Source organism: Rubripirellula amarantea, from assembly GCF_007859865.1.
GTDB classification, from domain to species: domain Bacteria; phylum Planctomycetota; class Planctomycetia; order Pirellulales; family Pirellulaceae; genus Rubripirellula; species Rubripirellula amarantea.
The window spans coordinates 516,721-574,391 of the sequence record NZ_SJPI01000002.1 but is presented as its reverse complement, the minus strand read 5'-3'; the positions used below and the strand labels follow the sequence as shown (position 1 = coordinate 574,391).

Below are 57,671 nucleotides of genomic sequence, written 5' to 3'. Positions count from 1 at the left end.
GAGTTCCGATGTCAAGCACCCGATTACCGGTCAAGGTGGTCCTTTGGCAATACGAGCAACGGCAACGTTGCCGGGTGACCGCACAGACCATTTGTATTTTCAATACAACAACGATCGCGAAACGGGTTTTTTCGAGTTCGATACCGCAGCGTTGTCACTGAACACTTACACCGGCACTGGCGATCCCAAAGAAGTGGGGCCTTTGGGAACTGGCTCTGCCTACAACTATTCCACTGATGAGGACTTCGACGAAACGGGCGGCTCCGGTCCGTTTACAGCGAACCTTCTTGGAATCCCGTACCACGCCGATCCGTTTCCTGTTTTCACGTCGGGCAGTGTCACGCGACCAATCGTTTATTTTAGCTCACGCGGGTACGACAATGCTTGGGGCAACGCTTCTTCACCATGGGGCGCCCACTCGCAGAATGTGTATCTTCCGTCAGGTGACGATTTCACCGAGTCAGGTGTGGCAAGGCCATACGTAACTGAGAATATGGACACATCACCGCCATCGACGATTGCGGGCTTCACGACGACGGGCCCCGTGTTTCAGTTTGCTGAAGCCAGCAAGTTTCAGCTCATCTCGCCTGGACTAGACGACCACTACGGCGGAATCGTCAACGCATCGACGGGCGCGAGTGCGGGAGGCATCGCGGTGGTCCCATCGGGACGTTACTACAACCCGTTTATGGCGTTCGCGAGCGCCGGTCCTAAGGGAGCGTCCACTACGGCGACTGATAAGTACCAAGACAACACGTGTCTAGCGAATCATTACAGCGGATCGGAAGTCTACGATCCAGGCACGAATCCACACGAAGACAACATCACCAACTTTGTCATTCGCACACTCCAAGGTGACCTACCGTGATTACGTGTCGATCCTCGAAACGAAGTTCCTCAAAGCCTGCGTTCACGTTGGTTGAGCTACTCGTGTCCATCGTGATCATCGGAATCATCGGTGGCATGGTCTCTCAAGCGCTGACGGGTGCCAATCAGCAAGCCAAACGCAACCGCGCGGAAGCCTACATCAATCAATTAAATCTGATGGTGATGCAGATGTACGAAGAGGAGTCGCGTCGCATTCCGTTCGCTCCGGTGAGTTTGCGTCAGAACACGTTAGATGACGCAAGGGCATCGAAATCACGATCGCTGGCGATTTTAAATTGGCAACGTGATTACCTGCGGTGCGTCTTTCCAGGTCAACCGCTCGATTTACGCCGCCCGCCAATCGACGTCGGTTACCCAGCGTACCGTGACACGGGACTTCGACCCGTTCGGATTGACCCGCTTGAAGATAGCTCAACTTTGTCGGCTTGGAACGCGGCGCTCTATGAAAACTCACTTCGTCACGTTGCTCGGGTCAAATACCAAAGGCGTGTGGAAGCTTTGGTTGGTCAGAAAGCGGGGATTGCTGGTCTTTCTTTCAACGCCTGTGTTGACGGCGACTTGAACAACGGTGAATGGACCACTGAGCATGAAGGTGCCGAATGTCTTTACCTGATTTTGGCATCCAATCTGTTTAACGGCTCGCCTGGCATCGATGCACTCAAGAGCGATGATCTGGGTGATACCGATGACGATGGCGTTCCCGAGGTGCTTGATCCATGGGGCCGGCCGGTTGGATTTGCTCGTTGGGCACCGGGCTACTTCCTGCGTCAGAACTGGGAACCTGATAGCTCGCTGACGAGCCTCACTGATGAAGAGCTTCATCTGCTTAAGGGTGACCTAGCCAAAGATCCGATTGATTTGCTGCTTAGTGATCCTCGCTATGCCGGCGTGACTGGGATTCCAAACTTCCAAGCCGACGATCCGTTTCCGCTGGTTCCAATCGTGGTGTCCGCCGGTAGTGATGGAGTATTCGACATGGTCGGTTTCGACGCGCCATTGAATCCTGCGATCGACTATGCCAACACACCGCTTTCGTCGATGCCTGCCGATACAGGCACACTCACTTTTCCGGCTGGCTTGCGTTTCGTCGACCCCTATCTGCTAGGTGTTGCAGTGAACGATCAGTTTGGTGCTGTCCGTGACACTGACGAACAAGGTTTTGACAACTCCGGCGACAACGTACTTCCTTCTCTTCCGATTCGCTAATTTTATGCTCACACTGACCCATCGCATTGCCGTCCGAACTGCGCTCACTCTGGTTGAGTTGCTGGTTGCGCTTGCCGTGATCTCGGTGCTTGCCGGAATTGCGCTACCGACGGTCAAGAATACGTTAAAGGACCAAAAGGTTTCGCGTGCAGCGACGACGTTTCAAGCTGTTATCGAGGAAGCGAGAGCGAGGTCGATCGAGGGCGGCGGCGGCGGTGGAGTCATTATCGACCGCATCGGCACTGACAACGTTGCCGAGCGAAGCGAAGCCATTCGCTTTCGTTTTGCGGCAGCCACCCCGGATTATCGCGGTGATTATTCCAACGAAGTTCGTTATCGTAATTTGGTCGACGGTGCTACCGCGGGTCCACTTACCAATCCTGATGGACCACGCGGGACGACAGGTCAGCCCAATGATTTGGGCGTCTACAACGATTATCACTATTTGCTGTTTGATCCTTTCCAAGGCCAGATGCAACGCTCGGCGATCGACATCGCTGGCGGCAGCGAGCCAACGCTAGTCAATATCGGTGACATTATTCACATTGGCGATGCTGGCTTTCCTATGCGAATTCGAGGGATCATTGGTCTCAGTGGAACGCATACCTACACCAATCAGGATTGGGGGACTGTCCTGCCAGCTGATTTAACCGGATACACGCTGGTGGAGGTCGAACCGATGGAGGCCAACACCAATCTTCGCCGGCTTTCACGAAATGTGCTTACGTTTTCCATCGAGCGAGCACCACGACCAGCGATTGCGATGCCGATTGAAATGCCCAAGGGCACGTCCGTTGACCTGACGTCGTCTGGACTGGGACGATACGGTAACGAATTTTCGCCGATGTTCATTGCCGGCAACTATCTCGACACCACGCTGACACCTTTTCAGATTCCTGCTGCGACGCCACCAAATTTGGTCGATCGAGTGGGCAACTATCGCTCGATCGTGATCACGTTTGGCGCTCGAGGAGAAGTGAGTCGAGTGTTTGCGACCACGGGAATCGACGGAACCAGTTTGCCATTGGTCGGCGAGATTGCAGTCACGGGCGACATTCACTTTTTGGTTTCTGAATCAGGGGAAGTGAAGACTGATCCCGAAGATCAGCTCGAGGATAACGACCCCGATCCGCTTGCTGATCAAGAGAAAGACGGCAAGACGCCGTTACTCAATACCGAAAGCATTTGGGTCACGATCAAGGCGCGAACGGGCGAAGTCTATTCGTCGTCGTGGATTGATCCAACCGATAGCAACACGCGATTGATTCCACCGCAGGTGACTACCCCCACCGATGCGACTCAACAAGATCGCATCCGCAGTGTGATTGGCTTGACTCGATCCAATGCGACTGAAACGCGGAGGTTGCAACAGTGATTCTTTTCTCATCTCATCAAAGCTTAGTCATGAACCCGTTACAAGATCACAGCGACAACGAGACGTTCGACTGTTGGTGCGTCGGCAGTCGTCGTTGTCACAGCGGCGTGACATTGATGGAGTGCATCTTCGCGATCGGTGTGATTTTGACCGGGTTGGTTGGCGTTGCGGCTTTGATTCCGATTGCTGCACGCAATGCCCAGGCAACTTTGGAACTTGACCAAAGTATCAACGAGTCGACATCTGCGGCGGCATCGGGCGAGGCGAAACTGATCAATGACTTGGGCCGCATGGTGTTCTTTAACAAAGAGGCTGCTGGGCTAGGCGCGTACGCGCCAAATTACGGCCCATCGGGTCAAATCGAAACGCTGTTAGAACGAGTGATCACAACCGGTCTGAGTTCCCCTGGCTACTCGTTTGATGGGCAGGCCGATCTCTTGACGGGTAGCATTTGTATCGATCCGCTTGGAATGCCCGAACTGAGTTATCTGGATGGCAACTTTGTCACCGGAACCCCGAACGCTTCCAATCCGTTTCTAGCGGTCGATGTTGACGATACAGCGTATGACTACAGCCGATTTCCGTACTACGGCGAACGTTATTCGGTGATCGCGCCACCGAACGAAAGCATCTCTGCGGCGGGAGCGACTCCAGCACCAGTTGGACCGCCGACTGATGCGGATCGCATCATGGTTCCTTGGCCGATGACACCGCGGATGCACCGGACAACGTTGTTAGCTAGGGACATCGGCGCGGCGGCTCCGATCGGCCGCGACGAACTGATGTCCGCTACGGTAGCTCGCAGTATCTTCAGTGGTTCGGGCGGATTGAGTGGCATTGCCGGCAGTGAAGATGATTCACCTGCTTCTGTTCTATATCGTTCCACTCGGTTTGGCGGAGCGCCAAATGATTATCGAGATTCTGGGCGAACGTTTGGGTCGAAATACACGTGGTTTGCAACGCTGGTTCCCTCGCGTAATTCAGCCAATCGTTTCCGTCAGTCAATCGTAGTCGTGCGAGATCGCGTGTCGTCCGTCCCCCGGCGCAACGGCGATCCGCTGGCGCTTCAGAAAACGCCTTACACGATCGACGAGGCTGACGACAATCCGACCGGCGAACGCGTCGCTTGGGTTTACAATACGGCCAACGCGCCGATCACTGGGACCATCAACCCGATCGGATTCGACGGTGGCGTGGGCGGCGAGATCACGCTGGTGGGTTCGCAAGCAGTCAGCGACGAAGTGGTGGTCGGTGAATGGGTGATGCTGTCGCGTCAACCTCATCGTCAATTATCCCCAGTGTTTGCGGTCGACCCACCCTTCGTTCCAGACGGCCCAGCAGTACACCGTTGGTACCGAGTGATCCGAGCTGACGATCCCATTGAGCTGACCAATTTTGCCATTCCCGACACTTCGACGACGCGAGACGTATGGGCGCGAACGATCGCATTGGCTGGACCTGACTGGGAATTTTCGCCAGCGTGGGAGGTTGTACCTAACACGACGGCCATTAATGACACGGTTTGCACCATCGTTTCGGGTGCAGTTTCCGTGATTGAATCGACGGTTGTGATTGAATAGCCGTTGCCTTTGGATGAAACGAACTCTCTTCTCTTTTCGATCTGTATGAACCTGCCGCATTGCGGAGCCCCCATCATGAATACTTCTCAACTCACTGCACGCACGAAAGCTGCTAACGTTTATCGACCGATGCAACGACGTGGGATCGTGCTACTGGTGGTGCTAGGCATGTTGACTCTGTTCAGCATCCTTGCGGTTTCGTATTTGGTCTTTACGAGTCGGCAGCGGCAATCGGCCGGTAGTATTGCTAGGTTTGAATCATCAAGAATTGACGCTTCCGATTCGGTGGAAACCGCGCTCGAAAAGCTACTGGTTGGCAGTAACGGTCCTGAGACGTCGATTTGGGGAAGCGACTTACTCGGTGATTTGTATGGAATGCGAGACGGGGTCGAGGCGCACGTTGCTCCGCCTGCTGCGTTCACGGGACCGTCCTCAGAAGTCGCCCCGGCAGTGTTGCTCAATCAGCAATTTCTGAGATTTCCTTCGTTGCTATACCTGCCGCCACTTAGTGTCGCGAACACTTTCCCTGCGAACAACGCGAGCGTTTACACGGCTGGTTCCATCGACCGTTTTTCAGATTACCCCTTCCGACGCAATGACGTGCAAGTGGAACGCCGGTATCCCGGTTACAGCGGAGCCTTTTCGAGTTCGATGCCGTTGGATCCGACCGTTTACGTCGAGCGACCATTCTTTAGTACAGATGATGAACTCAACGGTCGATTGCTGACGTTTCGTGGCGGACCGCTGGAAGGCATGACGTTTCCGATTGCCAAGTACTTCGGGGATCATCGCAATGCAAGTTTTGGACGGTCACAGCTTTCCGGCCAAGTGGTGCTAGACATTCGAGAATACTTGCAGGCTCCGATCACGATCGAAGGCCGATCACGTTCGCTTTCGGATTGGCTGGGCGACCCCGGTTTCAATAATGCAAGATTGTTCTACGACTACCCGACCACTGCGACGGCGCTACCGACGTCGGCTGAGCCTTACGCCAGTTTTTACCTCAACGGTCGCATGCTCAATGGACCAGGGCTCGGCTGGGACCGTCCGCGAACCAGTTTTGATACGCTGATGGGCGTCGATCGCAAACGCACCGTGGGTACCGACAACCCGGTTCGTCCCTTCAATTTGGATGACGTTGTCTCGGTCGCTCTCAATGCAACAGTGATTGACAATGGTGGTGTCAGTGCACCAGTGTCCGGCGTTCCTTATCAAGTGCCAACCGGGCCGTTCGATACGAATCCTACCAATCAGCCGATCTACAACGGAACCGATATTCCATCGGCGCTGCAAGGTAACTACGCCATGCACCGCAACGCGCCCACGATCTCACCTGCTACTCCAGTCGAAGCATTCGTTCAGGATCTTCCGCCCGGCGATTCCGATGAACCTTACGATGCGGCTGACTTCAACAACATGTTCCTCAGCTACATGCCGACGGATCAGATTCTCGGTGAGGCAGCGCCGTCGTTTGTTCGTCCGGCAATGGTGAACTGGATTATCAACAACCGCGAAGGCAGTTGGACCTTAGACCGAGTTCGCCAAGCGTTGGTTGCACTTCAACGCTCGACGATGCGTCCGTTGCCGATTCAAAACGACCCTTCTGTTCCTGCCGTAGTTTCGGATCGTTCAGCAGGCGTTCGTCAACTGGATTACTCAGGGTTTACCGGCAGCAACCTGACACCCGGGCTCAATGGACCGATCGATTACAACAGCACCAGTCTGGTAACGCTCAGAAATCGCATGATCGAACTTGCCTTGGCGCTGGGCGGTCGCGATGACGACGGCGACGGCATCATTGATTCCTGGGACGTCGACAACAACGGCGATGGCGTCGTCGATAGCGTTTGGATGGACGCCGGTTTGCCATTGACGGAAAACGAACGTGGTGAGTTGGTTAAGCCACTGGTGGCTTACCTGGTGGAAGATCTTGGTGGTCGCGTGAATATCAATCTCGCGGGCACTATGAATCAGGCCAGAAACATTCGCAGCGGTCGTGCAATTTCGGGTGACGTTCAGCACACTCCTACGTTTCTTATCCCAGCGTCATCGCCAGGATCTGCGCCAGGGCTCGTCTTCACCGACACCTTGGGCAATGTCGGCGACGTTTCGGTAAGCGGTCTGCCGCAGGGCTGGGGCTATGGGCCGGCTGAGATTGACGTGCGACGGCTATTTCCCTCCTACGGAACGTTTTCGCCTTCGATTTCTCCTGGCGCACCGCTATCCAATTTCTTCGCAAATGATTTCATCCGTGGGCCACAACGGTTGCTCGCCGATCGCTCGGGAATGCTCTCTCGATCGCGCGGATGGGCAGGCAGCATCGTCGACATGGACGACGCAGCGTACAGCCGAATCTTTGCCGCGCCCGGTCATTGGCGAGATCCGGTGACCGATAGTGGAAACGACTACGTGGGAATGCTTCGCAATGCGAACCGTCCCAACACGCATGTGCGCAACATTCCAACCACGCACCCACAAGGCTTGCCTGTTGACGCACACGGTCGTTCGACTTTTGGTCTAAGCAGTTCAGGCGATCTAGTCATCGCCGGCGCATCGACGGAAGCCCGCAGCGGTGGATTGCTGGCGGGTGATGCGTTGGATGATCCTTATGAAATGGACATGGGAGCGACCTCACAACCCGATGCTCCTTACACACTTGCAGACCTCGAGCCGCTACTGAATTACGATTCGCTTGACCGTAGCCTGCTGTCGAATCGATTGATTTCACTTGTCGAAGATTTCCACAACAATGGAACCGTGGGCACGGACGTGCTGGACCGTCTTCGTCGAGCCCTGGCAGACTCGATGACCGTATCGAGCAACTCGGTTGCGACCGTGCGCGGCGGACTTCCATCGGAGTTCTTTGAAAACACCGCGGCGGCGACCTCGGCCTCGTCGCCTCAAACCGTGTTCGAGGTTTCTTTAGGAGCTAGCTTGGCGGCTCAGGCACGCAACGCAATCCTTTGGGAATTGATGCCCGAATCCTTGCGTGCGGGGCGCAAACTGGATTTGAACACCAAGTTTGGCAACGGCTTCGATGACGACGGTGACTTTGTCATCGACGACGACCAAAACGGTGTGATCACGCCGGCTGGCGTCTCGATTCCCGAAGTTTTTCAGCTCGCCGAAAATCATTATTTGGGAACCGGAGGTGTCACGACGCCGCATTCGTCTGCTGGTAGCTTCACTCATATCGCACAAGGCGAAGTCTTGCGGACCCCTGTTGGTTCGCGAAACGTTTCTCCTCGCGCGCTGTTTGCACGTCACTTGTACGTGATGGCGATGGTGTTGATTCGCGACGCCAACCGAGACGTGGCGTTTGACTTCCCACACACTGCCCCTATTCCACCCGGCTACGATTCGCGGTTCATCCCAGGGACAGCAACAACGGCAGCCGAGCAACAAGACGAATTTGCGCAGGAGTACCGAGCCTGGAAAGTTGCGCAGTGGGCCGTTAACGTGGCTGACTTCCGCGATGACGATGCGGTGATGACTCGCTTCGATTACGACCCCAATCCGTTTGACGGGTGGGATGTTGACTTGGCGGCGACGGTGAACTTGGTCGGGCCAACGATTGTGCTGCCGACCTATCGTACAGTTTGGGGACTGGAATTCCCCGAGCTTAGCCTTGAAGAGTCTCTCGCTTTTCACGATCGCCGAGTTCGTGACACCGACCAGGACAATGCCGGCAGTCCAGATAAGTCGCTTAACGGTACCAATGGAATGGCGACACGTGGCGATGACGACATGGATCAGTACTTGGTCCCTGAAGGATCGCTGTTTCTGGAACTTCGCAACACTCGTGGCCCGCAACCTTGGCGTGTGCCGGCCGACGAAGCCGATGACACTGTCAACACGATGAATCTGCCTCGCGAGATTTACACACGTCTGCCATCAGGTCAGTGGGCTCTCAACTTGGGCGCGATGACTCCCGGGCCGGTTGCTTCTCAGGTTCCAGTTTGGCGAGTCGCGATCAGTGAAGTTCATTCGCCCGCTGCGATCAGTGCTAAGTCCGCGCTGGTTAGTCCGTCATCGACGGAACCAGATACGTCACCCTATTACGAAGGAGCCCCCGATTATCTGCTGCAACCAGTGGGTAGCGGAGCGATAGCGGCGGCTGCGTCTCTGCCGACGCCGATTGCCGTCAATCGTGACACGGCGACGCTACAGCCTGAAATGCCAGATTTCTTGGACGATCGTTTCAACCACTTCAATGCAAATACGACTGCTACCTATGCATTGCAAAACGCTCAGCGGCGACGAGCGATTGATCGTGTGGTGTTCTTCGCCAACGGAATTGATCCCGCCAACATGGTGAGTGTGCTTGCCGACGTTTATGACGAAGGCCAAGTGTTCTACAACCGAGTACCCTCGGGCAGCTATTCGCTAGGTGGCGTCTTCGTCGAACCGGGCCAGCATGTTGTGATTGGGCCACGAGCGACAACGCACTTTGGCATCAACGAAACGGATGCTGCAGGTGCAACGTTTCTCGATCCCAATACCGGTGAGTTTACGACTCCGCCTACCGACACTTCGGAATTTTGGTCGCGTCAAAAGATTGAGTTGTTTCCTAACTCAATTGCCTACACTGATCTTTCTGACACATCGCAAACTCCGATCTTCGACGGTACCGTCGGTCCAGTCGTCAATGCTTCCATTCGTCCGATTGTTGGCATTCAGGCCGCTGCGGATCCTCCGCCCGTTTGGGCAACCGCGACAACATCGGGGGCGACAGATCGTGTTGGTGCAGTGACGGGGCCAATCGGTCTGAATGTCTCCGAGCCGTTGCCCTACAACACGCCGCCGGCTGGTCGTAGTTACTACACCAAACCGACTCACGAACTCGATACGTCAGTCACCAACGCGCCGCTGTCGTACATCGACTACGACCAGTCCGAGGGAGCGCTTCCTGACCTGCCGTTTGATGCGAACCCGGCCATGTCGGAACTGTACCGAGCGTTTGGGCCTGCTGGTCAGTTGACTGGTACTCATGAGCATTTCAAGACGGCCTACTTGCAACGTTTGGCTGATCCTACGCAACCTTACAATGCGATCGAGAATCCCTACATCACGCTGGACTACATCACGATTGACTTAACGGTGTTCAATGGAACGGATGACAACAACCGTAGCCTGCAAGACATGGCGATGAATGATCTGTGGGTCGATGATGCTGACCCAGATCCATTCGGTGCAGCACTGCCAGAAAAACTTGCCAGTCGTTACAAGACAGGCAAGTCGGTGACGGATGCCGCGACAACGGTCGTGCCTGAAGTGCTGGCATACAGCGTCAATACGTTCCCGCCAGAAGTAACGACTCCAACGGCCTACGTTGCGGCAGCTCCCTACACGCCATACTTCCCAATCGCTTTGCACCTGGACCCCGCAGTCGTTGCAGACGCCACGTCAAACTCGGTCGGTCTTCCCACTGACCACTCGACCACGCTGGGTTACGCCAACGCGTCGTACGGTGAACGTTGGCAGCAGGGAACTTCGGCGTACACGCCAGGAAGTCCTTCGGTGGGTCAAGCAACGCCAGGCATGATGCCGTTCATCGGTTTGTCGCACACTAATTTCATTACCAACGTCACTTGGCTCAATCGTCCGTTCGTGAGTCCGTACGAATTGATGTGGGTTCCCACCAGCGGGCCAGGACGGTTTACCTTTGAATTCGGATCGGCGCTTTCGCAGATCGGTTCAGACCAATTCCGAAATGAATTCAATCAGGTACCCGTCTCGAATGCACCCACGACGGCACCACCGCCAATCCCGCCAGCACTGCCTACCGCCAAGACGCCTGCGGATCCAAGTCGCTATGACTTCAATCAGCGGTTCACGCATCTGTGGAACTACTTTGGCAGTAGCAACAACGTGTTCGCGTATGAACCGGAAACGTTCCGCACTGGCGGCACAACCACGGGTACCAAGCATCCTTGGTTGCCTGGACCACCAGTCGCTCCTGATTTCGTGGGTCTGCCTGTGGACTCGATGGATTCGACGCAACTAGATATTCCAGCAATGAGGCGACCCTATTCGTCGGTCGAAGAAAAGTGGCCCTCGCCAAACTTTTGGCGTCTGTTGGAATGGGTCGAGGTTCCTCCACCGTTCGATTTTGAAACTGACTTCGTTAGCGCCGAACTCGATCCTCTTATCGCCGGTGCTCAACCGCTCTTCGGCCCTCGCTTTGACATGACAACGTTTGGTCCCATTGGCACCGTAGACGCCGACCCTAGAAGTTGGACGAATGTTGATACTTCAACCATGACTTGGAACCGTGCATCGGGATCGTGGATCGTTCCCAGCACTCCACCGCCTGGTTCCTACAGCGGTTTTTGGACGAACGATGTCGCTATGAATGGTTTCCGACCACCGTTTGGTTTCCGTTCTGGTCAGTTCCGCAATGGACTTGTCAATCTGAACACCATCAAGAGCGTTCGAGTTTACAAGGCTTTGATGAGTGGCTTTTCCACTGCAGCAGAATTGGATGACACGATCGGCAACAACCTGCCGGCCGGTACCGGCGCGTTCTTTGACGAATTCCTCAGGACTCGTCGTGGCTACACTCCCGATACCGGGGCTGCCAGTCGAGCGAACAATTGGTTTGAACGCGGGGGCAACCCGATTCAAACGTTCGATCACGACGACAACACGGGTACGGCTGAACTTGCTTCGTTCGATCGCAACATTCCAACTCAGTTTGCTGGCGTGTTTAAGTCAGCGATGGGCGGAGTGATCGCACCGCTGGAAAGCATGAGGACTCGCCCGATCAATCCAGACGATAGTTCGGCCCGCATCAATGATCCCGCCGGGACTTTCGATCCGATCGAGCGCGAAGCGATTAGCCCGATTCAATCAACGCTGCTTCGCGGTGATGTTGATCGCAACGGAACCAATCTGGTCAAGCCTGCGTTTGAGCGTCTTGCTGAACCTACGCCGCCCGAGAGTCACACCAAGAGCCCGATTCATAAAAATTTGGGAATCACACGGTTGGCAAATATGGCCACCGACCAATCGAATGTCTTCGCGGTTTGGATCACCGTGGGGTACTTCAATGTCGACGCCGAGACGATGTCGGTGGGTGAAGAAGCGGGGATCAGCACAGGCGAAATTCGTCGCCCCAAGGGGTTCTTCATTATCGACCGCAGCGTCCCCGTGATGTACGAGCCCGGTAGGCTCAACAACGCGATGGACACAGTCAAACTATTTCGGATCAACGAATAACAGGTAGCTCCCATGAATCTTTCAAAGTTAAACTTTGCGAAACGACGACGGGGCTTCACCTTGGTGGAGTTGTTGATCGCGATGACCATCACGCTGCTGCTGATGGCAGCGTTGGCCAAGTCGTTTGGTGCGATTGGTAAATCAATCAAGAAGGGCCGTTCGCAAATCACACTCAGTAGCCAAGCAAGAACGATCGGTTTTCAGTTGCGGTCTGACCTCCGAACACTTTCGGTGAGCGCGTCACCGCCAGTGGTCGCCAGCGACGATGGCGGGTACTTCATGTACTACGAGGGTCCGCTGACCGAGCATTCGTTCGCGATGTACGGTGCCCAACCAACTCGCACGAACCCCGATGATGGCACTGTTGTTGGCGAAGGCGATACAGCGACGCCACCGTTCGAGGAGATTAACAGCCCCACGTATCGACGATTTTCCAAGTACGGTGATTTCGACGATTACTTGGCTTTCACGGCCGAAGCTCCGTCTGGTCAGTGGTTTTCCGGCAAGGTGCCTGCTTACTTGGTTGACGACACAGCGACCGATCCGATGGAACCCCGAGTGATTCGTTCTAAGTTTGCAGAGATCATCATCTGGGCGTCGCCGAAATGGCAAGTCGATCCAGCGACCAACGATATCATCTATGCACCCGCTTCCATTGCACCTGGTTCTGCCGGCTTTGCGAAAGATTCCGGGATGCCATTGTACGTTGACGCAAATAATGACTTGGTGCCCGATGAAATTGTCTTACACCAACGCACTCTTCTGATCCGACCCGATCTGAACGTGCGCAGACGCGTGCCCGACATTAGTGGCAATGCTTTGTTCGCTCATGATGCAACGGTGCTCCGCCCGATGACTCCGCCGGCACCTACGTCACCACCGGCCGCTGACGTGGTTCCCTATGCGTTAGCGGGGATCTATCCGATCGGTGTCTCTAACAACACGTCCGGCACTGCGCCGCCCATCAGGTTTCCGAACTACGCACACCCAACCAGTGAAACCGACAATCGCTTTGTCTTCGAGAGCAATTGGTTGGTTGGAATGGCCCCGTTGCATCAGTTCTTTGACATTTCGCTGCGGCGTGTCGTTCATCCACGCACTGGCGAACCAACGCCGTACGTCGCCGCAAACTCGCTTGCCGATTTGACGGAACCTCAAAACCGGTTCGCGCATGTCCGATACCCGGGTCGTTACATGGGAACCAGTCGCGGCACGTTCGCATCTGGCGATCTAATGACATCCATGCCGCTTTTGGCCGTCGGTTGGAATGACGCGCTGTTGAATTGGAATTGGCAAGGAACAACCGACCCCCGCGCCACTACTGGCGGCGCGACGCCACCGCGTCCCGCGTGGTTCCCGACGGCTCATTCGAGTACGACGTCGCTGAACGTGCCGGCCAACCGTGGCATCGGACTGTTCAACGGATGGTTGCTGCCACACTTTGAACTGGGTGACCCGAATCCGACGGGGACAACCAACGGAGGTCATTGGCAACGTGGTTACATTCCCGCTGGCACTCCAATTGCCACCGACCCGCGTTGGGATCGCACTGGCGAAGATGTGATTGCAACCGGCATTTTGTCGTTCGACGTCAAGGGCTTTGACCCCAGCGCGCCTGTATTCATTACCAGCGGGCCAGATGGTTTTCCGGGGCGACCTGATGACGATGATGACATTGGCCCCAATGCGAACGAAACGTACGACCCAGGAACAGGGCGGGTTTATACTGAACTCGGCACACCAGGGAGTGATGATGAGATCGTTGGACCTTCGGATCCAGCGCTCTACTACTTGTTGACCAATCCAATTTTCGATCCGTCGGACCCATCCACGGTAACCGCAGGTTCCCACTATGAGTGCCTGGGTTCACGCGGTGCGTTCGTCGATCTGCTCTATCCGTTTCTGCCCGGTGGAGTGCTGCGTGAACGCACGGCTGAAGCTGGCTATTCGATCCCGTTTCCAGCCGCTGTTACGACACGAGATGTTCCTGTCTCAAACCGATTCGCAACCTACCTGACGTCCGAGTTCACGCAGGTCAGTCCTCATGGCGCTGGCTCTGAGGTATTGGAATCGATGCGTTCTAGTGGAAAACTTGTTTGTGCTTCCGGGTTGGCCGTTGACGAAACAGGTGCCCCGAACCGAATTTTTGCCGGAACACCGTTGTTCTTTCAACCGACGTTTGACACCTGGACGACCTCGTATGAGTCGGACGGGTTCGACCAAACGGACACCTCTGATGGTTCACTCGTTGGCGAGCTTGTGGGGACGTGTTGGAACCTCAATCAACGGGTCGTTCCTTTCGCGTTGCCAATTGAGTTTGAGCCTCGTACGCCGGCAAGTCCGATTGGCGTACAAATCGATACAGGCCGGTTTGATAGGGACGTCGAAGAAACGACACCGCCGATGCAGCTTGATCTTGAAGCAATAAGCATCACCATTCGTGTCGACGATCCAAATAACGACGAAATGACCGAGTTTACGATTGTGGAACAGTTGCAATAAACGATGCGTGATGGATTGAAACTATTCGTGGGTTTGCTGGCAGTGCTGGCTGGAATGCGGATGATGGAGATGGTTAAAGGAACCGGTGGCGATTGTGCCTGTGCCGGTCCCAATACAACCATATCCCAGGTCTATGATCCGGGGGCGATTGTGGTTGTTGATCCGGGGTTGGATGGGTTGCCGGGACGGGCTGGCATCGATGATGGCGGCAACGGCGTGACAGACGAGGTGGGTGAATTGGGTGCTACGGGCAGTGACGATGTTTGCCGCGTGGTCCCTGCCAACAACCTCGACTCGCTGGTTGGCTTGCACCTGGACCTGCAAATCGGCGCTTTTCGGGACCTCGGCGACGGCGAATCGGTGAATGACTTTCCCGCCGCTCGACGTGTCTTTGTCGCATGCGATGAGGATGGCGTCACTTGCGAATGGTTCGAAGCGATTGAGTAGCTTGCCGCTGTACGAGCTGAACGACCCGCAGTCGATGCTCCCGCTGCATTCGTGGTTCACCTTGCGGTCGAAGTGCGTTTGCCGATTGTCGTCCGATACACAGCAAGAACCGCTCTGAGTCCCGCTTGGGCTCGGCCTTGTCCATGCTAAGGAGGCCCGGCCTTATTCGTGCTAGGTAGGCTCGGCCTTAACCGTGCTAAGTAGGCTCGGCGCACCGGCGCTTTGGGTCGTTATGCACGCCAATTCGGAATGTCTTATTCCAAACGAATTCGAATTTGTTGCGTTCAGTAGCACAGCGGAGACGTGGCAGGCTAGAATCGACTTCTCTGCTGACGCCCCGCCCCCTCTCTAGATGTTCACTTCATGGTATTCCCCAAACCGGTGCTTTCCTCGGGTTCCTCTCTTCAGCAACGATCCAGCAAAGCGCGCAGGTTCAGGAACAAACCGCGCTGGTGTGGAAAACGGAAGCGACTTTTTGAGTCCCTCGAGCCGCGGCAAATGCTCGCCGGGGACGCGATTAACTTGCCGATTGATGCCAATAGCTTGGCCTCGTCGATTCGCGAAGTCTACTTGAACCAATTCGGAGACGCCTCCTTTATCGAGACGATTAACACGGGCGACCAAAAACGAGGCTACACGTTTTCGTCCAACGAAGATCGACTCGGCATCCAAGTGCAAGCGTTCTCATTTGACGTTGATCTAGATTTGGAAATCGCAGTCTATGGCGGCACGGCAGGGATGACCTCAGACCAGTTCGATTCGGATGACAATACGTCCAACTTGGACCCGCAGTTGGGAGCATCTTCAAACGGTCAAATCGCGTTGTCATTTTTGGTGGGTGAACGCCAAGAAGACAACACGGGAACGTTTCAACTGAACGCGTTCAGCGATGAAAGCTTTGCGTCCTCTGCGATTACTTTCAGCGGTGAGACGGCGACGGCCAGCGGCAATGTGTCGAAAACGGAAGACTTTGACTTTATCTCTTTCGTTGCACCAGAGTCTGGCAACTACGTCATCGAAGTCCTGCCCGATGTGACCCTGGACGCGACGTTCAATGTCTATACCCAGTCTGGGCAACCGATCGTCGGCAACTACCTCGTTCCCGTCAACGATGGGGCAACTGGTTCGCCTGAACGGACGGTGGTGAATCTCTTTGCCGGAGCCGAGTACTTTGTTCGCGTCGATGGGCTCGGTGCTGACGCGGGCGACTTTGACTTGAACATTCAGTCGCTGACTCTCGACGTCACGACGTTGGAAGATGTGGTTGATTCAGGTGACGGGGTATTGAGCCTTCGTGAAGCCATCAACATCGCCAATTCGGCACCTGCGGCCAGCCGAATTGTGCTCGGCGAGGGCACTCATACGCTGACCCTAACCGGCGCGGACGATAGCAATGCTACCGGAGACTTAGACCTTCGCAATGACATCAGCATCGTTGGTGCCGGTTCGGAATTGACAACCATCGACGCTGGTGGTGCGACGGGAATCAATGACAGGGTTTTCGATACAGTCACCGGAGACTTTGATATCGCCATCGCCGGGCTGACCATTCGTGGTGGTGTAGCGGGCAACGATGGCGCGGGGATTCTGCATCGGGGCAGTGGCACCTTGTCTCTTGACGACGTGACTTTGGAAGACAACACGGCCGGCAACGGTGGTGGTGGACTGTTCGTTGCCAACGGTGCGACGGCTGAGGTGACCGATTCGAAGTTCTTATCCAACCAAGCAGCGTTTGGTGGAGGCATCTTCAACGAAGGCACGGTCACGGTGAACCGCTCTCGGCTATCCGGCAACACGGGCACATCCCTTGGTGGCGGAATCGAGACAGAACGAGCCGCGCGTACGAACGTTTACGGATCGACGATTGACAACAATACGGCGTACGCCGGCGGCGGAATCTCAACGTTCAATGCTACCACCACAATCGTAAACTCGACCATTAGCGGAAACAGTTCGGACGTTCAGGGTGGAGCCGTCTTGAATACCGTGGACAACACGGGAAGTACGAGCCGTACGCTCATCGTTCAGTCGACGATTGCCGGAAATTCAGGTGACCAAGCCGGCGTCGTCCATTCCGGCGGTCAGAACGGAGCAGATCCCAATTCAGGAATCATCGAGATCGCGAACTCCATCGTGGTCGATAGCGTCGCGCCGGCTGGCAACTTTTCGTTCGATTCCGCGGTAATCACTTCGTTGGGAAATAATCTGTCGAGCGACGATGCGAACTCGGTACTCGACGCCGTCGGTGACTTGATTGACGTAACCGATCCAGTGATTGAACTATCGTTGTCCACTCGTGGCGGAGGGCTGCCGACGCACGCTTTGGTCGATGGCAGTCCAGCGATCGACGCTGGCAACGACGACAACGCTCGTTTCCCTGGCAGTGACGCGGTGCTTGATGTTGCCGATCCGGCCATCGTGCTTGATGGACAGGGATTGGCCTTTCCAAGATTCGCGGGCGACGCGGTCGACATCGGCGCTCATGAACGATTTGAATTTGAGGCATCGAATTTCGTTGTGACTGTTGGTTGGGATGACCTCAACCTGACCGATGATGTCGTGACGTTGCGAGAGGCAGTCTTTGCCTCCAACCTTCAGCCCGGTCAGCAAGAGATTACGTTCTTTCCCAATGACGATCCCTCAATCAATCGCTATATCAATTTCAATAGCGACATTGCCATCACTGACAGCGTCACCATCACCGGATCGGGCGCCAAGTCATTAACTCTTCGGCCGTCTGGTAATTCTCGATTCTTCACCATTGATGACGGCGACGACGCCAATCTGATCGACGTTGAAATTTCGGGTGTCACGATGACGGGTGGGTCTTCGGCAACGAACGGCAACGAACGTGAAGACAACGGCGGTGCGATCTACAGCCGCGAAAATTTGACGATTCGCAACAGCGTTCTTACTGGTAACCAAACGGTGTCCAAAGGCGGAGCAATCTATTCCAAGATTCCAGCGGCAACATTGACGGTTCTGGGTAGTACATTGCTAGGGAACACGGGTTCGCAAGGCGCTGCGATTTGGTCGGACAGCAATGTGGTGATCCGACAATCAACGTTGACAGGCAACGCAGCCGACGGCTCTGGTTCGGCGGCCTACATTGGGGGACTCGGCGGCCTTTCGATTTCCAACAGTACGATTGCGGGCAACGTGGGCCTTTCGGCGCTCTTGAATCTATCCTCGCAAGACATCGTACTGCAAAGCAGCATCGTTGTCGGTAACCGAACGGACGATGGGACGTTCACAAACATTGAATCCGATGTTGATACCGATCTGTCGTCGAACAACTTGATCGGAGTCGGCGGAAACGGCGGACTCACCGATGGCACGCTCGGCAATCTAGTAGGCGTGGACTGGACGAAGGTGATGCGAAACAACGGGGTTGACCCGATCGTTGAATTCAACCTCGGACCGACGCCGTTCATACTGCCAACGACGAATCCTGACGATTCCAGTCGCGACGCAATCGACGCAGGCAATAATCTAAACGCCGAAGTCAGTGACCAACGCGGCCTGCCCGCGGTTCGTGATGATGGCAACGGAGTGGACATTGGTGCCATCGAGGTTCAAGAGTTTAGCTTTGTTGTTACGACGGCGAATGACGAATTATCTTTTGATAACGAGGACACCAGTCTGCGTGAAGCGTTGATCGCGCTAGCTTATGTGGAGGAAACGCCGACGATCACCTTTGCACCGTGGGTAAAGCAAATTGACCTCACCCTTGGCGAACTTGTCGTCGAGAGCGGAGTCTACATCGTTGGTCCGGTGACCCTTGACGCGGGCGGCAACTCTCGCGTGATTCGCTTCGACGCGTACGGCGAGTCTTTGACGATCGACAAAGTAACCATCACGGGTGGCCAAACCGACACTGACGGCGGCGGCATCTTCGTGCAAACAAGCGGATCGTCGCTTCAGCTTCGAAACAGCACGATCTCAGGCAACACGGCCGGCGAGAACGGTGGCGGTATCGCAAACTACCGTGGTGAAGTTACGATTGATAACTCGACCATTTCAGGCAATGTCGCCGGCTATATGGGTGGTGGAGTGCATGTGCATTATGAGAGCCTAGCAATTTCTAGCAGCACAATCGTTGGAAATACCGCCGACATTGGTGGTGGTATCGAGACCGGGTTTGACGATCACTTCACAGAGTTTTCGATTGTCAATTCAATCATCGCGGGAAACACGGCGACAACGAGCCACCCCGATATCCGCTCGGTTCGCCAGCCACAAACGATTCGTTACAGCTTGATTGGCGATAACAGTGGCACCGACCTGATCGAGTCCCAAACGGCTGATCCATTAACGGGCAATATCATTGGCGACGCCAGTGGTACGGGCATTGTTGATCCGATGTTGGCCGATTTAGCTGACAATGGCGGTTCAACTCCGACACACGCTTTGTTACTGGGCAGCCCAGCGATCGATGCGGGTTCGCCGAGTCTGACGGTGGATGATCCCAGTCGGACTCGTCACATCCTAGACGACTTTTCGATCGATAAATTTGCGACTCACTACGACTTCATCGATGTGTTCAGTGACGCCGAGAACAGCCCCGAAGTCGTTGACGGCCAGGGTCAGCTAAACCCAGATAGCGGCACAGCGGTGTTCGTTTGGAATGGCAGCGAAACACTTTCCCAGGTCGGTGACCTCGTATCACTCGACTTTGCCTTTCAAGACCCATTCATCCTCAGCTCGAATTCTTTCGCAGAAATGACGTTGGGATTGGGAATTCTCGACGCCAACACCCTGGAAGTCTTAAGCGAACTGCGAGCTGCGACGAGAAACGGAACGGTTACATCCTTCGATGACGAATTGACTCAAACGGTACTCTCGGGTGCGCCCAGCGGTTTAATGAATTTGCAGGTCCAGGTCACGGAGAAGAACGCCGACAACATGACGATTGAGTACACGCTTTCGGGTATCGGCTTTGATGCCATCTCAGGCGTTCAAACGTTAGCGACTACCGAAGCTCGATTTGGGTTAGCTGCGTTCAACGTCGACGGAAACTCCGGTGTGGTTGATAACTTGACTTACTCAACGATTCCATCGACTGACCAGCGCGGCGCCGGGTCGCCTCGGCTGCTTTCATTCAACGGTGGTCCCGATGCTCGAATTGACATGGGTGCGTTCGAGTTAGCGCCTTTGAATGTCGCTCCTACGTTTGAAGTAGTCCAAGAGCTGAACGTTTTGGAAGACGCTGGCCCTCAAACCGTTTTCGATGTCGCGTTTAACTTTGATCCTGGTGCAGGTGAAAGTAGCGTTCCTGCTGACACTCGCGTGTTGCACGACGAGGGCGAAGATGGCACCGTCGACCCGCTATCCAACGACAATATGTCGCCAACGGATTTGGGTGTTTTGACGCCGGGGTCTAATCTCGTTAGCGGGCGACTTGACCCGGCTCGCACATCCATGAACGTGGACGTGTTCACGTTCACAGTCGAAGAAGGGTATCAGTGGACCAATCTGTTGGTGGAAGACTACAGCTACGTTGCAGATTCGGTACCGAGCAATGAACGCAACGCTTTCCTAGCGATCAACGATGACGCGTTTTTCCCGTACGACGTGTTCGAGCTAGATGTTAACAACAATCCTAACTTGGACTTCCAGCAATTTCTTGGCGGAACCGTCTTTGGACTCGATGACCTTCCCGACAGCGGTGGTTTCGACATCCTGCCGCGTGCGGGCAACGTGACCGGCCGTAAGTTCCAAGGGCCACTGAACGCTGGTACTTACACGATCTACATCCAACAAACGGGTCCCTCGAATACCTACACTTTGGATTTCCGGGTTGCTCCAGTCATATCGCAGTGGTTGACGGCCTACACCGTGTCGAACATCGCTAATCCTGAATTCTTCACCGCGGTGCCAACGATCAACGCTCGCGGTCATCTCTCCTACCAGACCGCACCCGATGCGGTGGGAACGACTACTTTTGAAGTCACCGCTACCGATAGCGGCGGGACGTTCAACGGAGGTTCTAATACTTCCGCATCCGAAATCATCACGCTGACGATTGAAGGTGTGAACGATGCGCCATCGTTCAACGACGGAACTGATCCACCACCGATGTCGCCACCAGCGGTTCTGCAAGATTCCGGCGATCAGGTAGTGGCAGGATTCATCACTGACTTTGCCGTTGGGCCAGACAACGAATCGGACCAATCGGTGACTGCTTACTCAGTGACGAACGTGAGTGATCCGACCCTATTTTCGTCGGGACCCAGCATCAGCCTTGAAGGAGTCCTGACCTACACGCCCGCAGATGGAGCGTTTGGGACCGCAACGTTCGACGTGACGATTCAAGACGACGGTGGAACCAGCAACGGTGGCGTTGATACGTCCGAGGCTAAGTCCTACACGATCACGATCAAGGAAGCCTTGTCGGTGACATGGGATACGCCTGACGCGATCGCGTTTGGCAATCCGTTGACGAGCACGCAGCTTGACGCGACGTCGAATCTCGAAGGGACATTTGTGTACGACCCACCCTTGGATACGATTTTGCCAGCGGGCGATTCCCAAGAATTGTCGGTCACCTTCACCCCCACGGATCCTTTTTACGATTCGGTCACGCGAACCGTTTCGATCAATATCTTGGCGACACTCGACTACGGTGACGCTCCCGAAGATTACCCCGTAACCATTGCCAACGATGGCGCATCGCACGTCGTCGGGGACCTCCGTTTGGGATTACTGCTTGATGCTGAAGAGGATGGCGTGCCATCGGTCGCAGCGGATTCGGATGGCGAAACTGACGACGGTGTGTTTGAACTAGCTAGTTTGATCACCGTCGCCGACGATGCGACCTCGTCGAGTGTGCTGGTCAACGCATCCGCTGATGCAATGCTGGACGCTTGGATCGACTTTAACGCAGACGGCGATTGGGATGACGAGGGAGAACAAATTGCATCCAGCGTAGCGGTCGGCGGCGGGCTCAACGTTGTTTCGTTTGTCGTTCCCGCTGGTTCAGCCGTTGGAACCACAGCCGCTCGCTATCGACTGAGCTCGGCCGGTTCGCTTTCGCCCAACGGTGCGGCCACCGATGGCGAAGTGGAGGACTACCTGGTTGAGATTCTTGATGGCGCTGACGTGCCCGATGTAGCCGTGACATTAGCCGGGCCTGCGTCGGAAATCATCGGTGCGAATTCACAGTACACCATCCTGAGTGGCCAAACCGAGCTTTTCAAAGCTTTTGGACAATCGCTCGGCGCCGTGCAGATCACGGGAACGCTGGGTGATGAGGTCGTCACGTTCTCGATAGACCTTTCCGATCCGATTGCTGTCCTGCCGCACAGTTTGCATATCGACGGGTTCGGCGGAACCAACACGCTACGGTTTGCCAACCAGGACTCAAGCGTCGATTTCACACTCGACCTAATCGTTGTCGCCAACTTCAACACGATCGACCTTGGCAATGACCATGCGAATTCCGTGGTTCTAAACGCGGGCGTTATCCGCGTGATGTCGCCAACGACGGGTCTTGTATCAATCATCGGCGGTCCCGACGATGCGATCAGCTTCGAGGACGCGGACGATTGGCGAATGGGAAGCGTTTCCATTGTCGATGGACGTTTCTTGCGTTTGGTTGAAAACTCCAAAACCGGCGAATCACTGCTCGTGGAACTGCCCAACGCGTGGCAAAACGTCATTCGGCCTGGCGACGTTAACAACAGCGGAGATGTCACTTCCAACGATGCCCTTATCATCATCAACGAACTCGCTCGACGATCCTTTTCGGATGCTGAAGAATCCGGCAAACTCGATGATCCGTTAACGGTCCAAGAATGGCCGAACTTCTACTACGATCAAAACGGCGATGGATCAGTGACCGCGCTCGATGCGTTGCGAGTCATCAATGAACTCGCTCGATTGCCTGGTAGCGGAAACGGCGAAGGCGAACCGATTGTGGTGAGTCTTGGAAATGCAGCTTCGTTAGCGGCGGTGACTGACTCGTCCGCGGTCAAGATGCTTACCGATCCGAGTGTGATTGCCGCCTCAGCGACTAAGAAGGCGGCCTCGTTCTCAAGCTCGGCTTCGGCCTCATTCGCGGGCTCAGTGTTGGCGGACGTCACTCGCGTCGACGCCGATACGGTGGCGGAAGCATTGATCGATCAAGCGATGAATGAACTGGGACAATCAAAGGGTCCAGGATTGATGGGACTTGATGACTTCGCGTTCTAGAACCACTTCGCGTATGACTCGGCGTCCTAAAGCCGCTTCGCGTCTGAATTGGCGTTCTGAAGCCGCTTCGCGTCTGAATTGGCGTTTTAGAGCCGCTTCGCGTCTTGGCCGATTTCCCAACGCGTTCCGCATGAACGCCGTTCGTGCGTGACGTGTTGCTGCGATCGCCGGGTTAGCCACAATCGCGGGTTGGCCCAGGATCGTCGCATGTTCCAAGCTTGCCGTGTTTTACGCGATTAACGGTTCGGGAGTTGCAATCGGAACGAAATTTGGTCAGACGGTGGCGACGAGTCCTGTTTCTGGCTGGATGGCGGAATCTGGCGAATTACGATAGACGTCCGTGTTCTTTCCTTCTCATCAAAGATATGACGCCTCATGACTGCTCGTATTGCTTTACTGTTGTGCTTATTCGGTTTCGCATGTCCCACCTTCGCCCTGGCTCAAGACGACGAAGCGACTCCTAGCCCAGCACCGATCCAGCCGATCGCCAAGGCGATCCCCGTCGAAGAAGAATCTTCCGAAAAGGAAATGGCTGACGGCGAAACCGGCGACAGCGACCCGGCGAAAGAATCGACGTCTGAATCATCCGAGGCCGACATACCCGCCGAACCTGAACGAGCCCGAGCGTATACGTCACCACCGGCCGACGATCCGAGCTTCTTTTTGATGGGTGAATTTCTCGGCAGCGTCAATCGCAACAACGCGCTCGGCACGTCAAATTCGCCAGAGGACCAAATGGGTCTTCAATTGCGACCGATTGGTGAAAGCGATTTTGATGCTTTGTCATTCTCGGGTGGACTTCCAGGCGAAGGCGGAAAACTAGATGACACGATGCGATTGGTCGGTCGACGTGCCGGTGAAGCGGTCGTTCTCTCGGGTGCGTCCATTCGCTCATCCGCTGGCGATTCCATTCCAGTCGCTCTGTTTGTCGATCCCAGCGGTTGTTCGGTGATCGATTCAAGTGGAAAGCTATTGGGCCGATTGGACAAGATCACTCGTAAGTCACGAACGCTTGGTGCAACGCCACCCGAAGGCGCAGTCGTGCTCTTCGATGGCACGGACACATCACTGCTAAATAACGCGACGGTGACCGACGAAGGATTATTGGCAGAAGGCTTCTCGATCAAGCCGATGATTCAAGACTTTGATTTGCATATCGAATTCATGACGCCATACATGCCCGACTTCGATGAACAAAAGCGAGGGAACAGCGGAGTCTACATTCACAGCCGTTATGAGTGCCAAGTATTGGATTCGTTCGCACAAGATCCGAAGTACAACGGACTCGGTGCGATCTATACCGTTCGGGCACCAGATGTGAACATGGCGTTTGCGCCCTTGGTATGGCAGACCTACGACATTCGTTTCACTGCTCCGCGATACAACTCGGACGGCACCAAGTTTTCCAACGCCCGAATCACGTCGTGGGTAAACGGCGTCAAGGTTCAGGACGACATTACCATCGAAGCGCCCACGGGATACGGCAAGCCAGAAGAGCCGGTCATGTTGCCTGTCTTGCTACAGAATCATGGCGACCCGGTTCGCTTCCGCAACATGTGGATGATCGACCGCGGTCTGATGCAAGTCGAATTCCCGGTCGAGAAAAGCGAAGACGCTGGTGAACAAGACCAAGTCGAAGCGGAACCAGTCACCGAATCCGAAGGCATCTTGCCGGCCCCGCGATAACGATGCCAGCCCCGCTTTAACGATCGTGGGGCGGTTGTAACCATCGTCGGGCCGCCGCTCTTAATAGCCAGTATCGCCGCGACGACCGCCGCATAGCGTTCGCTTTCTCGCTGAACCAGGAACATCCCAAGATGACGCCACGGCTTCGAATTGGGACTGGCGTGGCGGCATTGGCATCAGTGGATCAGCCAATTCACGATCGAATCCGGAATTTCGATCGCTCGACGCGAGACATTGAGGGCGAATACTCGCTACGGCGAGCGAGTACTCACGTCGAATGCACCCTGAAGGTTCATCTTTCCCCTGTTTTGATTAGCAAAAGAAATCTGTACTACGGCCCGGTTGTCGAGCTGACCTGAAAACGGGACGATGGTGGCCGGTTGAGTTTCGATCTATGTCCTTGGTCCCTGCCCCTATGAATTCCCCCTGTGCCGTCGTCTTGGCTGCTGGCAAAGGTACTCGCATGAAAAGCGATTTGCCGAAGGTTTTGTGCCCTGTCGTCGATCGTCCGATGATCCACTTTGTGCTTGATGCGTTAGAGAAAGCGGGGGTCAAGAAGTTGATTGTCGTGGTGGGATACGAAGCGGATGCTGTCAAATTGGCCTTGGCCGAACGCAGCAGCGATATCGAATTCGTCACCCAAACGGAACAACTCGGAACCGGCCACGCGGTTCAAATGTGTCGCGAGGTCCTGGAACAACAAACCGGGCCAACCATTGTGGTTGCTGGCGATTCCCCGCTGATCCAACCGACTAGTTTGTCGAAGTTGTTAGCTCACTTGCAAGACGCGAAACCGGCTCTGCTGCTTGGCACACTTGAAAAGGACGATCCTACGGGCCTAGGACGCATTGTGCGAAACGCGGCAGGCGAATTCACCGGCATCGTCGAACACAAAGACGCAACGCCAGAACAATTGAAGATCTGCGAAGTGAACATGAGCACTTACTTGTTTCAAACGCAGGACCTCTTGGCTGCCCTGGACAAGCTATCCAACGATAACGCTCAAGGTGAATACTACTTGACCGATTGTGCGTCGATCTTGCGAACCTCGGGCCGACCGGTCGAAGCCTTGCCGGTCCTGCAGGAATGCGAAGCTCTTTCCATCAACAATCCAGACGAACTTCGGCTCGTTGACGAAAAAATGCGAGCGATGGGTTATGCGTGAACTAAAAATTTTCAGTGGTCGAGCAAACGTCGATCTGGCAACCAAGATTTGTCGCCACCTGCACTTGGATCCTTCCGCCATCACGTTGGGTAAGTTCCCCGATGGCGAAAACTACTGCAAGCTCGACGAGGATGTTCGAGGTCGCGACGTATTCCTGGTCCAACCAACATCGCCGCCGGTGAACGACAACTTATTCGAGTTGTTGATCATGATCGACTGTTGCAAGCGAGCCAGCGCCGAACGAATCACCGCAGTAATTCCGTACTACGGCTACGCTCGACAGGATCGCAAGGATGAAGGACGCGTGCCTATCACAGCCAAGCTGGCCGCGAACGTGATCACTCGCGCCGGTGCTGACCGCGTGCTGACGATGGACTTGCATGCTGCCCAGATCCAAGGGTTCTTTGACGTTCCCGTTGATCACTTGTACGCCGCACCGGTGCTGAACGAGCACTTCGCCAAAATGGGTTACGACCCGAACGACATTGTCATCGTCAGCCCCGACGAAGGCAGTATCAAACGAGCGTTGGGTCACAAGAAGCGACTTGGCGGAACGTTAGCGATCGTCGACAAGCGACGCACCAGCGCGACTCAGGTGTCTCAGAACACCATCATCGGTGGGCCGGTCGAAGGCAAAATAGCGTTGATGTTTGACGACATGATCAGCACCGCGGGCTCGATTTGCGGCGCGGCGCGGTTGGTGCATGCGGCCGGCGCCAAAGAGATTCACATCGCGACGACTCACGGCGTCTTGTGCGGTCCAGCAATTGAACGATTGAGGGATGCACCGATTGATTCGATTGTGGTGACGGACTCGATTCCGATCCCTGCTGAAAAGCAGTTGCCCAACTTGGTGCAGTTATCGGTAGCGCCTCTGTTGGCTGAAGCGATCAAACGTATTCACCACGACCAATCGATCAGCGAACTATTTCGAGAGCGGTAAACCTATCACCGTACGGTGGTTTCCGCATAAAGGTGGTTTCCGCTGAGCCCGTCGATACGTGGCGATTCGTCACGATAGGTAGCGGCACATTGCATCTGGTGGCTTGCATCTGGCACATTGCGACTGGTGGCTTGGGCGACAGGAATTTGCCTCCGGCCGTGGGTAACGCTATCTTCTACGACCTGCACAACCGGTGTTTTCTGGCACGGTTGCCCAACCGTCAGGGGCTTTTTTCGGGTCGCTGACGGACAGTTGCGTGAGTTTGAAGTAGGGTGCACGATTCATTTCGGTCCCTTTCGCTCACACCTTGGCGTGACGTAAACGTGAACTCCTCCTCTGAATCGCCCCGAACGTCCGGCGTTTCGACCGCCGCAACTTCATCTGATGCGATCTCGCAACGGGTGGCTCAGATTGCAGCCGCGTCCAAAGATCGGTCTGACTTCTTGAGGCATCTCGCTAGCGAGTTGTTGGCCCAATTTCAAAGCGGTCTGGTTGCGATCGACACTTCGCATTGGACCAACCCCATGATGCTGGTGGCCGATGACGATCTGTCTCAGCAAATCGAGCGTTCGGCAATTACCGAGTTGCTCGCCAGCGCGACCAGTTCCGCGATCGCTTGCAACATCAACAGCACGGATGACGATGTCGATCGACGCGGCCTTCGCATCGAGCTCACGCATGCGCCCCATCGTGCCGCATTGTTGATGATCTACCCAGCCGAACAAGCTCCGACACCGATGGAACAGGTCACGGATTTGCAAACGCTAAGCCGCTATGCCGAATCCACTCGCAGCGTCGTCGAAACGCTGCCGGTTCCAGAAACCGAACTGCGTCGTCAATCACCAACCGACTTGACCACGGCGACTCACTCGGTTCAGGACACTCGGTCACTCGCTTCCTTTCATCGCGACCTCGACGTCACCGGAACCAGTTATCGTATTGCCAACGAAACTCGCCGGATGCTCGACTGCGACCGCGTAACCGTCCTCGTACCGCATGCGCGGCAATTTCGCGTCACTGCGGTCAGCGGTGTGAGCGTTGTCGATCGCCGCAGCAACGCTGTGAAGTCCATTGAACGGTTGACGCAATCCGCAGTCATCATGGCGCGTCCCATGGTGTTGCCGAGCGAAGACCCGTTGCCACCCCAAATTCAAGAACCACTCGACTACTATCTCGATGAGTCAGGCGTCGCCAAAGCCATCATCCTGCCATTACATCAATCAAGTTCCGATGAAGTTGACGAGGACGTGGTATCGGCTGATCCCTTCGACCAGCATGGCGAGCTTGTCGGTGTCATCGTGCTGGAATACTTCACGAGCGTTGCACCACCGGGCGTCCGCCCACCGATGTCGATCATTGCTACCGAAGCGATGTTGGCGTTGACCAATTCCATTGAACATCGCAAGGTTTTTGGTTTACCGATTTGGAAAGCCATTGGATCTCTGACGTCAAGATCTCGCTTCCCGATCACGTCGGCCGTAGCCGTTGCACTGGTAGGTCTGCTGACGGCGTCGATTTTGATCCCCGTTGAACATCACGTCGTAACCACTGGCAAGCTCGAACCTGCCATGCGACGCGAAGTCTTTGCACCACTCGATGGAGTCGTCAAAACCTTGCTGGTGACTGACGGCCAAGTCGTCAAAGCGGGCGATCCGATTTTAGAATTGGAGAACGCCGATCTAGAGAGTCAGTCCGAGTCACTTGCCGGTGACATTCAGACCAAGACAGGTCGTTTGGGAGCGCTCGCATCGATGCGTTTGACCGAGACCAGTGATGTGTCCGCGTCAAGCCGATTGGCAATGGAACAACGACAACTCGAGAGCGAACTGGCCAACCTGAAGACTCAGCAAGCGATCCTTGAACAACAACAATCGCAACTGATCGTCACCGCACCGATCGACGGAACAATCGTTGCTTGGCAGTTGCAGCGACGATTGAGCGATCGTCCCGTGTCGCGAGGCAACTTGCTTGTCAGCGTCGTCAGCACCGCTGGTCCATGGACGTTGGATCTGAACCTTCCCGACCGAGACGCCGGCCCGGTCCTTGAAGCCGCAAAGGACAATCCGAATTTGCCGATTGAGTTCGCTGTCGCCACGCTTCCCGAACAGTCGTTTCGAGCGAACTTGCAGACCATTGCAACCGCGGCACGTCTCGACACCACGGGCAATCGAATCATCGATGCCGAAGCGGTCGTCCACTTTGACGATTTGACAAACCCAACGTCTGATGCATCTTCTGGTGCGCCTTTTGACGCAACGATGATGCGAGCGGGTGCCGACGTGACGGCAAAGATCGCGTGTGGTGAACGATCACTATTGCGAAGTTGGTTCAGCGATGTGTTCGACTTCGTGCACCGGAATATCTTGTTTCACTTCTAGGCTTCCGCAATCGTTGTCCCCTTCGCGCGAAGCGTCCCATCACCTTTCATTCTTCACGCCTTACCCCTGTGCCCCAAACGCCATCCACTCCGCAATCGCTTACCTCGCAACCGCTTTCGGTGCGCGTTCGTGGTGACTTGCAATTTGTGGCTACGAAGCACAAACACGAATCGGCCGTGGTGGCGAAAGATCCAGTGGCGATGAAGTACCACCGGATGCGTCCGGATGAGTTCTTCGTTTTGCAAATGCTTGATGGGTCGACTTCTCTCGACTCGATCAAAGAGTCCTACGAGCAGCAGTTCGCTCCGGACAAGGTATCCGCCGTCGACTTGAACCGTTTGTTGTTTCGGTTTCACGAAAGTGGCCTGACGATCTCGGACGCACGCGAGCAGGGTCAACGGTTGCAAACACGTCGCACGAAAGAACAACGCAAGAAGTGGATGCAGCACCTTAGCGGATTGTTGTTCATACGCTTCCCCGGAGTCGATCCAGAACCGTTATTGAAACGGCTTTACCCCTTCGCACGACCGTTCCTTTCGCCGTTAGCGTTGATGGTAATTGTTTGTACTTGCTTGTACGCGCTGGCGGTTTTCGTGATCCGTTGGGACACGTTCTCCACTGAGTTCCCCAGCATGGGTCAATGGATTCGGCTCGAATCGGTGCTGATCCTGGCGGCTGTGATTGGGACGACCAAGGTTTTTCATGAACTGGGTCATGCGATCATCTGCAAGCACTTCGGCGGTGAGTGCCACCAGATCGGCCCTATGCTGTTGGTGTTCACGCCAGCTCTTTACTGCGACACCTCGGATTCGTGGATGTTGCCAAGCCGATTCCAACGCGCCGCAGTGGGACTCGCGGGCATTGCAACTGAGCTCGTTTTGGCATCGTTGGCGACGCTCATTTGGGCATCCACTGCACCGGGCATCGTTCACTACATTGCAATGAACGTGATGCTGGTATGCGGTGTCAGCACGATTGTGTTTAACGCCAATCCACTACTGCGATACGACGGATATTATGTCCTGTCGGACCTATGGGACGTTCCTAATCTAGGACAAAAGTCTACTAGGATGTTGTCGAATCTAGCGGCGAACCTGTTCCTAGGCGTGGATGAGTCGTCGGACGAATCGTTGACGGCATCAGAAAAGTTTTGGTTCACGACCTACGCACTCGCCGCGTTCTTGTATCGCTGGATACTAACGCTGGTCATCCTTTGGATCGTGTCGCTTATCTTGCGACCGTATCGGTTGGAATCGGTGGGTCGCGTCTTGTGTGTCTTCGCAGCCGGTGGAATGTTGTTCGCTTTGCTGCGTGGTCCTTATCAATTTCTCAAAAACCCGGGTCGTCGAGGCAAACTAAAGATGAAGCGTTCGTTGTTCTCCGTTGCCGGGGCAGCTTTGTTAGTAGCTGCATGCTTCTTCCCGTTGCCGACGAGCCTATCCGCCAGTGCTCGCGTGTTGCCACGCCAGGAAGCCCCAATCTACGTTTCCACCACTGGATTATTTACCGAACTGCACGCAAAGCCGGGCGACGTGGTAAACGAAGGTGACGCGATTGCGACGTTTTCGAATCCCGATGTTGAATTGAAATACCTGCAGACCAAGGGTCGCTATGAGAGTCAAGCGAGCATCGTCGAATCAATTCGCTTGGCATCGTTGAATACTCCCGAAGCGGCAAACGATCTTCCCAGTCAGCAAGCGTTGCTGGACGATTTGCATCAACAACTTCAAAGTCGTCGATCACGCCGCGATGGTCTAGTGATCAAAGCGCCCGCTAGTGGAAAACTGCTTGCCGCGCCGCGTCGAAATGAAGATGTCGAGGCAATGTCCCAGTCACGATTGGTTAGTTGGTCAGGCTACCCGACGGACGAATCCAACCAAAACTGCCTGATGGAATCGGGGTTTGAACTAATGAGCGTGCTTGTCGACGAAGCATGGGACGCAGAGATTGTCCTTTCGCAATCGCAAGTCGAACGCATCGAAGTCGGCGCCGACGTTAAGTTAGCTTTGGCGGCGGTGCCGTCGAAGACGTTCTCGGGAAAGGTCGTCAGCATTTCGATCCGCCAGTGGAACGAACAACAAGACCGCGACCGCCGGGATGATCCCCGTGCTTCCCGCCAAACCCAACCGGCGTCAACCAGCTATTTAGTTCGAGTCGAATTGGCAGAGGTGGACGCCTTGCCGATGATCACTGGTTTCGACGCTATCTCGCGTATCGAAGCCAAGCCGCTATCAGTTGCCGATCGAGTCACACGAACACTCAGTTCGTTACTCAGGTTTCGCTAAGCGTGTGGCCGCCCAACCTTTCAGTTAAGACGAACTGTGAAGACCTACCACGAAGGCATACCACGAAGACCTACCACGAAGGCATACCGAGCAAAACTGCCGAACCTTCGCTGGGTTAGCAACCGTCCAGCGTAGTGACTGTGGTTGCCAGCCCTACTACGATTCGTCGCTGCTGGGCTTTCGTCGAAAGACAGCAACAATGTCTTCGACGGGGACAACGAAGAGCTGGTTATCGTGCTCAAGGTCCACTGGAATCGCATTCTTAGGATGAAACAGGATCTTGTCGTACTGGCGAAGCGGCAACTCCTCGTCATTTTCCACCGCAGCACTGATCGTGACCACACGACCGGTGATGGTAGGAATTTCAGCCGCATCAGGCAGCGCGATGCCGCCTCGCGTTTCGCGTTTGGGCTCGTCCTTGCGAACTAGCACGCGATCGCCCAGAGGTTCCACGTATTCAAAAACAGCAGCAGATTTTTTCTTTCCCATGCGGCACATTTTGCGCCGCAGCCCGCGATACGTCGAGACGGGCACACGAACTCTGTTTTGGAGCGATACCGAGCACAGCCAACACTAGCCGATCAGGCAAAACCGTCCGCTACGTGATCATGAGCCGCCAGCGAGCCGATCCACAACGCAAGCCAAACAACGACGCGAGCCGACCTAAACGACCGAGTTGTAGTTGGCGGCCATCTTCGTCACTGCCTCGGCGACCGCTTCTCGGAACGATTCGGGTTCCAAAACCTCAGCGTCGTAACCTAGCGACAACACCTTCGGCAACACCTCGCGAGGGTGCGAGGCGGGAATGGTCATGATCGAACCGCCGTCGTCGGTCGGTGTCAGCTTTTGTTCGGGGTGCCAAGGATCCTCGCGCACCCACGCGGCCGCTCGCTGGCCGAGTCGTATCTTAACGATCGTCGCATCGTCGCCACTGAAGATGCCGATGCTCTTGCCTAAGTGTTTCGACAAATCAATCGAATCGTCCGGTTTGAAATACTCATCCAGTGCGGTGGCATGCCGGAACCGATCGAGTTTCCAATTGCGAAGCCTCTCGGTGGAAGACTTGATCTCGTGAGCCGCAGCAACCACGTAAATGCTGCTTTGGTAAACGGCAAGTCCGTACGGTTCAATGCGACGGGTCGTGACCGGCTTGCCCACCGATTCGTATTCCACTTCTACGATACGATGTTCAAGGATCGCGCGGTTGATGGTCTTCAGCATGCCTTCGTGATGCTCGTACGTCTTGCTTGGCGTACCGAAAACGTGCAAGGTTTTTCGGTAGCGTGCGTAGTGATCGAAGACTCCGTCGGGAACAGTTTCCTGAACCTTATTCCAGAAAGACTCGATCCCTCGCCAATACTGAGTTCCCAACAACGGGTACAGCAATTCGCGGCCGATGGACAGCGCGATCATTTCCGATGCCGAGATTCCCACCTCGTGCACGCCGGCGGTATTCTGCCCGAGCTTGAAAACCTTCCCGCGTTCGACCGTGTCGCTTTGAATGTCAAAGCCGGCGGCCTGCAATGCTTCGACGTCGCGACGGACCGTTCGCTCGTGCAGCTTGGTTAGCCCCAAATCCGCGACCAAGTCCGCTCGCAGTTCCTCGAGTGTGCGTCCGAAACGCGAAAACTCAAGCAATTGGATGAGTTTGTGTTGGCGAATGAGTTGTTCGTTGCGAGCCACGATGGATCCTCCTTGGGGGCACTTCACTGACGCCTGCATTGTGACGCGCGTGAGGCAAGAGAACAATCACCGGCGTTTTGCCTACGCTTGGTACTTCACGACCATCGTTCGAGCCATCTTGTCGTGAAGCGTTTCGTGGCCCTCCATGAACAGATAAACCAGATCAGCGACAGCGACGAAGAAGCCGAGAATCGGGATGTTGGTGATCACGTTGAAACCAAAAACTCGCACAAGAAACCCGTCAAAAAACGTTGCCGGGGCGCCGGTAGCCTGGTTGCGGATCTGGATTCCCAACAACAACTTTCCCACGCTCTGCCCACGTAACGAGATCAACACCATGTTGGCGATATAGGGAACGAAGAAGAAACCCAAAACGATATAGAAGGCTGCGTTCTGGGCACTGACGTCGTCGGGATCCGCTTTCGCGACCAAAATCGCTCCTGCTGCGAAGAAACCGATGACCCCGAATAGGATGTACATCGCTCCATCGATCAAAGTCGCAGCAATTCGAATCCCTGGGCTGGCGAGTTCAAAATTGAACGCCTGGACTAACCCTTCACCAATACTGCGTTGCGACGCGTATTGATTGACCAACTTGTCGCCCAAGGGGCTCGTCGCCGTTGAAACAGCTCGGCCATACTGGGCAACGGGTTTGACGGGCTGCAGATCCTGATCCGTCAATTCGTCGAAAAACCCATCGTCAAAACTGCTCGGCCCAGCCGGCATGGCTCGCGGCGCAGCGGCCGGTCGTGGTTTGGGACCATTGGGGGTAGCGGGTCGCGCCGGACCGCCAGCACCCGCCGATCTAGACGCCGATTGAGCTCCGGCTGTTGCGGGGGCTCCGCCTGGTACCTTCAATTGCCTGCCACACGGACATTTCACGACCTTGCCCGCCGCAGTATCCGGGATATTGAGCAGTTTGGCGCAGGCGGGACACTTGATCTTCATCGACTGGACAGGACAAGAGGCGGCGGATCGTAGAACAATCGTCCCGATTGTTTGGGTGTAGGTGCAGGGCTGGCTTTGCCAGCTCAGGCTTCCCAAACGATTGGGACAATCGTTCTACATTGTATGATGAACGGCGGAGGGCGAGTGGGTTCGCTATGATAGCTGAAACGCGCTGCGGGCGGAATGATTTCTGTTCCACTGTCATCGCTGAACCCAAGCACGTAAACTAAAGTCTCTACTCGAACACCATCTGGGGACCTGCATGAGCCAATACGGCGCTTTCAGCGACGACTTTTACGTGAACATGATCTTGGCAACCGAAATGGAGTTGCCTACCAACCGCGAATCCGTTCTGCACTACTTCGAACAAGTGCGGCGGCGATTTCCCCAAATGCAAAACTTCTACGCTCGCGAAAAAGGCGAGTATGTGCTCGAAGAGGAAAAGGCCGAGGACTCGTCGTATCGCTGGACGTCGGTAGAACCCAAACGGGTCAACAGCGGCGTCGTCAATCCCGAGTCGTTCGAAGCCGCTGTGGCTCAGCACGCTCACATTCTTGACCTCGTGCCCTACGACTTGTCGATCACACCGCTTGATTGCGAATCGCTCAGCGTGATGCTGGGATTTGACTTCAACTACCAAGGCAACCACAACGAGATCCTTGCCGATGTGGTGGGCGTCCCTTCGCGGCTGGAATTGTTCTCGCAAACTCCCTACGGCAAACTGCTTTCGTTCGAGCCTTCGATTCAGTTCTCGCTCGACGAAGAATGCCGCACCCAGTGTCGTATCAGTTTTGAATCTCGCACAACGGCCTATCAGGTTCGCAAAGGTGAGTTCGGCGAAGACGCGATCAGTGTCTACCTTACGGTTCGTCGCTACGATTCTTTGGATCCTAGCGAATCGTACGCGAAAGAGTTCAAGCGTTTGGCAGCCCTGAGTTGCGACTTGGTGGATGAGCATCTAGTGAGCGGTATTTTACGTCCGCTGCAAGAAGCCATCTCGGCTCGTTAGAGGTCGAAACAATGGCTTCGAAAACAACTGTGACCGTTATGCGTATGGCGACCGCATGGACGACTTTGTTGGTCGGTTAGTCCCATGGTTACCGTTTGCGTATCAACGACGTGATGCAAGTTCTGACGAAGTGATACCAATGCGAACGATGGTAAACCGAAAGTCGATTAACCACCGAGCGTCTCGTAGCGAATAGCGGCGCGCAGCTACACTCGGTCGACGAGCTACACTTGGTCGATGAGCTACACTTGCATGAGCATCGTGCCAGTAGGAATCCAATGGCTATCACTCCACCCATCATCGGAATTGATCTCGGCACAACCAACTCTTTGTGCGCACTTTTTCGAGATGGGAAACCAACACTGATCCCGAATTCGCTCGGTAGCCTGATGACGCCTTCGGTCGTTGGATTGCTCGACGACGGCCAGATCGTTCTCGGACAAGCCGCAGCGGAACTTCGCGTCACGCGACCCGAACGAACGGTATCGTGTTTCAAACGCTGGATCGGCACCAATCGCCAAGTCGAATTGGGCGGACAAACCTTCAACGCCAACGAACTTTCTAGCCTTGTGCTGCGATCATTGCGTGAAGACGCTGAGCGGTTCCTTGAACATGAGGTGACCGATGCCGTCATCACAGTCCCGGCGTACTTTAACGACAACCAACGCAAAGCGACCAAGTTGGCCGGACGATTGGCGGGCCTGAACGTTCGACGCATTCTTAACGAACCGACCGCAGCGGCGCTAACGTACGGTTTCCACGATCGCGACGTCCAGAAGAACATGATCGTCATCGACTTGGGTGGCGGCACATTCGACGTGACTGTGATGGAGATTGACGAAGGCGCTTTGGAAATTGTTTCTACCGCCGGTGAAACTCAGCTTGGCGGCGAAGACTTTACCACGCGTTTGGTCGGATCGATCCTCCAGGCTCACGGTCGCCAACTTGAACTCGACGAAATGAATCACCCGCTATTCGTTTCTCGACTGCGTGAACAGTGCGAAGCCGCTAAACGGTCGCTCGCGGGTGCCGATGCAGCGATCGTGCGAATCCCCGCCAACGATGGAATCATTGCGGACGATTGCCAAAGCGTGACACTCACCAAATCGCAAGCCAGAGAAATCTTTGATCCCTTGATCAAACGACTCGTGCGACCCATATCGCGAGCCATCCGGGACGCCCGACTCAGCACGCGTGATATTGAAGACGTCATCTTGGTGGGCGGAGCGACACGGGATTTGGCTGTGCAATCGTTTGTCGCTGAAATGTTTGACACGAAGCCCCACGCGACCATCGATCCTGATCAGGTCGTGGCGTTGGGCGCGGCGGTCCAGGCGGCGTTGATCAACGATGATCTAGCCGTGGATGACATGGTCATGACCGACGTTTGCCCATTCACGCTCGGCGTTGAAGTTGCCAAGGAGTTCGGGCGTAAACAAGTCAGTGGCTTTTACCTTCCTATCATTCACCGCAATACGACGATTCCGGTTTCCAAAGAAGAGATCGTTTCGACGATTGAACCCAACCAACGCCAAGTTGACCTTCGCGTGTATCAAGGTGAGTCACGTAAGGTCAGCGAGAACCTGTTGCTGGGCAACCTATTGATCAAAGGCATCCCGCCAGGTCCGACTGGCCAAGCAATCCACATTCGATTCACGTACGACCTGAACGGCATCTTGGAAGTCGAGGCTTACATTCCCGAAACGGGGGCAAAGTACAACACTGTATTTACGAATCACGTCCAAGGAATGAACGAGAGAGAAATTGAGGCGGCGGTGAAGCGGATGGCAGACGTCAAGTTCTATCCCCGCGAGGAAATGGCGAACCAACGACTCTTGCTATACGCCGAAAAGGCAATTGGTGAAGTGAGTCCGTTTCAAAGAGGCGACTTGGAACATGCGGTTGACCATTTCGAGCATGCCATGGAATCCGGCGATCGCGAAGCATTTGGGTTTGCCAAGAATGGACTGCTGCTCTTGTTGTCAGGCCTAGGCTTTGATCTGGAGGGAATCGATGACGTTTCCGAGTGAGGACCGTTCGAAGGACTATGTTCGAGAAGTCCTCACCCTGATCGAATCTCGCTCTTTCGATGACCTTGTCCGACGACGTGACCAGTTTCGATCGCAGGACGACCATCATGTGATCGCGGCAAAAGCCGTCGACGAAGTGCGTTGCGAGTCCATCGCGGCATTGGCGGCGATTCGGGAATCGTTTTGGGAACAAGAAGCCGTCACCCAAAGCAACGAACTCAGTCGTTTGGCTCATTCGAAGTTCGCGGACATTGCTGCTGCGGCGACTCGTTTGCAACAGGTTGCCAAGAACCGCGCCGAGTTCATCTCCGCTTGGTCCGACACCAATATGCATCAAGCGTTTCGCTTGTCACTGCGAAAGATCGTTATTGCTTCCGTCCCCGAAGCGAACCGTGAGCGAGAGACCGTGTTCTCGCACATTCGTCCCAACCACAACCCGCACTACGCCGTCGCTCATGCCGAGATTCAAAAGGCGATCGGGATCTTGCAAGCTCGCTACCCTCAAGTGTTTGAACAAGAGAAAATCTGGTTTAGCGAACTGCGTCATTATCAGCCAAAGTGGGATCTCGCCAGCGACGAGGCCCGAGGGGCACTCGGGATTGCTTTAATGGTCATCGTTTTCGCTATGTTGTTCACGAGTTGGCAGGTGGTGATTTCCCTGTTCGATCTGTAAGTGAACCACAATTCTCTGATTCAACTTCCTGTTTGTCTAAGCCGTGAACGATAGCTCCTCGCCCGATTCGGAACCCTCATGGGACAAACTCCCAAACGATCCGAGAGGATTCTTCGGGCTTACCCGTTCCAATGACTTTGCTGAACTGAAGTCCGCTTACAAAAAACTTCTGCGCCGATTCAAACCAGAAAAGTTTCCGGACGAGTTCCAGAAAATCCGAGCTGCTTACGAATCACTCAGCGAACAACTCCGTTATGCATCCCCGTCCGATCCCATGGAATTGGATTCGCCGGCCCTGGACTCTACGCAGCAGTTCTACGCAAATGACGCTGCACCATCGGACTTGAACCCGGATCGCGGCGACGCAGTCTCCGTACGACCATCAGCGTTGGAAGAACTCTCCCATCGTTCGCCACCGCAGATCTACCAACAATTGCAGGACAATCCCAACAAGAGCGACGAAGACTACCTCGCCCTTGCGGTTCTTTCGGATATTGCCCCAACGTCGCCGGAGAACGACTTTTGGAATTGGCTGCTAAGAGGCATCGCCGATCATCCCCGCAGTGTTTCCTTGCTGCAGTGTGTGCGGAGTTATTGCAATCAACTTTCGGCTTGGCAAGATCGTGCCAACGCTTTGACGCAAGCGTCAAAAGTAATCCCGCCAGACCGATACTTTTCGATCACCGAATCGGTTTGGGATCGTCTACTGCGTGAAGCTCCCTTTGACGACTTCAAATCAACGCTCGAGCAGTCCGAACGAAACCTCGGCATTTTGGCCGATCGGGGTCGTTTAATCTTCTTCGTACATTTGTTGCCTGCAGCCATTTGGAAAGCAGACCCTTCTTGGTTTCAGGGGGTTCGCGAGCAAATTGAGGATAGCTTTTTCGACCTCCCTCACTGGGCACAAGATGAAGTCGAGTTTGTGGACCAGTTGTCCGCCTACCAAACAATTCGAGCGGAGTTCACGCAGACGTCGGCGATTGCCCAACAAATCGACTCGGCGATCGTGGCATTTTGTTGCGAGGCAACTGGCGATGCTGATGCTCAGGTGTTGCAGACTCAGTATGAAATATCCGGTCGTGGCCTGTACTTGATGCAAGACTTGCCAACGGATCTGGCCGGAGGCATGACTGTTTACTGGATTTGGGAACGCATTGTCGATGATGTGGACGATCGCATCGCGGTGCACGACTTTTCATTCGATACCGGTATCCCTGACGACGAGCTTAAGACGGCGTGCGAAAGAATGATGTATCGAGTGGGTCAGCGGTGGGAAAAATCTGCAACCTTTCAAATTCGCACTCTTTCGTTCATGGTGTTGTCGTGCCTAACGATGCTGGGACTTGTCACGTGCGTGTCCCTGCTCATCCGCGCCGTGATGCGTTTCCTGGATTCTGAAGTTGCCGCTGGGTTCGCTGACCTTGGCATGACTTTGGTCACGTTCATCGTGGCGATCGTCATCGTGATCGCGATTTTGGTCGCGGTCATGGTCAAAACGAAGTTGCCGTACTCGCTGATTCGTTTCGAAGTTTTCAAGTTGTTCCGCGTCGTCCCCGCAACGATGAGTCAAGCGATGGCGGCAATCGGCGAAACACAAGAAGCCAAAATTCATGGTGAAGTGATCGACAACACGGACGAAGTCGTCAACGGCATGGCGAATGACCCTGCCGCATGGTTCTTCGCCCGTGCGGTGCAAACACTCAATTCTTAGCAAGCCGCCCGCGTTGCCCGGCTTGGAATGTCAATCAAATAGAAACCTCATTGCTACTCGGTCGACCATCAAGACGGCAGCGAGTGAGAGTCCAAACAGCGGCAGGTAAATCGCCAGCGCGGATGTTACGATGGCTAGGATTGCAAATCGCTTCCTCGAAAACTCTCGCGGTTGTGAGTTTGCTTTACTCGCCGGTGGCGACAACCCTCGATTGGAATGCCCCAGTTGGTCGCGTCGTCGCCACCACAGGATGATGCCGGTGCTCGAAAGCATCACTAAGCCGACGGTCGCGGTTAGTGCGATCAGTTGGTTCGCAAGCCCGAAGCGTTGGCCTTCGTGCAAAGCGATACCCTGACCCACCACCCGATCCACCCAGTGTCGCATCGCAAACGTTTCATGGTCGACCATGACCTGCGAGGCAGCATCCCAACGCATCGTTTGCCGATGCGGTCGGTTGGGTGTATCCGACGCTATGGTCCAAACGGTACTGCCGTCGGTGGGAGGCTTTACCAATACCGGTGGCAACCAATCGAGTTGACTGGCATGAGCCGCCGCGTTGTTCACCAATGTCAGATCGTAGCTGTCTAGATCAGGCACCGGAGTTCGCCAGGATGGGCCTCCCGATGGCTTCGGCTTCGCACCGTTGGCATGTTGCTGATGCTCTGCATTTTCGCCGTGTCCAGCATGTTCGCCGTGTTCCCTGTGTTCGTCATGTTTCCCGTCCATTTCATGTTCTGCATGTCCGCCATCCCAATCCTGCTTCACAACCGCGGTTCCAGTCACGCTTCGCATCGTCTTGAAGTAGTCACCCCAGTACGTCGACCACGGGAGTCCAGTGGCGATTAGAAACAAAATCAATCCGGAAACCCAGAAACCGCCGACGCTGTGCATGTCTTTCCAGAACGTCTTTCCCGTTGCCGACCACCGGGGATAGAGCACTCCGGCCGGCCGAGCCTGCTTTGGCATCCAAAGCACCATTCCGGTGATCACCATCACGATCGTCCAGCTCGCTGCCAATTCAACGAGGTACGACCCGCGTTTTCCCAACAGGAGTTCGCCGTGGATTTTCCGGACCACGGCAATCAAACGTTCGCTCTCGATCGCACTTCCCAGTACTTCGTTAGTGCTGGGGTCCACGTACACTCGCACGCGTTCCCCACCACGTTGCACGATCACGCGGGTCGCCTGATCGGGTTCTGCTGCTACCTCAACGGCCGCAAACTTGCTTCCCGATTCATGGACAAGAGCGGCAGTGACTTGATCAAAGACCGGCTGAACAACTTGATGCTCGACGCGATGTTCTCGCGAGCGTTGATCGTAGCCACGTTCTTGCCAAGCTTCAATTTGCGGCTTGAAAAGGTAGATGGTTCCGGTCACGGACAACACGATCACGAACGGAATGCAAAACAGTCCGGCGAAGAAGTGCCATCGCCACACCGCGGCGTAGTTCGGCCATTGATTGCTTTTTTTGACTTTCACGTCGCTCATGGGTTGAACCCTTGCAGCACTTCACGGCCGTTGGCACTGTGCAGATCTCGATGGAGTTCCACGTCTGTGCTTTCGCTTAAGAAGTGAACCGATCCGTCGGCGAAGCAAAGCATCGCGCCGCCCGTGTGATAGCTTCGCGGTGCAAAGTATCCGGTCCAGTGAGTGACGATGTCCGGCGTATGCGAGTTCGGCGGCAGGTACCCGTTGGTCATCGAGTTGATTGCACCGTTGAACGCCCAACTCATTCCACGTCCACGTATCGCAGGACTCGATCCACCACGCCAACTGGTGAAGGTGTCCCAAAAGGTTTCCACCGGCGCGTCGTCGATCATTCCATGGGTGTCCACGTAAGAACTCCATTCGCCACCGGTTGCCAACATGCCCTGGCGATCGTTCAGCGCAGAACTCACACCTGACGATCCATTGAGCGTGTAAGAATACGGTTTCGGCGGCAACTCTCCCGCAGGCAACGTCCGATCTTCGCCCTGAGCCCGAACGGTTTCGCTCATCACGACCGTGTTGGACAACCCGTCAAAGACATGGTTGAACTTTACACCGTGGGGAACAAAGAACATTCCGTCGGTCTTCCAGCGAAAGTCGTAGTTCTGGTTGCGATTGCTTCCGTAACTGACCATGTAGTTGACACCACCGTAGGAATAGTCCACTCCGGAAACCGACACGACCGTGGTCGCGGGCGCTGGATCGCTGGGACACAGGTAGACCTCCAAAGTCCTCGAAAATGCTTCTTCGTTCTTAGGGTGCGGAACCTTGCCAGCCCAATTGCCACCGAAGGCAGGCACATTGAAGGCGAGTTCGTCATCAAGACCGGACTGCTCAATGAACGGAAGGATTCTCGCTTGCACCGCAAAGTCAGTGTCGATGTTGCCAATCGGCGGCAGCATCTTGAATGCGGATTCGTAGTTATGTAACGCCAAACCAATTTGACGAAAATTGTTGCTGCAACTCATTCGTCGTGCTGCTTCTCGAGCCGCTTGAACAGCCGGCAACAACAGCCCAACGAGGATGCCGATGATGGCGATGACGACAAGCAGTTCGATTAGCGTGAATGCGGGTCGAAGCCGCGGTGATGGGTGTAGGAATTTCATGGAAAGTAATAAGCGTAAGTGAACGGTCATAAGGTCGCTCCCGCGAGGGAGGATGAATAAACGCAAGTGTGAGGAGCGAGCCTTCATCCTTTTTTCCACGCGCAGGAGCGTTGATAGATAACGACGGGCGCAAGCAAAGCGCGCAGCTCCATCGTCTCGATTAAAAAAGGCAAAAATCACGGTTAGATAACCGTGTGAAAGAGGGTTCCGCTAAGGAACAGGCGGGTCCGGGCAATCGCGTATCGCGGTTGCCAAATCATCGAGAAGACGAATCCGCTCGATGATCGGTGGCGAGCTTGCAGTCGCTGCGGGGTGCATCGACACCACAACACAGCTCAGCATGGACCATAACGATTGAAGACCACGGCATTCAAAGGCTTTCCAGACCAACACGGAAGCCATCGCGTGCTCTGAAACGTCGCTCGCCGATTTGGTTGCACTGGCTGGCTGGGAAGCACTGGCTGGTTCGGATACTGTGGCGACATCAGGTTTCGCTTGGCAACAGCAGCACTTAGGCGTTGAAAGATCGCACGCTTCGGTCTGAGCGGTGACCTGATTTGCACGCGCAACCAGGAAAGCAGGTGGAGTGACTTGATGTTCGGCTGCCCATTGAAGTTTTTCGCGATCGCTGTGGCAACAACATCGGTCCCAGCAATATTCGGCTGTTGCACACCCGCAAGCGCAGTCTTCACAGGGAAAGCGTTCCCCCGATTGGGCGCCAGCGACATTTCTCGCAGGAGTCGGGGGAGCTGCCAGCGGAATTCCCAAGAGCGCAAACGACAACACGAACAACAACAACGCACCGATTAGGCGTTGGCTGCGACGTGAATAGATCAACGGATGCGAAAGGATTTCCAAGGAATGTTCAATCAATAACGAGCGCGATCAAACGGACGGACGGCACGGGTGCCAGAACATCACAACGCGGCTCACTCCTCACCTCCGGATTTTGAACTGCCTCGCCGGGATTGGCAATGGCACCGGGGGCACGTGCGGCAATTGGTCAAACCGCGAGCCAAGGACGAGCGGGTGGTCATGCGGTTCTGGTATCGAATAGGGTTGCGACAGCGAGAATTCAGCCAAGTTTCAGGTTCAAAAGGAGAGCCGCCAAACCAACTTGGCCGTTCTGGGACGATCCCGGGGTCAGCGACTGGTGCCGGCCCGCCAGATGATTCCGGCTCAGTGTTGATACTGCCACAGTGTTGATTCAGCCACGGTATTGATTCTGCCACGGTATTGGTTCTGCAACATGACCGCTGCCAAGCGACCACCGATTCGTTTTAGCGAACTCAAATTTGCAAAACCAAACGCCAGATTCCCCGGCAAGTATTTCGCGAAATTTGCGCTTGCCAGCAACCGCCTTGGGTTCCCCTCACAACCCCTACGAACCGGCGGCGGTGGTTCAATTCACCGCAGGCGATCCGTTGCACCGGGGGGAGCTAGCTGAACTTCTTAAAACTTTGGTTAGCATAGGAACACTGGGGCCGCTGACGGGTTTCAACCTTGGCATCGCCTCCAGCCCATGCTCCCGCCCTCCCCCGGCACATTCGCCGCCCCATCCTGAAAGAAAGGATTCGTGTGTCCCACGAGTCAACCAACGACCGCACTGTCGATACCCCGGCACGTTCGCCGATGCGGTTAGCCATTAACGTGATCGTTTCAATTTGCCTGTTCGCAGGTTGCTTCGTTGCGTATTCCAAACTTGGCAAACGCGAACGCCCCGAACGGATCAAACGTCCCAAGCTGGCCGGGACGGTTGTCACTACCGAACAACTAAAACCGCACAACGGTCCGGTTGTCCTCTCTGCCAACGGAGTGGTCGTCCCTTTGCGTGAAATTCGGCTGTCCACCGAAGTCGCGGGCCGAGTGATCGAATTGTCCGCCAACGTACGCAATGGACGAAAGGTCACCGAGGGCGAAATCCTGATGCGATTGGATCCAACAGAATTCGAACTCGAAATCGAACGACTGCGTGCTCAGCAGGCTCAAGAAGCCGCCGAACTCGACGCGATCGCGGTTAGCATCGAAAACACCTCGGCGCTACTGACTCTTTCTCGCGATCAACTAACACTCTCATCCGACGAACTCGCTCGAGTTGAATCATTGGTCAATCGTCGAGCCGCGTCCACCAGTGAAGTCGATGTCGCCAAACGCGCCCAATTGACCGCCAAAGCAGCATTGGTTGAACTCGAAAACAGACGTCGCGATTTGATTGCCAATCGCGAACTCGTCGAACAGAAACGAACGCTTACCGAAGTCGCAATTAAACGGGGCGAATTGGACTTAAGACGCACCGTCGTCACCGCCCCGGTCACCGGGCGAGTCATCGAGTCGCTTGTCGAAGAACAATCATTCGTCGCAGTCGGCACGCCATTTGTCACCATCGAAGACAATGCCACCGTCGAAGTGCGTTCGAATTTGACCGTCGACCAGATGTACCGCATCTGGAATTCAAGCGGTTTATCAACGGACGGATTGGCGGCGGACGATCGTGTACCCGCCGTACCGGCGACGATCCAGTACCGGCTCGGCCAACGTGTCTATCAATGGCAAGCGGTTTTGGAGCGTATCGACGGAGCAGGAATTGATGCCGCGACGCGAACGTACCCCTGCCTGTTTCGCGTCGATGATCCGCAAGAAGTTCGGCGGCTAGTCGGCGACGACGTGATCTCCGACGACGAGCAAGCTGGCGGACCAGGGCAACTGATGCGAGGCATGTTCGTTTCGGTACTCATTCAGACACAATCGCAAATCCCACTAGTTCAGTGCAGTGAACTGGCGATTCGACCCGGGAATCAAATCTGGCTCGATGTTGACGGTAAGCTGCGAATCGTGAATGTCGAAGTGGTTGCAAGTGAGGACGACTACGTCATCATCGATCCGCAATCGTTGCCCGTCCGTTCCACTGATGAATCCGTTTCGGTGATCGTGTCACCGGTCAGTGACCCGATCGAAGGCATGGCGTTGATTCCATCGAAGAAACCCGACGCAAGGAACGTGACGCCCGAATCCAATGTTGCTGATGAAGCGGCCACGTCTAAAAAGGCCGCAGGATGAGATCAATCGTCGCTTGGTCCGTCAAAAATTGGCAGGCCATGAATGTGATCATGCTCGGAACCCTGTTGCTTGGCGCATGGAGTTTGTCCCAGTTGCGCCGCGACTTTTGGCCGGATTTCGAGCTCTACATGCTGAACATTTCGGTCGTGTATCCCGGTGCCAGCCCCGATGAAATCGAGCAAGGCATTCTCGAGAAGATCGAGGAAGCAATTCGCACCGTCGATGGCATTGACGAAATGCATTCGTCGGCCCGCGAGGGCATGGCGGCGATCACGTTGGAACTCGACAGCGATTTCACTCAGGCCGACGCTCAACGCGTGCTAACGGAGGTAACGACCTCGATCAACCAGATCCCCAGCTTCCCGGAACTGGCCGAGAAACCCGACATCAGCTTGGATTCAAACTTCGTCACCGCCATACGCGTTGCGGTGATGGGCCCCAAGCTAGTCGAGGATGAAGTCCCGATCAGTGATGACGCTCGATCGGAAGCCGCGCTGCAACTGCGCCGTGTTGCCGAGCGCGTGCGAAGCGATCTACTGACGCTACAATCGGTTTCGGTGGTTGATCTCGTCGGTGCACCGGCCTACCAAATCGATATCGAGATACCTGAACTTGCGCTGCGAGAGTACAACTTATCGCTGCGCAAAGTTGCCGAAATCGTACGGGCTAATAACGTCGAAGTTCCCAGCGGGACATTGAAGGGCGAATCGCAAGAGATACTTTTGCGTGGCAGTGACAAAAGTGAACTCGGCGACGAGATTGCCGCGATCCCCCTGGTGACCGAACCCGGTGGTGCCGTGCTAACCGTCGGGGACCTAGGCCGCGTGCGAGACGAGTTTTCCGTCGACACGTCCGTCAATGAAGTCAACGGCCGACCCGCAGTCGTGGTTTCGGTCGAAATGACCAGCACAGACGACCTGGTTCAGATTTCCGACGAAGTGAGTGAATGGGTCGAACGCGAAAAGGGAAACCTTCCGGACGGGTTCACGATGATGACCATGCGAGACCGTTCCACCAGCGTTCGCAATCGCTTAAGTCTGCTCGCCACCAACGGATGGATGGGACTGATCCTCGTCTTCCTTGTCCTCGCACTATTCCTGGAAATCCGTTTGGCTTGGTGGGTGGCTCTGGGCATTCCCGTGTCGCTGTTGGGAGCATGCATTTTCATGCACTACAGCGGTCAAACGTTGAACATGACGTCGATGTTTGCGTTCTTGATTGCGTTAGGGATCGTCGTCGATGATGCGATTGTGGTCGGCGAAAACATTTACGCGCACCGCCAGATGGGCAAGTCGTATTCCGAAGCGGCCATTGATGGTGCGACCGAGGTGATGCCTTCGGTGATCACGGCAATCCTGACGACCGTGATCGCGTTTGCACCGATCATGTATTTGGAAGGAAACATCAAGCGATTGACCGTGGTGTTGCCCATTTGCGTTAGCGTCATGCTGCTTATTTCACTGGTGGAAAGCTTGACGATTTTGCCTTCTCACCTGGCACACCGACGCAGTCGTTTCTTGGACGTCTTGGGTTGGTTGCTGCTACCGCTGAAGCCGTTGGGCTGGGTGCTGGGCAAAGCAAACGCGGCAAACCAACGATTCTTGACGTGGTTTGTCGACCGCATCTATTCGACAGTGCTGGACCTATCGCTTCGCAACCCTCTCATCGTTCTGTCGGCCGCAGCGGGCTTCTTGATCCTTTCGGTTGGTGTCGTTCGTTCCGGGATGGTGCCGTTCCTGCTACTTCCCAAGATTGACTTTGGTTTCGTGACTTGCCAGATCACGTTTCCCGACGGGACGCCTGCCGCGATCACCGACGCGGCAACCAAACGGATTGAATCCGCAATGCTGGAAATCAACCAGCGGTCAATTGATGAAAACATGACCGACGACGAAGGCGGGTTTGTACAAGCCGTGCAGCGAACGGTGGGCTCAAGCGGGGACGCGGTTGGCAGCGAAGCATCCAGTCACGTCGGTGGTGTATTTGTCCAACTCAACGACATCGGAGACCGAACCGTATCGAGCGCCGAGATCGTTTCCATGTGGCGTAAGATGGCGGGTGATTTCCCGGGCGCGGATGCGATCGCTTATGGCGCTTCACCTCGCGGACCGGCCGACTTACCGATCTCGGTTCGATTGCTCGCTCCAAGCGACAAGCTGGATCGACTCGACCAAGCGATTGAAGTTTGCAAAGCGAAACTTGCCGAGTATCCCTACGTGTCCGACATTGCTACCGACACACGCCAGGGCAAATGGGAGTACCGCATGAAGGTGCGTGATGACGCCAAGGCGATGGGAGTATCGCTAGCCGACGTCGCGGGTACCGTTCGAGCTTCTTACTACGGTGAAGAGGTCATGCGACTGCAGCGGGGACGTCATGAAGTTCCCCTGCGAGTTCGCTACCCACGCGAAGATCGTAACACTCTGATTAGTTTTGAAGGAATTCGTATTCGTGGCGAAGACGGAACCGAACGCCCGCTGCGAGAGGTTGCTGATGTGGAAGTCGCGCGCGGCTACTCAGAAATTCGCCGTATGGATCAGATGCGAGCGATCAGCGTGGTCGCTGACATCGACGAATCACGTGGCAACGCCTTCGAGGTGGTGGCCGACCTGCGAGCAAACTGGGTTCCCCAGTTTCAGCAGCAGTTCCCCGACATTCGTCTGGAATGGTCAGGGCAACAAGAACAGACCACCGAGACCGTCGATAGCCTGACGATTGGATTGTACGTCGTCATCGGTGCGATGTTCTTACTGCTGACCATTCAGTTTGGATCTTGTTGGCACGCAATCCTGGTGTTGTCGGTGATCCCGTTTGGTTTCATCGGCGCGATCTTCGGGCACATTGTCATGGATATCGAACTGACATTGTTCAGCATCTTCGGTATCGTGGCGTTGGCAGGTGTGGTGGTCAACGATTCCATCGTGTTGGTTGACTTCATCAATCAACGCGTTGCCGATGGCTTGCCGGTTCACGAAGCGATCATGGACGGCGGCAGGCGGCGTTTTCGGGCAGTGCTGTTAACGTCAGTGACGACCGTGGCCGGCATGCTTCCCATTTTGCTAGAACGATCCAAGGAGGCTCAGGTGGTTTCTCCGATGGCCACCAGCTTGGCGTTCGGATTGACGTTCTCGACCATGGTGGTGCTAATCCTTGCACCGGTGCTTTACCTATTGATCGCCAAGATTCCAGCCTCCGAAGCTTGAGAGATCAAGAGATCTGGAAGATCCGCTGAGTGATCAACTCGTCAATCGGAGTGCGTGCTAAGGGTTAGCGGTCACATGCGGTGTAGCGTAGCTGGGTCGAATACCGTTGATGATGGCGAGACCAGCGCTGAACGTCGCTAACGCAATCGCAACCCATACGCCTCGGGCGATGGGTTTTCCAAATCGCTCACGCACCGCCGAGATACTACGTAGCTCGTAAGGTCGTTGCCAGGGACCAATCGCGAATGCGAAGGAGATGATGGCGAGAACAATGGCAATCGAGCCGACGAGTGCGTCGTCGTAATTCATGGCACTCGCTTCCTTCTTCTACTCGGCTTCGACGCAGCCGCTGCAACCCGGCGGCAATTCTTACTTGGTGGCAAATTTAATTTGGCGTCGATACTAACTTGATGGCGGTCTTGACTTCGTCGCAGTTGCTAATGACACACGGCTTCTTGGACGGGAACTTGGTCAAACTTACGATTGACCACCGGTGCGACGCAAACGTCGCTGAAGCACGCGTATTTGTGCTCGGGCAGATTCCATGTCAGGACAAATTTCGATGCAGTGCTGCAGTGCTGAAAGTGCCCCTTCGTTGTCGCCAAGAATCGTTCGACAACGTGCTAGGCCTTGCCATGCCAAGTAGTGATAACGGCAATGCCAAAGACAAGCACTGTAAGCAGCTTCGGCTTGATGAAAGTTCTCTAGCCCGTGCCAACAGATCGCCAGTTGATGATGAGCTTCCGCGTAACGAGGGGCTTGGTCAACAAGGATCAATGTTGGTGCAAGGGATCCGGCGTAGTCGCCACCATCGTTCAGGTGCATGACCTGCAAGAGTTGCTGGTGGTGCAGCGGCGCGGCGTCTCGCACTAGCAGTGCGCGAAAAGAATCATCGGCCGCGAAACGGACACCTCGGTCTTCATCCGCCAAGGCGCGTCCCAACGGCTCGATCGAGCAGTGGTCGCCAAGCATCCCCAATGACAACGCCGCGGCGCGGCGGAGTTCAACGTCGCCTCGTCGAAGCAGCGACGAAAGAGTTGCGGCGGAATAACTTTCGTCCACCTGGGCGGCAAACGTGGGCGAAGAACCAGTCGATAGAAATCGACGATAAGCCGCTGCGAGTCGTGTTGTATGTACCAGGGGAGCTGTCACAGTGTTATCCATCGTGTGCGGAATCGACGTCGCAGAGTCAGCAATTTGTGTTGCGAACAGGCTGGACGGCGGAAACCACCGGAAAGTAAAACTAGGTCGAGAACTGATGCCGGCGCGAGCATCCTATCGCTGTGCCGTCATGAGGCAAGTCAGTAGACAGGATCTTGCGTTCATTTTCCTGCCCGAACGGCTGTTTGCCACTGGGCCAAGGACGGTCTAACGTTGGCCACTCGACCACGGTCCATTGAAACGAAAGTCCACGATCCCAACCCCCAGATCGCTTACCGACGCTCGCTGTTGCCCGTCCTCAGTTCTCCACCCACGTCGTCCGAGTCTAGTCACCACTTCCGACTTCCTCAAGCGTTGCCTTACGGGGCGTTTTAGGGAGCATTTTATTCAATTAGCCAGCGTCTACGGCACCCTCGTTTGCTTATCCTCGCTAAACTTCGCAACATGAGCCCTATCCACCTCGCGTCGCTAGCAAGAGCCGCCGTTTGCAACCCGAGCGTTTACCTCGGACGCTCGCTCTTGGTGTTGGCTCTTGTGGTAGTCCCGGTGATCGCTCGACACGCCACGATTGCTGCGGCAGAAAGTTTTTCTGTTTCTGATCCTCTGATCACCAAACTGTCCTCTCCGACGACAGCCATCGTCGATGGGCGAGGCTTTCGCAGCGGTGTGCAATCGGTAGCCCAAGCCGCTGGCGTCAACGTCTGGATCGATCGCAACGTAGACCCCGACCGAATCATCGCCGCTGGCAAGCTTGGTCCCACCGTCTACGACGCGCTCGCCAAACTGGCCGAGCAAAACGGCTGTCGTGTTCTGGTAGCACCCAATATGGTCGTCCTAGGACGGGCAGCTTGGTTGGATCAAGTGGCCTCGATGATCGAGCAGTCCCCCAAGGGCACGTCATCTCGATCGACCAGTGACATCGTTTGGCCTGACTTGACCACGCCCAGCGAAGCCCTGGCCATTGTTCGTTCGGTATCGCGTGAAAAGTCGCGTCAGGAATCGCCCACGGAATCTTATCAGAAGTCACCCGAACAACTGCCGCACGACTTATGGCCGGAAGTGAGCTGGAAAGATGTGCGCTTTCCCATCGCGGAAACTCTTGTGCGAGCCCAATTTGTTGACGCAAACGAGGGTCCTGTTCGTTCGCTTTCGCATCGTTACGTGGGATTGTCGTTGGAAACCGCCAAGGAAGCGATTGCATCAGCCAGCGACTCGGAATCAGCTAGCGACTCGGGGTTAGCCAGCGGCTCTGGGTTGGCCAGCGACTCGGGGAATGGTCCAGGCAACGAAGCGGATGCAAGAACCCGAGTACGCAAGCGCGGGCGAGATATCGAAGTGCTGGGCAACGCAGAAGTCCATCGCGCCTTGATGGCTGCCTTGGTGATGCGAGCGAAGCGCGACCGACCGGCAAGTTCGACCGAAGCGACATTCACGCTCACCACACGTGCTCGCGCTTCGGACATTCTTGTGAAGCTGGCATCCGCTGGTGGAATCGTTTGCACGATTGAACTAAGCGCGATCGACGTGTGCGATCAACAGGTGACTCTTGAAGCGAAAGATGCCACCATCGAAGAACTAGTACGGATGATCACTGACCAAGTTGGTGCAAGCGTCACATTCAGTGAATTGGGATTCGTCGTTACGCAGTAGAGGCGATGAAATTCGCCTTCAAACGCGGTTACGAAATCGGAAAGCGACTTCGTTTCATCGCAGTCATTCGTGAAACACGCGAACTGGCTTTGCGCAAACGTCAGAATCGTTAAGGTCGAAACGGCCATCCCATCAGTACTACGCAATCGGTTCGTTTTGCCCTGTCTACTTCTTTTGCGTGGGCAACCCTTTGTCCGTAGTCGATGTATTTGATGCATCGACGCTCTCTTTGCCATTCCGCACAGGGTCCCGAGATCGCTTAGTTGGAATTGACGTCATCGCTGAATGAGGCACCCGTCAAACACTAAGACATCTCAGACAACAGGTACGGCCATGGAGGGTTCATTGTATTTCGCCGTTGCATGGAGCATCGGCGGTTGTTTAGCTGCGTCCATTCAACACTCAAGCGTGTTGTTTTACTTGGAGAATTTAAGATGAAAAGGCTGTGGTTATTGGCAGCTGTTGCAACGATTTCAGTTGCATCAGGTGCAAAGTCCGCTAGCGCTGCTTATTGTGGTGCTATCAGCTATCAAGGCTGTGGTGGTTGTGGTTCGAGCGTCGTAGAAGGCGGATCGATGATTGCTGATGGCGGAGCTGCTGGCTCGGTCGAAGGCGGCGCTGTTGCAGGCGGTTCATACACCGTTATGCGAACAGTTAAGAAGACCGTGATGGAGCAAGTTCAAGAAACTCGCTACCGCACGAAGAACGAAGTGTATTACGAAACGAAGGAAGTTCAGGCCACTCGTATGGTTCCTGAAACGACCCAACGTGAAGTTCAATACACCGTGATGGTTCCTTCGTACGAAACCAAAACTCGTACGATCAACTACACCGTCAACAAGCCTGTGTACGAACAACACAGCAAAGTGATCAACTACACGGTTAAGAAGCCTGTGTACACGACTCACAGCAAAGTGATCAACTACACCGTCAAGAAGCCTGTGTACACGACTCACAGCAAAGTGATCAACTACACCGTCAAGGTTCCCGTTCGCGAAACCAAGACTCGTACGATCAACTACACCGTAAACAAGCCAGTTTACGAGCAACACAGCAAGACCATCAACTACCAAGTTATGGTTCCTGTGAGAGAAGAAAAGTCTCGCACGATCAACTACACGGTTTACAACACCGTGCAAGAACAAAAAGTTCGTACCGAGAACTACAGCGTTGTTGTTCCTGTAACGACAACCAAGATGGTCACTGTTAAGGGTGGATCATGGCAAACCACGACTGAGACCGTTCCTGGGAAGATGATGCGTCGCACAGTCCGTGAGCCTGGTACTTGGACGTTCGATCCTGCAACTTGCAAGAACGTTTACTGCCCTGGCAAGTGCCGCGTTGAATGCGTTCAAGGTTGCCCACAAACCATCTGCAAGAAGGTTTGGGTTCCAACTTGCGAGCAAAAAGAAGTGACTTGCACGACTTACACACGTGAGTGCCGTACTCGTGAAGTACCTTACACCGTTTGCCGCAAGGTTCCTGAGTGCAAGACCAAGGTTGTAAACTACACCGTTTGCCGAATGGTTCCTGAGTGCCGTAGCAAGGTTGTTAACTACACCACTTGCAAGATGGTTCCAGAATGCCGCACCAAGACCGTCAACTACACCGTTTGCAGCACCGTTTGCGAACAACGTAGCAAGACTGTTAACTACACGACTTGCAGCTACGTCTGCGAGCCTCGTAGCAAGACCGTTAACTACACCACTTGCAGCATGGTTTGCGAACCACGTAGCAAGACCGTTAACTACACCACTTGCAAGATGGTTCCTGAATGCCGCACCAAGGTTTGCGAATACAAAGTTTGCAAGATGATCCCTGAGTGCCGCACCAAGACTGTTTGCGAAACCAAGTGCCGCAAAGAGTGCTACACCAAGACGATTCAAGTCGCCAAGTGCCGTAAGGTTTGCGAACCTTACACCGTCACCAAGTGCGTTCCTCGAGTTGTTTGCGAGCAAGTTCCAGTTCAAGTTTGTGCACCAGCACCAGCTTGCGGCTGTGGCGACTCGGTAGGCTCGGCTTCGGACATGGGCTGTGGATGTGGCGTTGCCGCTCCTGCTTGTGGCTGCGAAGCTGCTCCTTGCTGTGCACCAAAGACTCCAATTCGTAACCTGTTGAAGAGCATCTTCAGCTGCGGAAACGATTGCGGTTGCGGTTGCGATGTAGAACCAGCTTGCGGTTGCGACGTTGCTCCGGCTTGTGGATGCTAAGCATCTACATCTTAAAGTTCAGGTCTGATCACAAGTCAGACCATCGTCAAGTTCGCCGGACGTAAGCGACTTTCGATGCAGGGCGGGTTTCCGAAAGGGAACTCGCCCTGTTTTCGTTTGGTAGCGACGAAGTGTCGGCGATGGGGTGCTGGCGGTCAGTAACGTGTAGCAACGATGCAGGCTCTTCCGATGATGGGTTTGGAGATGTTTGCCGGTCAACTCGAGCAGTTCATCGAGTTCACAACGCGAGTTGCGGTGGGTTTGCTGTTGATCGGACTAGGGGTTTACCTTGGTAACGTTGCAGCGAAGTTCGTTCGCGATTCTGGCAATCAGGGCGCCGATCAACTGGCGACCGTTGCCCGTGTGGCGATCGTCATATTCGCAGGAGCGATGGGACTTGAACGAATGGGATTGTCGTCATCCATTGTCAATGTAGCCTTTGGGTCGTTGCTCGGTGGCCTCGGCAATCCCTTTCGGATGGGGCGGTCGCGATACAGCGAAACGCTTACTGGAGCGCTACGTCGGATAGTCACCCTTGAATTTCGCGACCCGATCCCACCGCGCCTCTTTCAATAAGCCGCCATTTTCTAGTCTCCCTTCCCGATGGCCGACGGTTGACAGACGGTGAGGGGAGTTTCGATGATGGTATTGGATCTCGCTTCGCTCGTTACGGCCTACGGAGGCCCTGGGGTGGGATCGGTCATGCTGGGAAATGGGGAAGGAAATGTCTTTCCGGCATTCCGTAGAGCAAGTGTGACGTAATAATCGCATTCACTTGATATAGAGAGTAGCGGTACCTAGATTTGTTTCTCCGCTTCGAACGCGAATTGTCAACTCATCGGTACTTGAATTCTCGATGAACGTCCTGCGCAACTGAAATACTATTCCATTCTCAGAAGGAATTGCTATGACTGGCGTGTCCGCCTCAAAAACGGAAACGGAAACGGATAACTCTTTAGCCGGGGGTGGAGAGGGCAAGAGCAAAATGCGAATTTCATTTTCATCCTTTAATCGCTCTCGATATAACGTTCGCGGGTGGACGATTACCTTCGTAGTGTCATCTCGGCCAAAGCACCACGCTGTAATTGCATACTCTTGATCCACAGTAGTTGGGAATCGCAAGTCAATCACCACAAGATGATCCTTGTTATCAACCCACGTGTTAGATTTTAAGGCCAGGAGGTGGGTGAATCCTGTCTCGATTAGATCTGCTTGTTCAGGTGGGATCTCCTCCAGTTGCCATCCCGAGACTTCCCCTCCGTTTGAACGCAAGCCAACGATCGCTCCTTCGCTGCCGTCAATTACCCTCAATGGAAGCTCAAACCGCTTGCGTTGTTCAGACCAAAGAAACTCTCGTGGTCCCATTACGGGAGCCTCAATGGGAGATCTGATGGTTAATGACTGCGGGCCGATTTTGTCATCATGGAATGCAAAGTTGAGCGTTCCTTCAATCGAAGACTTACCTCTCTGCTTTTTAATTGTGACCAAGACATCTAGTTCTTCTCCAGGATCGGCATCCCCGTTTACCACTGTCACATCGGCGCACCGACAAGATTTGCTTATGTCTTGAATGCTGAGGCTTCGTGTCAACCGGTTCTTCATTAAAACGCGGGTTGAAAAAGACTCGGCACTAAACTGCGTCGCGGGAGCGCTGATAGTGATCGGCATTAGGGTCTGGAAACCGTCCTCGAAGGAATGTTCAGCAATGACATTGCCTCGCAAGGGCGTTGATTCCGTATTTTCGCTATCGGACCCGAAAACTCTCGCAGGCAAACTCAATGCTATGATCCAAACCAAAAAAGTCGTTTTTTTCATTTCTTGATTTCCTTTTCACCCTTCTTTGCATCCAAAATCGGCTTCAATGGCGGGTAGAGAAGTCCAAGTGATTTCTCATCGAAAACACCCAATTGTTGTGCTGCCTTCTCGTCGAGCCAATCAAAATCGATGATCATCCTCGACACATTCTTATTGGCGTTTTGCATTTGGAAATCGCGTTCAAACAACTCTACGCTCCTGATCCTGGGACTCTCTCCGAAGGTCGTATCCCATTGAGTGATTGTTTCCGTCACCGTATATTCCAAGTCGAGGCCCGTCCCGTTGGATGCCTTGAATTTTTTGAAGTACCGCTTGTACGTGGGTAGTTTTGGATCGCCCGTCCAACGCGTCTCTTGGTAGATAGAGAGATCCAGCTCCGACCGCGTCCAAGTCTCACCATTCTTCATCTCAATGATCTCATCTGGATTCTTGAGTTGGTCCATCAATCGGTCGCGCGTTCTAGACAGACTCTTAAAACCGTTGTACGAAGAAACGGGAGCAAGTGCGAAGGACCCCATGCCGAGCGTGACCACGAGCTGATGTGGAGCAGTAACGTACCTTTGTCCATTCACTAGCTCGACGATAGCTTTGCCATCGCTCACAAAGCACGCCCCACTTCTCGCAGTGATCGGGTTCTTACCTTGCGGTAAACTGCCGTCCGTGCCGTAGGTAAACAAACCATCTCTTTTCAATTCTTCTTCGCTGTCACTCAAAAGCCGGGCAAAATGGATTAGCTTAGCTTCGTTGCTGACCGCTAGAAAACCATCCCAAATCAAAACCTTGTGAACACGTTCTCCTGGTTGATTCTGAACGCTGAACGTGTCGACAACATCAAGGTCGCAACAGAGCATGTCGTCCTTTGTGCTCCATTGCAGGAAGGGTTGAATCAGTTTGTCAATTCGCTCCCGCGATTCCTCAGACATTGAGGTCCTTGAAGCGATCATATCCTCAGTTAGAGGTGTTTTCGAAACAACTGACGTGATCCGTCTATGCCGGATCTCATTGATCTTGTCAGGAGTTAGTGGCTCATCCCCACCAGATTGGGCATTCGGCAAACTGGCCGCCAAAAACAATAGCGAAATTAGTTTCCACTTCATGATCAAAAGGTCACTCCACTTGGCTCAACAGTAGGAAGATCCACAAGAGATACATTTCCGCATAGATCGTATTAATCTCAAGGCAGAACAGAACAAGTAAACATCACACGGCTTCGGGTGGGAACCGAAGAATACAGTGTCCAGTGGTTCCAGCCTCCGGTTCAACTGTATTCATGAAAACTTGGTTTCCGTTCCACGTACCTTCGCACTCGAATGTTCCTTCGACGAGGTGGCATCCAAATCCGCATTCCCAGTAAGACCCGCAATCAAACAACTTGCTGTCACAGCCAAAGTAGAGAGTTGGATCGTCACCTGCCTGCACTTGTTGAGTGGAACATATCGTTTGCGAATTTAGATTTACGTCAGCGACGACCCCATCGTCTGCACAGGCCATGGTCGTTTCTCGGATCACATAAATCTGTCCATCTGGAGCAGTGTAAACGAACTCATAAAGAACAAACTCCGCACATGTGTTGTTGCAGCGATTCTCCGGGAAAAAATCATCGCAGTCCTTACCCGTCAACTCCATTACCGAACACCATGTCCCGATTGGCACCGTTCCAATGGACCCCAAGTCTGTGCCTGGTTCCTGTGCATGTGTTCCGGCAGTTCAGCCGATGGCCACGACGATTGTCATGAATAGCAACACTCCGACTAGGTCGAAAGCTGAAGATAACATACGGGGATTCATAAATTCACCTTTGCGAAAGAGTCTGGGGGAAACGGTTTTAGGCTAAGCTAGCGTGAGGTAACGGGGGCGTTTGGATTGCGTTGCTTGACCATGAGTACGCAAAGCTTCTTTCGCCGCTAGAGCTACCTGGCGATTGGCCACTCTGGTCGCTTGACTAAGATCGTTTCGAGGCGATTAGGTTTCCATTGTGCTGAATGATGGCCTGAGTGGAGTCCGCTGCACGTGGTTTGCTCAAGTAGCGTTCACAATGCACCAGTAAAGTAAAACGCA

Annotated in this window: 33 protein-coding genes (1 of these 33 running past the window's edge); 23 read left to right on the top strand and 10 right to left on the bottom strand. The window is 54.7% G+C overall.

The genetic code is table 11. The features are described from left to right. The 14 genes from Pla22_RS15430 to Pla22_RS15365 form a co-directional block, all read left to right on the top strand. A protein-coding gene (locus Pla22_RS15430; RefSeq protein ID WP_146515734.1) for a type II secretion system protein crosses the window boundary here: on the top strand, positions 1 to 868 show its 3' portion. Its footprint begins 449 nt before the window's first position; 868 of the gene's 1,317 nt are visible here — the last part of the coding sequence; the start codon falls outside the window, past its left edge; its stop codon occupies positions 866 to 868. Beyond that, positions 865 to 2,094: a prepilin-type N-terminal cleavage/methylation domain-containing protein gene (locus tag Pla22_RS15425; RefSeq protein WP_146515733.1), complete on the top strand. Its 1,230-nt coding sequence runs from the start codon at positions 865 to 867 to the stop codon at positions 2,092 to 2,094. The genes Pla22_RS15430 and Pla22_RS15425 overlap by 4 nt, the downstream gene beginning before the upstream one ends. 4 nt (positions 2,095 to 2,098) lie before the next feature. Beyond that, positions 2,099 to 3,469, top strand: a complete 1,371-nt coding sequence (locus tag Pla22_RS15420) for a pilus assembly FimT family protein (RefSeq protein ID WP_146515732.1) — start codon at positions 2,099 to 2,101, stop codon at positions 3,467 to 3,469. Positions 3,470 to 3,498: 29 nt separating this feature from the next. Beyond that, entirely contained in the window at positions 3,499 to 5,049 is a 1,551-nt protein-coding gene (locus Pla22_RS15415) for a type IV pilus modification PilV family protein (protein ID WP_146515731.1), read from the top strand. Positions 5,050 to 5,124: 75 nt separating this feature from the next. Further along, a complete protein-coding gene (locus Pla22_RS15410; RefSeq protein WP_146515730.1) occupies positions 5,125 to 12,270 on the top strand; it encodes a hypothetical protein in 7,146 nt (2,381 codons plus the stop codon). 12 nt (positions 12,271 to 12,282) lie between these two features. Then, positions 12,283 to 14,772 carry a PilW family protein gene (locus tag Pla22_RS15405; RefSeq protein WP_146515729.1) on the top strand — a complete coding sequence of 830 codons (2,490 nt, stop codon included), beginning with the start codon at positions 12,283 to 12,285 and terminating at the stop codon, positions 14,770 to 14,772. A 3-nt stretch (positions 14,773 to 14,775) separates the two neighbouring features. Beyond that, the gene (locus tag Pla22_RS15400) at positions 14,776 to 15,219 is read left to right on the top strand and encodes a hypothetical protein (protein ID WP_146515728.1); all 444 of its coding nucleotides are present in this window, start codon (positions 14,776 to 14,778) and stop codon (positions 15,217 to 15,219) included. A 498-nt stretch (positions 15,220 to 15,717) separates the two neighbouring features. Further along, the gene (locus Pla22_RS15395) at positions 15,718 to 23,412 is read left to right on the top strand and encodes a choice-of-anchor Q domain-containing protein (protein WP_165440695.1); all 7,695 of its coding nucleotides are present in this window, start codon (positions 15,718 to 15,720) and stop codon (positions 23,410 to 23,412) included. Positions 23,413 to 23,787: 375 nt separating this feature from the next. Beyond that, positions 23,788 to 25,098 (top strand): 3-keto-disaccharide hydrolase, encoded by a 1,311-nt coding sequence (locus Pla22_RS15390; RefSeq protein ID WP_146515726.1) that lies wholly within the window; start codon positions 23,788 to 23,790, stop codon positions 25,096 to 25,098. Between the two features lie 131 nt (positions 25,099 to 25,229). Then, entirely contained in the window at positions 25,230 to 25,457 is a 228-nt protein-coding gene (locus Pla22_RS15385) for a hypothetical protein (protein ID WP_146515725.1), read from the top strand. A 56-nt stretch (positions 25,458 to 25,513) separates the two neighbouring features. Then, the gene (locus Pla22_RS15380; RefSeq protein ID WP_146515724.1) at positions 25,514 to 26,263 is read left to right on the top strand and encodes a sugar phosphate nucleotidyltransferase; all 750 of its coding nucleotides are present in this window, start codon (positions 25,514 to 25,516) and stop codon (positions 26,261 to 26,263) included. Beyond that, complete coding sequence (locus tag Pla22_RS15375; protein WP_146515723.1) at positions 26,256 to 27,206, top strand: ribose-phosphate diphosphokinase; 951 nt, start codon at positions 26,256 to 26,258, stop codon at positions 27,204 to 27,206. The genes Pla22_RS15380 and Pla22_RS15375 overlap by 8 nt, the downstream gene beginning before the upstream one ends. Before the next feature lie 323 nt (positions 27,207 to 27,529). Continuing rightward, on the top strand, positions 27,530 to 29,584 hold the full coding sequence (locus Pla22_RS15370; protein ID WP_146515722.1) for an efflux RND transporter periplasmic adaptor subunit: 2,055 nt from the start codon (positions 27,530 to 27,532) through the stop codon (positions 29,582 to 29,584). Between the two features lie 68 nt (positions 29,585 to 29,652). Then, entirely contained in the window at positions 29,653 to 31,869 is a 2,217-nt protein-coding gene (locus Pla22_RS15365; protein ID WP_146515721.1) for a M50 family metallopeptidase, read from the top strand. 156 nt (positions 31,870 to 32,025) lie between these two features. Here the strand turns inward: Pla22_RS15365 and Pla22_RS15360 are convergent, their stop codons facing one another. The 3 genes from Pla22_RS15360 to Pla22_RS15350 all read right to left on the bottom strand — a co-directional run bounded on the left by Pla22_RS15360 (position 32,026) and on the right by Pla22_RS15350 (position 34,500). After that, positions 32,026 to 32,358 carry a co-chaperone GroES gene (locus Pla22_RS15360; RefSeq protein WP_146515720.1) on the bottom strand — a complete coding sequence of 111 codons (333 nt, stop codon included), beginning with the start codon at positions 32,356 to 32,358 and terminating at the stop codon, positions 32,026 to 32,028. Positions 32,359 to 32,532: 174 nt separating this feature from the next. Beyond that, positions 32,533 to 33,552: a helix-turn-helix transcriptional regulator gene (locus Pla22_RS15355; RefSeq protein ID WP_146515719.1), complete on the bottom strand. Its 1,020-nt coding sequence runs from the start codon at positions 33,550 to 33,552 to the stop codon at positions 32,533 to 32,535. 81 nt (positions 33,553 to 33,633) lie between these two features. Then, positions 33,634 to 34,500: an RDD family protein gene (locus tag Pla22_RS15350; protein ID WP_146515718.1), complete on the bottom strand. Its 867-nt coding sequence runs from the start codon at positions 34,498 to 34,500 to the stop codon at positions 33,634 to 33,636. 262 nt (positions 34,501 to 34,762) lie between these two features. Here Pla22_RS15350 and Pla22_RS15345 point away from each other — a divergent pair, with 262 nt between their 5' ends. The 4 genes from Pla22_RS15345 to Pla22_RS15330 all read left to right on the top strand — a co-directional run bounded on the left by Pla22_RS15345 (position 34,763) and on the right by Pla22_RS15330 (position 39,923). After that, entirely contained in the window at positions 34,763 to 35,509 is a 747-nt protein-coding gene (locus Pla22_RS15345) for a hypothetical protein (protein WP_146515717.1), read from the top strand. A 278-nt stretch (positions 35,510 to 35,787) separates the two neighbouring features. After that, entirely contained in the window at positions 35,788 to 37,539 is a 1,752-nt protein-coding gene (locus tag Pla22_RS15340) for an Hsp70 family protein (protein ID WP_146515716.1), read from the top strand. Further along, complete coding sequence (locus Pla22_RS15335) at positions 37,523 to 38,212, top strand: hypothetical protein (RefSeq protein WP_146515715.1); 690 nt, start codon at positions 37,523 to 37,525, stop codon at positions 38,210 to 38,212. Before Pla22_RS15340 ends, Pla22_RS15335 begins: the two co-directional genes overlap by 17 nt. 43 nt (positions 38,213 to 38,255) lie before the next feature. Beyond that, entirely contained in the window at positions 38,256 to 39,923 is a 1,668-nt protein-coding gene (locus Pla22_RS15330; protein WP_146515714.1) for a J domain-containing protein, read from the top strand. A 30-nt stretch (positions 39,924 to 39,953) separates the two neighbouring features. Here the strand turns inward: Pla22_RS15330 and Pla22_RS15325 are convergent, their stop codons facing one another. From Pla22_RS15325 to Pla22_RS15315, 3 genes are all read right to left on the bottom strand, one after another. Continuing rightward, on the bottom strand, positions 39,954 to 41,411 hold the full coding sequence (locus Pla22_RS15325) for a PepSY-associated TM helix domain-containing protein (protein ID WP_146515713.1): 1,458 nt from the start codon (positions 41,409 to 41,411) through the stop codon (positions 39,954 to 39,956). Further along, complete coding sequence (locus Pla22_RS15320) at positions 41,408 to 42,517, bottom strand: DUF1559 domain-containing protein (RefSeq protein WP_146515712.1); 1,110 nt, start codon at positions 42,515 to 42,517, stop codon at positions 41,408 to 41,410. Before Pla22_RS15320 ends, Pla22_RS15325 begins: the two co-directional genes overlap by 4 nt. Positions 42,518 to 42,727: 210 nt before the next feature. Next, positions 42,728 to 43,375: a hypothetical protein gene (locus Pla22_RS15315; RefSeq protein ID WP_146515711.1), complete on the bottom strand. Its 648-nt coding sequence runs from the start codon at positions 43,373 to 43,375 to the stop codon at positions 42,728 to 42,730. A gap of 720 nt (positions 43,376 to 44,095) precedes the next feature. Here Pla22_RS15315 and Pla22_RS15310 point away from each other — a divergent pair. Both Pla22_RS15310 and Pla22_RS15305 read left to right on the top strand, forming a co-directional pair. After that, positions 44,096 to 45,574, top strand: a complete 1,479-nt coding sequence (locus tag Pla22_RS15310) for an efflux RND transporter periplasmic adaptor subunit (protein ID WP_242632080.1) — start codon at positions 44,096 to 44,098, stop codon at positions 45,572 to 45,574. Continuing rightward, positions 45,571 to 48,777, top strand: coding sequence for an efflux RND transporter permease subunit (locus Pla22_RS15305; protein ID WP_146515710.1), 3,207 nt, complete (start codon positions 45,571 to 45,573; stop codon positions 48,775 to 48,777). The genes Pla22_RS15310 and Pla22_RS15305 overlap by 4 nt, the downstream gene beginning before the upstream one ends. Before the next feature lie 57 nt (positions 48,778 to 48,834). Here Pla22_RS15305 and Pla22_RS15300 read toward each other — a convergent pair whose 3' ends face one another. Continuing rightward, the gene (locus Pla22_RS15300) at positions 48,835 to 49,086 is read right to left on the bottom strand and encodes a hypothetical protein (RefSeq protein WP_146515709.1); all 252 of its coding nucleotides are present in this window, start codon (positions 49,084 to 49,086) and stop codon (positions 48,835 to 48,837) included. 168 nt (positions 49,087 to 49,254) lie between these two features. Then, on the bottom strand, positions 49,255 to 49,929 hold the full coding sequence (locus Pla22_RS15295) for a HEAT repeat domain-containing protein (RefSeq protein WP_242632079.1): 675 nt from the start codon (positions 49,927 to 49,929) through the stop codon (positions 49,255 to 49,257). A gap of 453 nt (positions 49,930 to 50,382) precedes the next feature. Here Pla22_RS15295 and Pla22_RS15290 point away from each other — a divergent pair, with 453 nt between their 5' ends. The 3 genes from Pla22_RS15290 to Pla22_RS15280 all read left to right on the top strand — a co-directional run bounded on the left by Pla22_RS15290 (position 50,383) and on the right by Pla22_RS15280 (position 54,374). Continuing rightward, positions 50,383 to 51,588 carry a hypothetical protein gene (locus Pla22_RS15290; RefSeq protein ID WP_146515707.1) on the top strand — a complete coding sequence of 402 codons (1,206 nt, stop codon included), beginning with the start codon at positions 50,383 to 50,385 and terminating at the stop codon, positions 51,586 to 51,588. 434 nt (positions 51,589 to 52,022) lie between these two features. Then, a complete protein-coding gene (locus tag Pla22_RS15285; protein ID WP_146515706.1) occupies positions 52,023 to 53,798 on the top strand; it encodes a hypothetical protein in 1,776 nt (591 codons plus the stop codon). Positions 53,799 to 53,972: 174 nt separating this feature from the next. Beyond that, on the top strand, positions 53,973 to 54,374 hold the full coding sequence (locus Pla22_RS15280; protein WP_146515705.1) for a hypothetical protein: 402 nt from the start codon (positions 53,973 to 53,975) through the stop codon (positions 54,372 to 54,374). A gap of 195 nt (positions 54,375 to 54,569) precedes the next feature. Here the strand turns inward: Pla22_RS15280 and Pla22_RS15275 are convergent, their stop codons facing one another. Continuing rightward, the gene (locus Pla22_RS15275) at positions 54,570 to 55,613 is read right to left on the bottom strand and encodes a hypothetical protein (protein WP_146515704.1); all 1,044 of its coding nucleotides are present in this window, start codon (positions 55,611 to 55,613) and stop codon (positions 54,570 to 54,572) included. Beyond that, entirely contained in the window at positions 55,610 to 56,536 is a 927-nt protein-coding gene (locus Pla22_RS15270; RefSeq protein WP_146515703.1) for a hypothetical protein, read from the bottom strand. Before Pla22_RS15270 ends, Pla22_RS15275 begins: the two co-directional genes overlap by 4 nt. Positions 56,537 to 57,671 lie beyond the last annotated feature (1,135 nt).

Excerpts from the sequence above, each read along its gene's own strand:
- Pla22_RS15420 (WP_146515732.1), top strand. The coding sequence starts at position 2,099 with ATGCTCACACTGACCCATCGCATTGCCGTCCGAACTGCGCTCACTCTG.
- Pla22_RS15415 (WP_146515731.1), top strand. The coding sequence starts at position 3,499 with ATGAACCCGTTACAAGATCACAGCGACAACGAGACGTTCGACTGTTGG.
- Pla22_RS15410 (WP_146515730.1), top strand. The coding sequence starts at position 5,125 with ATGAATACTTCTCAACTCACTGCACGCACGAAAGCTGCTAACGTTTAT.
- Pla22_RS15405 (WP_146515729.1), top strand. The coding sequence starts at position 12,283 with ATGAATCTTTCAAAGTTAAACTTTGCGAAACGACGACGGGGCTTCACC.
- Pla22_RS15400 (WP_146515728.1), top strand. The coding sequence starts at position 14,776 with ATGCGTGATGGATTGAAACTATTCGTGGGTTTGCTGGCAGTGCTGGCT.
- Pla22_RS15395 (WP_165440695.1), top strand. The coding sequence starts at position 15,718 with ATGCTCGCCGGGGACGCGATTAACTTGCCGATTGATGCCAATAGCTTG.
- Pla22_RS15390 (WP_146515726.1), top strand. The coding sequence starts at position 23,788 with ATGACTGCTCGTATTGCTTTACTGTTGTGCTTATTCGGTTTCGCATGT.
- Pla22_RS15385 (WP_146515725.1), top strand. The coding sequence starts at position 25,230 with ATGACGCCACGGCTTCGAATTGGGACTGGCGTGGCGGCATTGGCATCA.
- Pla22_RS15380 (WP_146515724.1), top strand. The coding sequence starts at position 25,514 with ATGAATTCCCCCTGTGCCGTCGTCTTGGCTGCTGGCAAAGGTACTCGC.
- Pla22_RS15375 (WP_146515723.1), top strand. The coding sequence starts at position 26,256 with ATGCGTGAACTAAAAATTTTCAGTGGTCGAGCAAACGTCGATCTGGCA.
- Pla22_RS15360 (WP_146515720.1), bottom strand. The coding sequence starts at position 32,358 with ATGGGAAAGAAAAAATCTGCTGCTGTTTTTGAATACGTGGAACCTCTG.
- Pla22_RS15350 (WP_146515718.1), bottom strand. The coding sequence starts at position 34,500 with ATGAAGATCAAGTGTCCCGCCTGCGCCAAACTGCTCAATATCCCGGAT.
- Pla22_RS15345 (WP_146515717.1), top strand. The coding sequence starts at position 34,763 with ATGAGCCAATACGGCGCTTTCAGCGACGACTTTTACGTGAACATGATC.
- Pla22_RS15340 (WP_146515716.1), top strand. The coding sequence starts at position 35,788 with ATGGCTATCACTCCACCCATCATCGGAATTGATCTCGGCACAACCAAC.
- Pla22_RS15335 (WP_146515715.1), top strand. The coding sequence starts at position 37,523 with ATGACGTTTCCGAGTGAGGACCGTTCGAAGGACTATGTTCGAGAAGTC.
- Pla22_RS15325 (WP_146515713.1), bottom strand. The coding sequence starts at position 41,411 with ATGAGCGACGTGAAAGTCAAAAAAAGCAATCAATGGCCGAACTACGCC.
- Pla22_RS15320 (WP_146515712.1), bottom strand. The coding sequence starts at position 42,517 with ATGAAATTCCTACACCCATCACCGCGGCTTCGACCCGCATTCACGCTA.
- Pla22_RS15305 (WP_146515710.1), top strand. The coding sequence starts at position 45,571 with ATGAGATCAATCGTCGCTTGGTCCGTCAAAAATTGGCAGGCCATGAAT.
- Pla22_RS15300 (WP_146515709.1), bottom strand. The coding sequence starts at position 49,086 with ATGAATTACGACGACGCACTCGTCGGCTCGATTGCCATTGTTCTCGCC.
- Pla22_RS15290 (WP_146515707.1), top strand. The coding sequence starts at position 50,383 with ATGAGCCCTATCCACCTCGCGTCGCTAGCAAGAGCCGCCGTTTGCAAC.
- Pla22_RS15285 (WP_146515706.1), top strand. The coding sequence starts at position 52,023 with ATGAAAAGGCTGTGGTTATTGGCAGCTGTTGCAACGATTTCAGTTGCA.
- Pla22_RS15280 (WP_146515705.1), top strand. The coding sequence starts at position 53,973 with ATGCAGGCTCTTCCGATGATGGGTTTGGAGATGTTTGCCGGTCAACTC.
- Pla22_RS15275 (WP_146515704.1), bottom strand. The coding sequence starts at position 55,613 with ATGAAAAAAACGACTTTTTTGGTTTGGATCATAGCATTGAGTTTGCCT.
- Pla22_RS15270 (WP_146515703.1), bottom strand. The coding sequence starts at position 56,536 with ATGTCTGAGGAATCGCGGGAGCGAATTGACAAACTGATTCAACCCTTC.